Genomic DNA, 56,295 nt, shown 5'->3' on the forward strand with positions numbered 1-56,295 from the left:
ACCACGCGAGCGCAGCCAGGCCAGGTCGCTGATCGTGGACCGGGTGCCGGGCAGGACGACCAGGTCGGCGTCGGCGACGTCGGCCGGCGAGGAGGCGAAGACGACGTCGAGGTCAGGCTCCAGGCCGAGCGCGTCGACGTCGGTGAAGTTGGAGATGCGGGGGAGGCGTACGACCGCGACCTTGCGGGTGGCACCGGCTTGTGCGCGCCGCCCCTCGAGGTCGAGGGCGTCCTCGGAGTCGAGCCACAGGGACGGCTCCCAGGGCAGAACTCCGAAGACCCGGCGCTCGGTGAGCGACTCCAGCGAGTCGAGTCCGGGCTTGAGCAGACCCGCGTCGCCGCGGAACTTGTTGATCACAAAACCGCTGATCAGGGCCTGGTCCTCGGGCTCGAGGAGAGCCAGGGTGCCGTACATCGCCGCGAACACGCCACCGCGGTCGATGTCGCCCACGACCACGGTCGGCAGCCCGGCGTGTCGCGCCAGCCCCATGTTGACGTAGTCGCCGGCCCGCAGGTTGATCTCCGCCGGGCTGCCCGCGCCCTCGGCGACGATCACCTCGAACCGCGAGGCGAGATCGTCGTACGCAGCATGGGCCGCGGTCGCCAGATGCCGGCGCCCCGCCTCCCAGTCGTGCGAGGACACCTCACCGGCCGGATGCCCCATCAGGACCACGTGGCTGCGGCGGTCGGAGCCGGGCTTGAGCAGCACCGGGTTCATCGCCGGCTCCGGGGTGACCCTGGCCGCCAGCGCCTGGACCCACTGCGCCCGGCCGATCTCGGCCGTCGTCCCGTCGCCCCCGGTGGTCGAGCCTTCACCGGTGGTCGAGCCTTCACCGGTGGTCGAGCTTGTCGAGACCACCATCGAGTTGTTGGACATGTTCTGGGCCTTGTAGGGCGCCACCTTGACGCCGCGGCGGGCGAAGGCCCGGCACAGCCCGGTCGTCACGACCGACTTGCCCGCGTCCGAGGTGGTGCCGGCGACCAGCAGCCCGCTCATCGGCGCGGGGCTCGGAGCAGGTAGATGTCCATCACCCATCCGGCCGACTCACGCAACCGCGCCCGAGCCTCCTCGATCGCAGGCAGGACCTCACCGACGGTGCCGGCGACCAGCTCCTCCTCACGCGTGCCGAGGTTGCCGCCCCACCAGATCCGCCAGTCCTCGAGCCCGGGGAGCTCGACGACGCGGTTGAGCATCACCACGAGGTTGTCGTGACCGGCCTCGACGGCCTCGAGCACCGCGCGGCCGGTGGTGACGTAGAGCGGGCGTCCGACGTCATGGAGGACGAGCCGGTGGCGTGCGGCGAGCAGCTGCACCGAGGAGATCCCGGGGATGACGTCGACCTCGACGTCGAGCTGTTCGGCGATCTGGTCGACGACCCGGATCGTGGAGTCGTAGAAGGCCGGGTCGCCCCAGACGAGGAAGCCGACGTCACCGGGGTGCTCGGCGAGCACGGCGAGGTAGCGCTCGACCCGGGCGCGGTGCCAGTCCCGGACGGCCGCCTGGTAGTCCGCGTCGGTCCCGGTGAACTCCTCGCGCCGTTCGCGGGGCGCGTCGGCGACCTTGACCACCCGCGCGGGCGCGGACAGATGTCGGTCGAGGAGCTCCTCGCGGGCCCGCACCAGCGGGTCGGGCATGCCCTTCTTGACCGTGCCCGACTTGTCGGTGACCAGGAAGTAGTCGACCGACCGCATCGCGGCCACGGCCTCGAGAGTGACCTGGTCGGGGTCACCGGGGCCGACCCCGATGATCTTGATCCGACGCTTTCCAGAAGAACTCATTCCTCCTCCAGATCACCTTCGATGTCGAGATAGATCTCCTGCATCTGCGCGACGAGCTCGGGGTCGGGTTCTTCCCACAGCCCCCGCTCGGCCGCCTCGTGCAGCCGCTCCACGATCCCACGCAGCGCCCACGGGTTCGAGGTCCGCATGAACTCCTGGTTGGTCTCGTCCAGGACGTACTCGCGGGCGAGCTTCTCGTACATCCAGTCCTGCACCACACCGGCGGTCGCGTCGAAGCCGAAGAGGTAGTCGACGGTCGCGGCCAGCTCGAAGGCGCCCTTGTAGCCGTGGCGCTGCATCGCCGAGATCCAGCGCGGGTTGACCACCCGCGCCCGGAAGACGCGGTTGGTCTCCTCCTGCAGCGTGCGGGTCTTGACGGCGTCGGGGGAGGTGGAGTCGCCGACGTACGCCTTCGGGTCGCTGCCGGTCAGCGCGCGGACGGTCGCGACCATGCCGCCGTGGTACTGGAAGTAGTCGTCGGAGTCGGCGATGTCGTGCTCGGCGGAGTCGACGTTCTTGGCGGCGACCTTGATCCGGCGGTAGTTGGCGCGCATGTCGTCGGCCGCCGGGGCGCCGTCGAGGTCGCGGCCGTAGGCGAAGCCACCCCACGCCGTGTAGACATCCGCCAGATCGGCATCGGAGCGCCAGTTGCCGGCCTCGATCACCTGCAGGATCCCGGCACCGTACGAACCGGGCTTGGAGCCGAAGATCCGGGATGTCGCGCGGCGCTGGTCACCGTGTGCCTCCAGGTCCTCGAGGGTGTGCGCGCGGACGAAGTTCTTGTCGGCGGGCTCGTCGAGGTCGGCCACCATCCGGACCGCGTCGTCGAGCATCGAGACGACGTGCGGGAACGCGTCGCGGAAGAATCCGGAGATACGTACGGTCACGTCGATGCGCGGCCTGCCCAGCTCCTCCAGCGAGATGACGTCGAGGTGGGTGATCCGGCGGGAGGCCTCGTCCCACGCAGGTGCCACCCCGAGCAGCGCGAGCACCTCGGCGACGTCGTCGCCGGACGTACGCATCGCGCTCGTGCCCCACACGGAGAGCCCGACCGAGGTCGGGTAGTCGCCGGTCTCGTCCAGGTAGCGCTGCAGCAGCGAGTCGGCCATCGCCTGCCCGGTCTGCCACGCCAGCCGGCTCGGCACCGCACGCGGGTCGACGGTGTAGAAGTTGCGCCCCGTGGGAAGTACGTTGACGAGCCCCCGCAGCGGCGAGCCCGACGGCCCCGCGGGGACGAAGCCACCGTCCAGCGCGTGCAGCACGGCTCCCAGCTCGTCGGTCGTCCTCGCCAGCCGCGGCACGACCTCGGTCGCGGCGAAGGCGAGCACCTGCTGGACGGCCGGGTCGTCGTGGAGGGTCTCAGCGACGGCCGGGGCCCAGCCGGCCGCGTCCATCCGCTGCACCAGGTCGCGCGCCTGCGTCTCGATCTCGTCGACCGCCCGGGTGTCGGCACCCTCCTTGAGGCCGAGCGCCGCCCGCAGCCCGGGCACCGCACCGCCGACGCCGCCCCACACCTGTGCGGCGCGCAGGATGGAGAGCACCAGGTTGATCCGGGCCTCGCCCTCCGGGGCGCCGCCGAGCACGTGCAGGCCGTCGCGGATCTGGGCGTCCTTGATCTCGCAGAGCCAGCCGTCGATGTGGAGCATGAAGTCGTCGAAGTCGTCGTCCTCGGGACGCTCCTCCATGCCGAGGTCGCGGTGGAGCTCGGCGGCCTTCATCAGCTGCCAGATCTCACCGCGGATGGCGGGCAGCTTGGCCGGGTCCATGGAGGAGATCCGGTCGTACTCCTCCATCAGCGACTCCAGCCGCGCGATGTCGCCGTAGGACTCCGCACGGGCCATCGGCGGCACCAGGTGGTCGACGATCGTGGCGTGCGCGCGGCGCTTGGCCTGGGCACCCTCGCCGGGGTCGTTGACCAGGAACGGGTAGATCAGTGGCATGTTGCCGATGGCCGCATCCGGGCCGCACGACGCCGACAGCGCTGCGTTCTTGCCCGGCAGCCACTCCATCGAGCCGTGCTTGCCGAGGTGGACGACGGCATCGGCACCGAAGCCGTGCTCGAGCCAGCGGTAGGCACCGAGGTAGTGGTGGCTGGGAGGAAGATCCGGGTCGTGGTAGATCGCGACCGGGTTCTCGCCGAACCCGCGCGGCGGCTGGATCAGGATGACGATGTTGCCAGCCTGGAGCGTGGCGAGCACGAGCTCGCCGGAGTCGTTGACGAAGAGTTCGCCTGGCGTCGGGCCCCAGGTCTCGACCATCTGCTCGCGCAGGTCGGCGGGAAGGTCCGCGGTCCACTCGTCGTAGTCGGCCTTGGAGATCCGGACGTGGGCGTCGGTGAGCTGGGCGTTGGTCAGCCACTCCTCGTCCTGGCCGCCGGCCGCGATCAGGGCATGGATCAGCGCGTCGCCGGCGGCGGTGTCGTCGGAGCCGTCGAGGATGCGTACGACCTCGTTGTCCTGGCCCAGGTCGTAGCCCTCCTCGCGGAGCCGGCGCAGCATCCGGATCGCGGAGACCGGGGTGTCCAGGCCGACCGCGTTGCCGATGCGGGCGTGCTTGGTGGGGTAGGCGGAGAGGACGAGGGCGAGGCGCTTGTCCTGGTTGGGCGTGTGGCGGAGGCGGGCGTGGTTGACCGCGATCCGGGCCACGCGCGCGGCCCGCTCGGGATCGGCGACGTAGTGGGGGAGGCCCTGCTCGTCGAGCTCCTTGAACGAGAACGGCGCGGTGATGATCCGGCCGTCGAACTCGGGGATCGCGATCTGGTTGGCCGAGTCGAGCGGCGTCACGCCGTCGTCGGAGGCCTCCCACTCCGCGCGCGAGCTGGTCAGGCACAAGCCCTGGAGCACAGGGATGTCCAGCGCTGCCATCCGCTCTACGTCCCAGGCCTCGTCCTCGCCGCCGGCGGAGGCGGACGCGGGCACGGACCCGCCCGCCGCGAGCACGGTCACGATGAGCGCGTCGAGGGTGCCGAGCGCCTCGTAGAGGTCGTCGGGTGCCGAGCGCAGCGACCCCGCGAAGACGGGTACGCCGGTGGCTGCTCCGGTCGCGTCGATGGCGTCGGCCAGCGCGTGCGCGAACGCGGTGTTGCCGCTGGTCTCGTGGGCGCGGTAGTAGAGGATGCCGATCCGAGGCCGGGTGTCGTCGGCTTGTGACGGGCGCTCCGCGAACCCCCAGGCCGGCACCTGCGCCGGCGGCTCGAACCCGAACCCGGTCAGCAGGACCGTGTCGGAGAGGAACGCGTGCAGCTGGGCAAGGTTGGCCGGACCACCTTCGGCGAGGTAGCGGTGGGCCTCCGCGGCGACGCCCATCGGCACCGTGGAGTGCTCCATCAGCTCGGCGCTCGGCTGCTGCTCGCCGCCGAGGACGACCACCGGGGTGCCGCGCTCCTTGACGGCGCTCAGGCCGTCCCACAGGTCGGTGGGGGAGCCGAGCAGGCGGAAGACCACCAGGTCGGCCTCGGCGACGACGGCATCGAGGTCGGTCGCCCGCGACGGGTTCGCCCAGGCGTAGTCGGCGCCGCTGGCACGGGCCGAGAGCAGGTCGGTGTCCGAGGTGGACAGAAGGGCGATGCGTACGCGTGCAGGGTCGGCCATGCCGGGGTCCTCCTAGGGGTTCTCGCCCCGTCGATCGGTCGGATAGCCCGCGGCCAGTGTCTGGCTGTGTCCGTGCCCAGCAGCTGTACGGACATCACAGTGGCGGAACCGCCCCGGACTCTCACCGGGTTCCTGCGCCACGAGCGTGCTCGCAGCCTACCCCGCGTGGCGCGCGAGCCAGGCCTCGCGGGTGATCTCGTACTCGACCTCTCCCTCGGTGTGCCCGGCGAGCGGCTCCTCCCAGTCCTGCTGGAAGCCACGCACGAAGCTCATCCCGACCGAGACCATCGTGGCCCGGGAGGCCTCGTTGACGGCCATCGTCTGCGCGATCACTCGCTCGATCCCGAGGTCCTCGAACCCGTGACGGAGCAGCTCGAGCGAGCCCTCCTTCGCGTAGCCCTTGCGCCAGTGGCGCTGTGGGAGCCGGTAGCCGAGCTCGGCCGCATCGGTGCGCGGCGGGTTGTCGGGCAGCTCGAACATGTAGAGCCCGACGGCCTCACCCGCCGCCGAATACCCGACCCACTTGCCCAGCGCCTCCGTCTCCCGCGCCGAGCGGAGCCACTTGTGCATGCGCTCCTCGGTCTCCGCCGCCGTCAGCGCACGCGTGAACAGATGGCGCAGCACCACCGGATCGGAATTGAGGTCGACCAGGAAGGGCAGGTGCTCCTCGCTCAGTGGGACCAGGTCGAGGCGCTCGGTGCGCAGGCGGGCTTGCGGCATGGGCGAGACGTTAGCCAGGACGTACGCCGCTGGCACCTGGTTTCTCGGCCACGCCGAGGTGGCGCAGCGCGCGGCGGGCGGCGTGGTAGCCGCACATGCCGTGGACGCCCGGCGCCGGCGGCGTCGCCGAGGAGCACAGGAACATCCCCGGGATGCCGGTGTCGTAGGCGGCGAGGGTGGGGCGGATGACGAGCTGGCGCAGCGTGTTGGCGCCGGTGGAGATGTCACCGCCGACGTAGTTGAGGTTGTACGCGGCATAGTCGGCCGGCGTGGTGACGTGGGTGTCGACGATCTGCGAACGGAAACCAGGGGCGAAACGCTCGATCTGGGCCAGGACCACGTCGGTCGCGTTGCCCTCGTAGGCGTGCGGGACCTGGGCGTAGGCCCAGACCGGGTTGAGGTCTGCTGTCGAGCGGGACGGGTCGGCGACGTACTGCTGCCCAAGCAGAACGAACGGTCGCTCCGGCATTCGGCCGACCGCGATCTCCCGCTCGCTTGCTGCCACCTCCTCGATCGTGCCGCCCAGGTGGACGGTCCCGGCGCGGCCGATCTCCGGGTCGCGCCAGGGGATCGGGCCACGGACGGCGAGATCGACCTTGTACGCCGAGGGTCCGTGCTGCCATCGCCGCATCGCCCGGCGCTGCCGTCGGGGAAGGGCCTCGCCGACGATGTCGGCGAAGCCTCCCGGGCTGGTGTCGAACAGGGTGGCGTCGGCGTCGGGCAGGTCGGCGAGGCTGCGGACGGTGGTGCCGGTGACGATGCTGCCGCCCAGCTCCTCCAGCAGCCCTGCCATCGCAATGGTGATCGCCTGCGAGCCGCCTTCGGCGACCGGCCATCCGTGCCGGTGACCGCTGACGATGAGCATGGTGCCCACGGCGGCCGTGCCGGGGCGGTCCAGGGGGTGGAAGGCGTGGGCGGCGCACCCGGCGAAGAGAGCCTTGGCCCGATCCTCGCGGAACGCCCGGGCGAGCACGGTGGCCGGGGGAACGGCCCGCAGGCCGAAACCGGCCATCCGGAACGGGTGCCGCGGCGGGCGCAGGATCGGGCCGAGGATGTGGTCGGTGATCGCGTCGAAGCCGCGTACGACCGGGCCGAAGACCTGCTGCCAGCGCTGACCGTCGACCCCCAGCCCCGCCCCGGTCTCCTCGACGGAGCGATGCAGCAGCGCTGCCTCGTCCCCGTCGAGCGGATGGGCGAGCTCGACCTCGGGGTAGCGCCAGCGCAGCCCGTATCTGTCCAGCTCCAGCTCGCGCAGGAGCGGTGAGGCCACCCCGAGCGGGTGGATCGCCGAGCAGATGTCGTGCCGCAGCCCGGGGACGGTCAGCTCGGCGGTGCGGGTGCCACCGCCGACGGTCTCAGCGGCCTCGAGGACGGTGACCCTCACGCCGTGCTGCGCGAGCACGATCGCTGCCGCCAGGCCGTTGGGTCCGGCTCCGACGACGGTCGCGGAACGTGGCTTCATGGCCATGTTCTTACGCTGGTCGAGCCGCGAGCGCCAGCGAGCGTGTCGAGACCAACACGGTCCCCTCGTCGCTCGATAGGACTGTGTTGGCCTCGACACGCCGTCGTTCGTTCCTCACGACGACGGCTCGACCGGCGGGACGGTCATTCGTTCAGCACCCGGTTGGCGACGGCAAACGCGGTGTTGGCGGCGGGTACACCGACGTAGATCGAGGTCTGCAGGAGCACTTCGACGATCTCCTCGCGGGTCAGCCCGTTGGTGAGGGCGGCGCGCAGGTGGAACTCGAGCTCCTCGAAGTGGCGCCCCGCGACCAGGGCGGTGAGCACGCCGATCGAGCGGTCCCGGCGCGCGAGGCCGGGGCGGGTCCAGATCGTTCCCCAGGCATAGCGGGTGATCAGGTCCTGGTAGTCGCGGTTGATGTCGGTGATCGCGGCGGTGGCCCGGTCGACGTGGGCATCGCCGAGCACCTGACGACGTACGTTCATCCCGGCCGCATAGGCAGGGTCGGCCGCGGTCACGTGGGCGGTGATCAGGCTGGAGACGGCGTGCGGCGCCTCGGCAGGGGCGAGGTGACCGACGGCGTCGAGGGTGACGAGCCGTCCGTTGCGCACCCCGACGGCGATCTCCTCCAGCGAGACGGGCGGGGTCGGGGCGTCGTCGACACCCGCTATCGCCAGGACCGGTGCGGTGATCTCGGCGAGTCGCCCGCGCACGTCGTACGCCGCCAGCGCCTCGCACACCAGCGCGTAGCTCTCCGCATCGGCGTCGCGCAGCGAGTGGAGCAGGGCACCGCCCCGCGCGGGCTCGCGCTCGAGGAAGCCGGGGGAGAACCAGCGCTGGGTGGAGCCGGCGATCTGGGAGGCGGTGCCGGCGCCGCGTACGGTCGTGGCACGGTCGTTCCAGCCGTCGGGCTCGCCGATCTTGGCCCCGGTGTTGGTGAGCACCGTGGCGCTGACCCGCGTGGGCGCGTCGAGCAGCAGCTGGAGGCCGACCGCGCCGCCGACCGAGTCGCCGGCGTAGGCGAACGCGCCGTGGCGCTCACCGCGGTCGGTGAGGACCCGGTCGACGCACGCGAGCACCCCGGCAGCGAGGTCGGCCATCGAGAACGCGTCGGTGGTCGGCGCACCGTGGCCGTGGCCTGGGAGCTCCCAGCCGATGACATGGAAGCTGTCCGCGAGCAGCTCGGCCGCGGCGGACCAGAGCGCCGTGACCGAGGTGCCGAGGGACGGGCCGACGACCAGGACCGGCTTGCTCGGGTCTCCGGCCAGCTCGACGGGGGTGATCCTCGGCGTCATCACAGTTCCTTCCAGATCTCTTGGGCTCGGGCGACCGCGGAGTCGATGAGGGCGTCGGCGGCACCGAGATAGTCGTCGAGCCCGGCGGCGGCCTCGGTCCCGGCAAGGATCTCGCCACCCACGAACCCGGTCAGCGACCGCTGCTCGGCCAGCAGGTCCGCCCCCGCGGCCTCGGCGGTGGCGCGCATCCGGGCAGCGTCGACGCCGAGCCCGGCGAGCAGCTCGGTGGTCTGCGATCCGGCGACGACGCTGCGCCGCGCCAGCGTGGCCAGGGTCTCCCACTCGACGTGCCAGGCGCCGTCGGGGCGCTCGTCGACGTAGCTCGCCGCGGCGGTGTGGAGCGTCGCGGCCAGCGGGGGAGCGGCGAGCGCATGGCGGCGGATGAGGACCGAGAGCACCGGGTTGGACTTGTGCGGCATCGTCGAGGAGCCGCCACGCCCCTCGCCGGCCGGCTCGGCGAGCTCACCGATCTCGGGGCGGGTGAGCACGGTGACGTCGGTGCCGATCCGGCCCCACACGTCGGCCGCGGTGACCAGCGCGTCCGCGGCCGCGGTCAGCGGGGCGCGGTCGGTGTGCCAGGGGGAGCGCGGGGTCAGACCGAGGCTGGTCGCCGTGGTCTCGGCCGCCGTCCGCGCGGCGCCGACCGGGTCGCCGACACCGCGGAGCCGGGCCAGCCCCACGACCGCGGCCAGCGTGCCGGCCGCACCGCCGATCTGGGCGGGCAGCGACGTCCGTGCACGACGGACCGCCTCCGCGGCATCGGCGAGCCCGGAGAGCCAGGTCGCGGCCTTGAGGCCGAAGGTGATCGGCACCGCGTGCTGGGTCAGGGTGCGGCCCGACATCACGGTGGCGCGGTGCTCCCGGGCGAGACCCGCCAACGAGGCGGCCTGGGCGGCGAGCTCGTCCTCGACCCGGTCGAGCACATCGCGCAGGCAGAGCACGAGCGCGGTGTCGACGACGTCCTGGCTGGTCAGACCCTTGTGGAGCCATCGGGCGGCCTCGCCGTCGAGCCGGCCGCGCAGGAGCTTCACCAGGCCGATGACCGGGTTGCCCCCGGCCTCGGCACCCTCAGCCAGCCCCGGGACGTCGGCCTCGGAGACCAGGCCGGCCAGCGGCGTACGCGCTTCCTCGGGGGCTATCCCCGAGGAAGCGGTCGCGGCCAGCCAGGCCTCCTCGACCCGCACCATCGCGGCGAGATAGGCCGCCTCGGAGAAGAGGTCCCCGGCGCGCTCCTCGCCTGGCCACAGCAGCGACATTCGACTCCTCAGCCGTAGTTGAGAAAGGTGGTCTCGCGGTCGCCCTGCAGGTGGATGTCGAATCGCAACCCGGTTGCGTCCGCAGTGGCCACCAGCGTCGCACGCTCGTCCTCGGACAGCGACACCAGCAGGGGGTCGCCCGCGTTGGCGGGGTGCTCGGGCAGGTAGATCCGGGTCTGCAGCTTGTCGAGCAGGCCACGGGCGAAGACGGTGAGCGCGAAGAACGGCGCCCTGCCCTCCGCCGAGGCACCCGGAAGCACCGTCGAGAAGGTGTAGTGACCGTTCAGGTCGGTGTCGGCGCGGCCCCAGCCGGTGAAGGTCCAGCCGTCGCGGTGCAGCGAGCCCTCGGCCTGCGGGACGTTGCCCTCGCCGTCGGTCTGCCAGATCTCGAGGAGCGCGTCGGGGATCGGGTTGCCGGCGCCGTCGCAGACCCAGCCGTGCAGCCGGATCGAGCCCGGGCTGCCCGGCGGGACCAGGTCGGCGTCGCCCTCGTAGGGGAGCGCGTAGCCGAAGAAGGGGCCGATGGTCTGGCCGGGCGTGGGGATGGTGCTCACAGGTCGCCCTCCTCGGGCTCGGTCCAGGTGCGGCTCGGGCCGGTCAGGACGATGTCCCAGCTGTAGCCCATCGAGTACTCGGGGGTGGAGAGGTCGTGGTCGTACCTGGCCACCAGCGCGTCCCGGTCCTTCTGCGAGGTGATCGACTGGTAGATCGGGTCGAGCGCGAAGAGCGGGTCGCTGGGGAAGTACATCTGCGTGATCAGCCGCTGCGTGAACGCGCGGCCGAAGAGCGAGAAGTGGATGTGCGCCGGACGCCAGGCGTTGATGTGGTTGCCCCACGGGTAGGGGCCGGGCTTGATCGTCTGGAACCGGTAGCGCCCCTCGGAGTCGGTGATGCAGCGGCCGACGCCGGTGAAGTTGGGGTCGAGCGGCGCCGGGTGCTGCTCGTGCTTGTGGATGTAGCGGCCGGCGGAGTTGGCCTGCCAGATCTCGACGAGCTGATCCCGCACGGGGCGACCCTCGCCGTCGAGCACCCGGCCGCTGACCGTGATCCGCTCGCCGATCGGCTCGTTGCTGCCGGCGATCGTCAGGTCGGCCTCGAGCGGGTCCACGTCGGAGTGGCCGAAGCACGGGGCCCACAGCTCGATGGTCTCGGGATCGGCGTGGCGCGGGTCCTTGGTGGGGTGGCGCAGGATGCTGGACCGGTAGGGCGGGTAGTCCAGCAGCGGCTGACGGCTGGGCTCACCTTCTCGGGCGCGGCCCTCGGAGTCCGCCTCGATCTTGGCGATCTCGGCCGAGAGGTCCGCCTGGGTCTCGACGGGTGGTTTCTTGGTGGGCGCTGTCACGTTCCGAACGCTAGGTGCGGGAGGCGTACGATGAAAGCGCGGACTTCCGCTGAGCGAAAGCAGGTTTGGTCGAATGGCAGGTGGCAGCGGAGGGCGCAGCGTCGCCTCGCGCGTCCTCGGTCTCATCGGCGCCTTCGACGCCGCCCATCGCCAGCTCACGCTCAGCGAGCTCGCGGCCCGCGCGGAGGTCTCGCTCCCGACCGCCCACCGCCTCGTCGCCGAGCTGGTCGAGTGGGGCGCCCTGGTACGGGACGAGGACGGGACCTACGCGGTCGGCCGGCGACTGTGGGATGCCGGCCTGCTCGCCCCGGTCGCCACCGACCTGCGCTCGGTCGCGGCCCCGTTCCTCCACGACCTCTACGGGGCGACGCTGGAGACGGTCCACCTGGCCGTGCGCGAGGACGACCACGTCCTCTATCTCGAGACGCTGCGCGGCACCCGCAACGTACCCATCGTCTCCTCCGTCGGCTCCCGCCTGCCGATGTACTCCACCGGTGTCGGCAAGGTGCTTCTTGCCCATGCGCCCGAGGACGTACGCAACCGGGTGCTGTCCGCGCCGCTCAAGCCGTTCACCCGCCACACCATCACCACGCCCGGCCTGCTGCGTCGCCAGCTCGACCGGGTGCTCGCCGAGGGCTATGCCACCACCGCCGAGGAGATGACCCTCGGCGCCTGCTCGGTCGCGGTCCCGATCACCACCTCGTCCGGAGTCGTCGGCTCCCTCGGCATCGTCGTCTCCGACCTGCGCCGCAACCGTCTCCGCCTCGTCTCCGCCCTCAAGGTCGCCGCCCAGGGCGTCTCCCGCGGACTCGCATGAAGCCGCCGAGCGGGGTGGGGTACCTTGCGCTGGTGACGATCCAGACCCCGAACGAAGACGTACGCCGCGCCGCCGCTGAGCGCCTGGGAGCCCTCGCGACGCCGCCGGGTGCCCTGGGCCGCCTGGGAGAGCTGGCCGTCTGGGTGGCGGCGTGCCAGGGCGAGGTGCCGCCGCGACCGGTCGACAACGTACGCCTGGTGATCTTCGCCGGTGACCACGGCGTCGCCCAGCACGGGGTGTCCGCGTTCCCGCCGGCGATCACCGGCGCGATGGTGCGTACGTTCCTGGGCGGCCGCGCCGGGGTCAGCGCGCTCGCCAAGGCGCACGGCGTCCAGGTCCGGGTGCTCGACCTCGGTGTCGACGAGGAGTTCGAGGACCTCGACGCGGCGACCCGCGAGGCGCTGACCGGGCACAAGATCCGGCGGGGGAGCGGCGCGATCCACCTCGAGGACGCGCTGAGCGCCGAGGAGACCAATGCTGCGCTGGAGGCCGGCGCCGCGGTCGCCCGTGAGGAGATCGCGGCGGGCGCGCAGCTGCTGATCAGCGGCGACATGGGCATCGGCAACACCACGCCCGCCGCGGCGATGGTGGCCGCCGGGCTCGGGCTCCCCGCCAGCGAGGTCACCGGTCGCGGCACCGGCATCGGCGACGACGCGCTGCGGACCAAGACGGACGTCATCACCGCTGCCCTCACCCGTGCCGGCGACCGCGCCGCCGACCCGATCCAGACCCTCGCCGCGCTCGGCAGCGCCGACCTCGCCGCGACCACTGGCTACCTCCTCGAGGCGGCCCGGAGCGGCATGCCGGTCCTCCTCGACGGCCTGATGAGCGTCGCCTGCGCGTTGACCGCCGACCGGATCGAGCCGGGGGCGGCGGCTTGGTTCGCCGCCGGCCACCGCTCCACCGAGCCCGCCCAGTCGATGGCCCTGGAGAAGCTCGGTCTGGTGCCGCTGCTCGACCTCGACCTCCGGCTCGGCGAGGGCTCCGGTGCCGTCGCCGCGGTGCCGGTCGTGCGCAGCGCCGCCGCTCTCCTGCGCGACGTCGCCCTGCTCTCCGAGCTCGCTCCGGGAGAGCCTGCCTGATGCTCGTGCGGGACGCCTGGCGTCTCGCGGTCGGCACCCTGACCGCGATGCCCGTGCCCCCTCCCGAGCACGTCGACCGCCGCCGCGCAGCGGTGGCGATGGCGGTCGCACCCCTGGCCGCGCTCCCGCTCGCGCTGGGCGCCGGCGCTATCGCACTCCTGGGACAGCTCGCCGGGCTACCGCACCTGGTCACCGCCCTGCTCGCGATCGGCATCGTGGTCGCCGGCAACCGGGCGCTCCACCTCGACGGCCTCGCCGACACGGTCGACGGCATGGCCGCCTCCTACGATCGCGAGCGGTCGCTGGCGGTCATGAAGACCGGCACCTCCGGCCCGGCCGGCGTCACCGCGATCGTCCTCGTCCTGGGTCTCCAGGTCGCGGCGCTGGCCTCTCTGCTGGAAGGTGACGGTTGGCGCCCGGCGGTCCTGGCCGCGGTCGCCGTCTGCGCCTCGCGCGCGGCCCTGGCGCTGTGCTGCACCCGTGGCATCAGGCCGGCTCGCGAGGACGGCCTGGGACGTACGTTCACCCAGACCCTGCCACCCCTCGTCACCGTCCTCGTCTGGGCCGTTGTCGCCGCCGTGCTCGCCGGAGTCGGCGCCTGGGCCGGCCTGCCGTGGTGGCGAGGAGCCCTCGCGGTCGCCGTCGCCGCGGTCGTCGTCGGTGCGATCGTCCTGCGGGCGGTCAGGCGGTTCGGGGGAGTGACCGGTGACGTCTTCGGCGCGGCCGTCGAGGCGGCGCTGGCGACCGTCCTGGTCGCCCTGAGCGCCGGCTAGAGCTTCAGCACCCGTCCGGCGATGACCAGGTGCACCTCGTCGCAGGCCGCGGCCAGGCGCTGGTTGACCAGCCCGAGCAGGTCGCGGAAGAGGCGACCCGAGCGGTGGGCCGGGACGACCCCGAGGCCGACCTCGTTGGTCACCAGCACCACATCGCCGTTCCGGTCCTCGAGCACGGCGGCGGCCTGGTCGACCAGCGCCGAGACCGCTGCGGTCGCCTCCTCCGAGGTGGCCTCCCACAGACCCCGAGAGTCCATGACGGCGGTGAGCCAGGTGCCCAGGCAGTCGACCATCACCGCGTCACCCGCGGCCAGCCCCTCGGTCAGCGCCCCGGCGAGATCCCGCGACTCGACCGTGCGCCACCGCTCCGGCCGCCGGGCTCGATGCGAAGCCAGCCGCGCGGCCCAATCGGGATCGGGTTCCTCCTCGAGCGTCGGCCCCGGCGCGACGTACGCCACCGACGGCGCGGCAGCGAGCAGCGACTCGGCGTGCCGAGACTTCCCCGATCGCACCCCACCCGTCACCAGAATCCTCACCGGACCAGTCTCCCAGCCATCGCATAGCCTGCGCCCATGACCCCGGAGCGCATCGCGCTGATCTCGGACGTGCACGGCAACCTGACCGCCCTCGAAGCCGTGCTCGCGGACATCGAGGCGCGCGGAATCACCAGGATCTTCAACCTCGGCGACTACGTCGGCAAGGGACCGCGGGGACGCGAGGTCGCCGAGCTGTGCCGGGAGCGGTGCGAGGTCAACATCCTCGGCAACTGGGAGGACTTCCTGCTCACCCCCGAGCCCGACTTCGGCCGCGAGTCGGTCGGGCTGATGTGGTGGCGGCTGCAGGCCTGGGAGCAGGCCGAGTGGCTGCGTACGCTCCCGTTCAGCCACGACTTCTGGCTCAGCGGCCGAAGGGTCAGGCTCTTCCACGCCTCCGAGGAGACCGTTCATCGCCGGGTCAGGTTCGACCACGACGAGAAGGAGTTCCTGGGCCTGTTCCAGAACACCGAGGCGACCGGCTTCGACCTTCCGGAGCCCGACATCGTCGGCTACGCGGACACCCACGACCCCTACTACGAGACCGACCGCAACCGGCGCACCGTCTTCAACACCGGCAGCGTCGGCAACTGCATGAGCGACCCGACCCCGGTCTACGTCATCCTCGAGGGCGTCATGGACAGCGAGCAGGAGGCGCCGTTCGGCATCCAGTGGGTCCGGGTCCCCTACGACGTCGAGGCCGAGATCGCGTACGCGGCCGAGGTCGGCATGCCGGAGCTCGAGGCGTACACCTACGAGCTGCGGACGGGCTTCTACCGCGGCAACCTCAGGGACGGCGAGCAGCCGACCTACCACCGGAGGCGGTAGATCGGCTCTTCGTCGCTCCCGAGGCGATCAACTGATCTTGCGCCGGTAGGCAGCCATGGCGAAGGCGTACGAGACGACCAGGATGCCCACGCACCAGGCCAGCGCCACCCAGATGTCGTCACCGACCGGCTGCCCGGCGAAGAGCGCCTGGATGGTGTTGACGATCGAGGTCACCGGCTGGTTCTCGGCGAAGGCGCGCACCGGGCCGGGCATCGTCTCCGTCGGCGCGAACGCCGAGCTGATGAACGGCAGGAAGATCAGCGGGTAGGAGAACCCGGTGGCTCCCTCCATGGTCTGCGCGGCCAGTCCGGGGATGACCGCGAGCCAGGTCAGCGCCAGGGTGAGCAGCGCCAGGATCCCGGCCACCGCGAGCCAGGCGCCCAGACCCGCAGAGGTGCGGAACCCCATCACGAACGCGACGCCCACGATGATCACCAAGGTGAGCATGTTGGCCACCATCGAGGTGCCGACATGCGCCCACAGCACCGCCGAGCGGGCGATCGGCATGGACTGGAACCGCTCGAAGATCCCGCTCTTCATGTCGGTGAAGAGCCGCAGCGCGGTGTAGGCGATGCCCGAGGCGATCGCCATGACCATGATCCCGGGGAGCACGTAGTCGACGTAGTTGTCCGGGCTGCCCGGGCCGGTGCTGATCGCGCCACCCAGCACGTAGACGAAGAGCAGCATCATCGCGATCGGGGTGAGCGCGGTGGTGATGATCGTGTCCGGGCTGCGGGTGATGTGCCGCAGCGAGCGCGCCAGCAGGGTGCCGGCGTCGGCGATGGCGTGGTTGTTCATGACGGGTCTCCTTGCTTGGTGGAGCCGGTGAGTGAAAGAAAAATTTCTTCCAGCGACGGCTGCTTCTCGACGTACTCGACCTTCGCCGGCGGCAGCATCGCCTTGAGCTCGGCGAGGGTGCCGTTGGCGATGACCGTGCCGCCGTGGAGGATGGCGATCCGGTCGGCGAGCTGCTCGGCCTCCTCCAGGTACTGCGTGGTGAGCAGCACGGTCGTGCCCTGCTCGGTCAGCTCCTTGACGACCTTCCACACCTCCAGCCGCGCCTCCGGGTCCAGCCCGGTGGTCGGCTCGTCGAGGAAGATCACCGACGGCGAGCCGATCAGCGACATCGCGATGTCCAGCCGCCTGCGCATACCGCCGGAGTACGTCGCGACCTTCCGTGCGCCCGCCTCGACCAGGTCGAAGCGCTCGAGCAGCCCGTCGGCGACGTCGCCGGGGGAGGGGAGGTGGCGCAGCTTCGCGACCAGGACCAGGTTCTCCCGCCCGGTCAGGATCTCGTCGACCGCCGCGAACTGCCCGGTCAGCGAGATCGCCTCGCGCACCCGCTGCGCCTCGTCCACAACCGACGCACCCTCGACCAGCGCCGCGCCGGCATCAGGTTTCAGGAGCGTCGAGAGGATGCGTACGACCGTGGTCTTGCCGGCTCCGTTGGACCCGAGCAGCGCGAAGATCGAACCCCGCGTGACCTCGAAGTCCACGCCCTTCAACACCGGTGATCGAGCTTGTCGAGATCCCTTGTAGGACTTCTCCAATCCCCGTACGGAGATGGCAGCTGTCGCGCTCATGACTCCTCCCGGTGATCGAGCTTGTCGAGATCACCGTTCGTGATGGCCTCGATGGCTTCGGTGAGCCGAGCGCGCTCCTTCTTGATCCAGGCGCCCTCGGCGTAGTTCCTGGCGAACTCCTCGGCGAACTCGACCGGGTCGTCGCCGACGATCGCGCTGACCGGGGTGCCGTCGGCGGCGCCCTGCTCGAAGAGCTCGAGGAGGTCCTCGGCCATTGCGGTCACGATCGCGCCGTCGGCGATGCCGGCGGAGTACATCAGGTAGCGCTCGACCGCGTCGTGCGCCTTGCGGTGGTTCTCGGGGAGCTGCTGCTTGCGGGCCTTGAGCTGCCGCCAGCGCTTCTTCAGCTCGAGCTCGCCCACGACGGCCTCGAGCATCGATCGGATCGACATGCCTTACTTCCCTTCCGTACGGAGGCTCTCCAGCCGTGCGGCCAGGAACCCCCAGGTGGTCCAGAACTCTTCGAGGTACTTCTCGCCATCTGCGTTGAGCGAGTAGACCTTCCGCGGCGGCCCCTTCTCGGACGGCCGCTTCTCGACGTCCACCAGTCCGTTCTTCTCGATCCGGACCAGCAGCGCGTAGACCGTGCCCTCGGCGATCTCGGTGAACCCCTGGCTCCGCAGCCAGGTCGTGATCTCGTATCCGTACGCCGGGGTGCCGGTCAGGAACGCCAGCACGATCCCTTCCAGTGTCCCCTTGAGCATCTCGGTCATCTGCTTGCCCATCGGGCACCTCCTTCCACTACTCAGTGTCGCTGACTACTGGTACATAGTAGCGCTGAGTAGTGGCGGAAGGTCAAGTCCTTATCCCTCGCGGAAATGCCAGCGGCGCTGGTGCGACGGGATCAACCGTCGTACCAGCGCCGCTGGTCTGTGTTGGAGTGAGGTCAGCTCTCGGTGTCGACCTCGGCGGCTCGCTCGAGCGCCGCGGAGAGCAGGTCCGCCACATCCACCGATGCCTCGCTGTCCCCGCTGTGCGTCACCCCAACCCCGACGAGGCGTCCGTCCTCCGTCTCCGCGAACGCGATGCTGCCGACCTCAACCGGGTTCGACGGCTTGCTCGTGAACGTGAATCCCACTGCCCCCTCAGGAAGCCCGCTGATCGGCTCCGAGGTCGCCTCTCCGTAGTCGCCCTGGTCGGCATCTGCCGAGCACTCGGCCACGGCCTCCTCGATGGCAGCGATCATCGACTTGGCATCTGGGTAGCTCCCGCCCCCGGGAACGAACACAGTGGCGCCTACGACGTCCCTGTTCTCGAGCACGTACTGCTCGCCGGTGGTCCCGTCGGTGGCGCTCGACAACTTCGTCTCCACGTAGCTAAGGGCGTCACACCAGCCGGTCCCTGGCGCACCCATGCTTCCGTCAGCGGTCTCCTCGACCTGTGGAAGCGCGTCTATGTCCAGCAGCGTCGAGTCGGTTCCGCAGGCCGTCATCAGGAAGGGTGCTGAGCGCAGTGCGACAGCCAGGCGGAACGGACTCCTTCGCCTGATACCGCATGAGGGCATTCTTGGACTCATCTAGTCCACAGAGACCTTGGGTGCCCGGTCGGCCGCGAGTTCGAGCAGGCGCTCGATGGAGGCCGGCGGGCTGTCTCCCGTGGCGTACTCCACTCCGACGACTAGCAGGCGATCGTCGCTTGTGACCGCGTATGCGTATTCGCCGGTCGAGTTGTTCTCCTCGCCACGGAAGCCGGTGGCATCCAAAGGCAAGTCGTTGAGTTCTTCGACCTTACGGGTCGGATCGCCAGCGATTTCCTTGGCGCATCCCTCGACGTGTCCGGGCACGTCGGCGACAACCTCCGTCGCTGACGGCGGTGTTGCTGTTGGCGAGAACACGACGGCGAAGACGGAGCCGCCGCCTTCGATCCCGATGGTGGACCCGGTCACCTTCCCCGATGCTGCGAGGTTGAGGTCCTGATTGAACTCGCGAAGCGCGCGGCAAGGTGGCATCCCGACGATTCCGCTGCCGGCATCGTGCGCCTCGCCCACGGCTGCCTCGAAGTCGTCCGGCTCGATCAGGGTGGTCGGCGACTCCTCACCGCACGACGTCAGTGCAAGCGCGCCGATCACCATGGCGATGGGAGCGCAGATCAGCGACGGAAGTCTTCCGCGGTCAGATTCTGGAGTTCGACGACTACTCATAGAACTCACGGAAGGCCGCGCCGTAGGCGTTCTGGTACTCAATGCTCCCCATTCCGTACTCGTTGAGGTACCTGTTGGATGCCAAGTTCGCGAGGTCGCCAAGCTCCTCGTCGCTGAGCTTCGAGAGGTCGACAGGCTGTCCCTCGGGGAAGAAGCGTTCGCGGTGTTCCGGAGTGAGTTCGACGACACCACTCTTCACCAGCGCATCGAGGGCGTTCACCTTCGACTCGTTCAGGGACGCCGCCGCCCGATCGTTGGCGTGGTCGGTTGCGGCCTCTTCGAAGTTGGCGAAGTGCCCGTCGGCCTTGTCGGTGGCAAGGTCGATCGCCTGGCCGACGCCGAACTCGACCACCGTCCCGACGGCCCCCGTCCCGGGTAGCGGAACCATCCCCGCCACATCGCCGACAAGGCTGGTGAACGTCTGAATCTGCTTGTCGGTGTTCGCAGCGCCCTCGATCTCGACGCTCCCGATCGCGTGCTCGACGGCGCCGTTCAGGTAGGCGGAGTGCTGCATGACGTCGCTGAGCACGTTGCCGTCGCGGTAGTCGCCCGGGTTCTGCTGGATCTGGTACGCAGCGTTGTTGATCTGGCTCTGTTGATAGGTCCCGACGCCTTCTGCGAGATTGACAAGCCCATCCTGAGTGCTCGCCCCGACCTTGAGCAACGACTCAATGTCGTTCGCGAAGAACCGTGGGCTGTTGGCGATGTCTCCAAGCGCGACCGGGGTGGAGGTGTAGACGCCGGCCTCGCCGTCTTCGCCTCTCGCGTGCAGCGCGTCATCTACGGAGTGCATGTAGTTCTTGAGGATCTCTGAGACATACGGCGAGGCCGGCTTTGCGTCCTCGGCGTTGAACCCTTCGCTGTCCGCGACGTAGTCGACGAATCGGGACGCAATCATTGCGGCGCCCTCGGGGTTCTCCTTGACCAACTCGGGATCCGTGCTGATGCCGGCGGCAGCCTGCGAGATCCCGGCGTACCCATCTGCCTCCCAGGTTCGATCGTTGAAGTAGAACTTCTGACGCGACTCGTCCTCGGTAAAGAACTCGTATCCCTGCTCCGGGTGATCGCCGAGGTTACCCATGATCGCAGCCATTGGGTCGGCGCCGTAGCCGTTCTCTCCGGAGCCCAACGGGCCATGGCCGGTGTGGTGATACCAGGTCTTGGCGCCGAGCGGCCCATCAGCCTGCTCGAACTTGTCAAGCTCTTCGGCGGCCCCGAGGACCAGGTCGCCGTTGAGGTCGTGGTCCTTCATCAGGTAGGCCAGCACCGACGCTCCACCGGTGCCGCCCCAGTTCGGGTAGCGATCGCGAAGGGCGTCCTGCTCGTCGTTGGAGAGATAGACGCCGGAGGGTCCGGCGTACTTCACGATGTCGTGGCCGAACTTCTCGGCCGGGAAGCCGGGGTCGTTCGAGGCCGATGCCAGACCGCTTCGGAGGTTGGAGGCCAGTGTGTTGAGGGAGCCGGAATCCGGCGACTGCATCCGCAGGTATTCCTCGATCCTCGCCATACTGGCGACGGTGCCGTCCGCCCCGAGGTCCTTGTAGAGCCCGGCGGCGACGGTCGAGTCGTCGGTATAGGCGCTCAGCATGGCGTTGAGGCGGTCGGCCTCTTCCTTGCTGAGCTTGTAGTCGTCGTCGTTCAGCGTGCTGTCGAGACGGTCGCTGATCTCCTTCCCGAGCCGCTCCTGAGCATCCGGCGGAAGTGCGTCGATGTAGCCGTCGTACTTGCCCGGGTCGCTGAGCATCTTGTTGATGAGCTCTTCTTCGGGCAGGTTGCGCAGCTCGGGCGGAAGGCTGGCCTGCTCGATCGTGCCGTCGCCGCCGTCGTAGTCGCCCTTGGTCGCGTGGTTGAGGACCGCCGTGAGGTCGGCATCAGCAGATTCCGCGTCGGTCAGCGCATCCTGGATGTTCTGAGCGAGCTGCTGCATCGTGCCTTTGTCCTTGTCCGGGTCCTTCTCATCCGGGGCCGGATCGGTGATCTGTACGCCACCGGAGAAGGTGACCTTCCAGCCGCGGCCGATCGCGTCGTCGTAGGCGTGCTTGGCGTTGTCCTTGGCCTTCTTGATGGACGCGGCGGCCTCGTCGAGGGCGTTGATGACCTGGGACAGCGGCGCGGCGATGTCGTTGAGGTCGGCGACCAGGCGCCGGTGGCGGTTCTCCGCGCGCGTGGCGGCTTCTCCGATCCAGGTGCTGGGGACCTTGCCGGCATCCATCTCGTCCTGCTGGTCCTGGAAGCTCTTGCGGGCGGTGTTGAGCTGGTCCGCGGCGGTGTCGAGCTCTTCGGGCTTCCAGCTCTGCAGCTGCTCGTAGGTGACGGCCATCAGTCTCTTCCGATCATTGCTTCGCGGTAACGCGCCTGCTGCGCCGTGATCGTGTCTGCCTCCACGATGGCGTCGGCGTCGGCGACGGTGGTCGTCTTGTGGTCACGCGCGTCCTTGACCCACTTGTCCTTGTCGCTCTTCCACTCGGCCTTGAGGCCGTTCGCGGCGCCCGCGGACGTGCTTCCCGGGAGCGCGGATGTGATCTTGCCCATCGGCCCTTCGAGATCGAGACCGGCGACGGCCTCGGCCGCTGTCCCGATGGAGTTGGCTGCGGTCTTGACCTGCGGCGCCACGATTTCGACGTTCACGAAAGGATCCCCCAAGACATTCGGAGCGATTGATAACTCTCTCCTACCCCAAATCCCGGGTTTCAAACACAGGTAGCCGAGAAATCTTGTATCCGGTCGAACCTGCGTCCGGACACGCCACGGCTGCACTGGATCTGCCCGTTGACGCACCGCTGGTGGGATAACGTCTCGGGCCAGACGAGGCCGTCCAGACCCACGGCGGTGGACGTGACGAACTTGATGGGGAAGGCGTGATGTCACAACACAACGAGGCCGCAGGCGTAGGACCGACGTGGTCGCCGACGAGCCCGGCAGCCCCTGCTGGTGGCCCGCGAGGTGGCGCCTGGTGCGGTCCCACTGGGCTCGCCCTCGGTGCGGGGATGCTGGTGATCGTCGCCCTGGTCCGCGTGATCGTCGGTTTCCCGCAGGTCAGCCAGAGCTACTACAACGCGCTCTACCGATTCGAAAACGCTCCGATCGTCTGGATCGCCCTCGGGCTCGTCGTGATCGCCTCGATCATCCCGATCGCCGCCGGGGTCGTCCTCGGCCACGTCGGCGTGAGCCGGGCGAAAGCGACCGGAACCAGCGCCGCAGTCTCCGGGATTGCGCTCGGGATCGGCTACACGCTGGTCGTCTTCTGGGTCGTACGCCTCATCATCGCGATCGTGAACTCTGCCGAGTTCAACGGCGGATTCAGAATGTTCATCGAGACGGTTGGGCTCTTGGCCTGAGATGGCAGCTCAGTCTCGGGAACACCGGCCGCTGACTCTGGTGATCGGGTCGGTGTTGGCGCTGCTGTACGCGGTCGGTTCTCTGATCATCTGTCTGTGGATCATCAGCATGGTGTTCGAGGACGAAGGAACCCGGCTGAGCAGCGGGTGAGCAGTCGGGGCTCGTGGTCGCCTGCATGGGCATTGCGGTCGCCGCGTTCGGGATCTTCTGCATCCTCCGTGGCCTGCAGGGCCAGATCTGGGCGATCACGTTGGTAGTGATCGGTCTCGCCGTCGGAGTCCTCCTGGGGATGGGCATCACCGTGACCGCCTTCAAGGCCGACGAGGGCGGTCCGCTCAGCAGCGGCTGGTTCTGGCTGGTGGTGACGCTGGTCATGATCGTTCCGGTCGTGCTGTTGAGCATTGCGATCTCGCAGCTGCCGGCATCGCACGGAGCGACCGACTCGCGCTGACGCCGTTCATCGTCAACGTACGTCTGTCCAGAACCTCTCCAGCTCGGCATCGAGCTCGGCCGCGACCTGCATGGGTAGGGAGTGGGTGGTCTTCGGCCAGACCTTGACGGTCCCGTGCGGGAGCTTCTTGGCCCGTTCGGCCGCGTCCTCGCCGCCGGCCAGCGACTTGTCGCTCGCGATGGCCACGTAGACCGGCATCTGGAGGGCGCGGATCTGGTCATCGGTCAGCCGTGAGGGCGTCGGCAGGTTGCCGGAGTCGAAGTGAGTCGTGCCGGCCGCGATCATTCGAGCCATCGGGTCGTCCGGGTCGACCTCGTCGTCCTCGACACCCCCGATCCGGTTCAGCGCGTGGTCGCGCCAGGAGTCGGGCAGGAACGGGAGCGCGGCCACTGCCGACCAGCCGATCGCCCAGGCAGGCAGCATGCCGAACGTCATGATGGGCTCGAGCAGGGTCAGGCTGGCCAGCCGATCCGGGTAACGCACGGCGACGGCCGCGGCGAGCCCGCCGCCCTGGGAGTGGCCGACCAGGTGGATCCGGTCGAGCTCGAGACCGTCCAGCGCCTCCGAGACCCAGCGGGCGTTGTCGTCCATCCCGCGCAGGGGCAGGGTCTGCTCCGAGAGCCCGCTGTCGCCGATCGCGTCGAAGGCGTAGACCGAGCGGTGCTCGGCGAAGTCACGCAGGTTCTCTCCCCACATCGGTACGCCGCTGGCCCGTCCCGGCACCAGCACGATCGGGATCTCGTCGACCGGGTTCGGGTTGACCCAGGCGTACGCCCGGACCGTGCCGAAGGTGGTCTCGACATCCTGCGTCCGGGTCGGCTTCGGCAGCGCGGCGAAGGCTGCGTCGTACGCCTCGACGTAGGCCTGGCGTCCTGCTGGCGTGCGGAAGTGGCCGACGCCGGGTCCGCTCGTGCCGAGCACCATCACCAGGCATCCGGTCGAGACGATCGCGATGACGGTGAGAAGCACGACCGGCCAGCGCCGGCGCTTCCTGCGTGGTTCGATGTGCTCATCCTGAATGTCCCCGTTCATGCCAGCCCTCACGTCCCCGATAACGATGCGATCGCATTGAAACCCTTTGCGATGCGACTGTATTGCTAACCTGGGCGTCATGCCAAGAGCCGTCGACCACGAACAGCGCCGGTTCGAGATCGTCGCCGGGCTCTGGCAGCTCGTCGCCGAGCAGGGGATCGAGGGGATCAGCCTGCGGACGGTCGCCGCCCGGGCCGGCGTGTCGATGGGCCGCGTACAGCACTATTTCGGCACCAAGGACGCACTGGTCGTCGCCGGCGTCGACCTGCTCGTGAAGCGTGCCGTCGTCGAGTACGAGGCGACCGCCGGCCGTCCGCCCCAGGACCGTCTTCTCCACCTCCTGCTCCAGCAGATCCCGGCCACCGAGGCGGGCCGCATCGGGGTCACCGTCTGGTACGCCTACCTCGCCAAGGCGATGACCCACACCGCCGTACGGCACATCCTCGCCGAGGCGACCAGGGTCGGTGTCGAGGAGTGCACCCGCCACATCCAGGAGGCGGACGGTCTCGACGAGGCCGAGGCGCGTGCCCGCGCCGTCGAGCTGCTCGCGCTCTCCGACGGCCTCACCCTGCGCGTCCTCATCGGCGACATCACCGCCGACGAGGCCGAAGCCACGATCGGCGAACGTGTGCGCGGCCGGACGATATGACGCGCTCACGATGACGTACGCCCTTAGGGTCTACGGCGTGGACGAGGATCTCGGGTCGCCGTGGAAGGCGACGGCGCGGAGAGTCGGGTGGACGCTGCTGGGCGTCGTCAACCTGCTGTTAGGGCTCCTGCTCTGTGTCGGGTTCGGGGTGCTGGACGGAGGGGAGTTCGGACCGAACCTGGTCGGGGTCACAGCCGGGGTGATGTTCGTCCTGCTGGCGATCTGCGTACAGCTGATGAAAGGCGTACGCATCGGCAACGGCAGCGCCCACCGCAGGATCCGGCGGCTGGACGGCGGTGGGATCGAGATCAGGCTGCGGCGGGGGCCGGGGATCTGTGGCGAGCTGATGCTCGTGTGCTGGGTGGGGATGCTGTGCCAGTTCGCGGGGCTCTCGTTCCGGAGCGGCATGGTGGTGATCGGGGTGCTGTGCACGGCAGCGGCGGCGTTTTTCGCGATGGTCGTGGTGGACCATGCGATGACGATGACGATGCGCCGGGCGCTCGTGCTGACCCCCGAGAGCCTCGTCGTGGAGCTCGGCGGCGAAGCCGTCAGCGTCGCCTGGAAGGAGATCCACGTCGACGTGTTCGAGCAGATCTCCACTCATGAAGGGATCGAGATGACCAACCGGTTCCTCGAGGTCACCCCGAGGCGGAATGCGCTGTCGTGGTCGACCACGCGGCGCCACAAGATCCGGCTGCTGCCGCGGCGGTGGCGGCGCAGGGTGGTCCGCGTGGGGTTCTGGCTCCTCGACCACCCGGAACAGGTGCTCACGACCCTGACCTCGCTGCGCCGGCGCCGGGACGACGACGCCCGGCGGATCGCACTCTCGAACGACGTCACGCTGGCGTATCTGACCGGCGACCTCGAGGAGTCGCCGCTGCCCAGCGGACGATGAGTCAGCCCGGCCGGACCCGCATCCCCGCGAGCATGTTGCTCAGTCCCCGGTGACCGTCGGTGCGGGGGAGGGTCACGAGGGTCGCGGCGACGAAGGCGAACAGGAGGAGACCTGAGCCGGGGAAGTCGGCCATGAGCAGCAGCGTCAGGCCGCCCGCACCGGTCAGCAGCTTGACGACCCGGCGCCACCACACCCCCGGCGGAGCAATCGTGCGGAGGCCGACGACCCACTCGCCGACGGTCCGCCCGAAGCCGAGGACGGCGACCGTCTCCAGCACGATCGGCGGACCCCAGAGCAGCCAGAACTGAGGGGTCGCGGGGATGGCCTCGAAGGGCACGTCCAGCCCGTAGAGCTGCCACGCCCGCCAGGCCAGCGCGAGCGGGGCGCCGCTGCCGAGGATGACCAGCAGGTCGGCGGTCATCCCGACCAGCCGGCGACCGACCGTGACCGTGGTGGGTGCCTTTCGTGCCCGTGGGCGGACGAGGCGTATGGAGATGACGGAGCCGATCACCGCGCCGACGGTGTTGATCATCAGGTCGTCGACGTCGAAGACGCGGTAGGCGCAGGGGTAGAGGCCCCAGATCCCGGTGAGCTGGGTGAGCTCGATGAGGAACGAGGTCGCCAGCCCGAGCAGGCAGGCGACGAGCACGCCGCGCCCGGCGATCGCCCGGACGAAGAGCCCAAGCGGTACGAAGAGAACGATGTTGAGCGCCACCTGGAGGAACGCGGCGCTGGTGAGCAGTGCCCGGGTGCCGACCTCCTCGCGGACCCGGAGGATGTCGGAGACGAACCCGAACGGGTGGAACTGGGTTCCCGCGCACGTGTAGCTGCCGACGTCGGGCACCGGGAGCAGGGTGTAGGCCCACAGCGCCACCGCATAGATCGTCGCCGCCAGGAGCAGGAGGATGCGTAGGAGTGGGAACGTGCCTCTGCGGCGGTAGGCGATCGCCGCTGCCGGGACGAAGCCGGCGACGGCCAACAGCCCCCCGAGGAAGATCGCCACCGCGGCATTGCCGACGACGTTGCTCACATCGGTACGTTAAGCCGCCCGACCCGGGACGGGCGTGGTTCGACACCCGTCCCGGATCGACTCGCTATGCCGGAACGAGCCCCGGCTTGCCGGACTCGGTGAAGAAGCGTCCACCGACGGTCAGCGGCGCGCCGGGCGTGCTGACGTGCGAGACGTTCTTGTAGGTGATCTCCGCGCCGGCGGTGTCGAGGGAGACCGTGGTGTAGCCGCGGAGGCCGTTGTAGAACTTCATGTGCGGGTTGCGCTCCAGGTACGCGGCCCAGTTGGCCGGGTGCTCGGCGCCGTTGCCGCCGGAGGTGATCGAGCTGGTGACCACCTCGGTGCCGAGAATCGGCGATGACGGGTCGTCGAAGTCGTCGTGGATGTTCAGTCCGTAGTGGACGTGCACGTCGCCGGTCAGCACCATCAGGTTCGACTGCCCCGACGCTTTCCAGCCGTCGAGCACCCGGCGCCGGGAGGCGGGGTAGCCGTCCCAGGAGTCCATCGAGCGCGTGCCGTTGCCGGACGGGTTGTCGCGGCGCGCGAAGGTGACCTGCTGAGGCACGACGTTCCAGCGAGCCGACGAGCGGCGCCAGCCGTCGATCAGCCACTTCTCCTGCTCGAGACCCGGCAGTGTCATCGACTCCGCCTCGGACTCCGGCGTCGGCACCTTCCAGCCGTCGCCGTTGGCCTGGTTGGTGCGGTACTGGCGGGTGTCGAGGATGTCGAACTGCGCCAGCCGGCCCCACTGCAGCCGCCGGTAGAGCCGCAGGTCGGAACCGGACGGCTGCTGCGGGAGCCGCAGCGGCTGGTTCTCCCAGTAGGCGCGGTACGCGGCGGCGCGGCGCACCAGGAACTCCTCCGGCGGCACCGAGTTCTCCGGGATGTCGGCGGCGTAGTTGTTCTCGGTCTCGTGGTCGTCCCAGGTGACGATGAAGGGGTGCGCGAGGTGGGCGGCGATCTGGTCCGGGTCGGACTTGTAGAGCCCGTAGCGCGCCCGGTAGTCGTCCAGCGTGACGGTCTCGTGGTTGAGGTGCGCGGGCAGCGGCTCCGTGTAGGCGCGCGTCCCGGCGGAGGCGTTCACGGCGTACTCGTAGAGGTAGTCGCCCAGGTGGAAGACCGCGTCCACGTCCTCACCGGCAAGATGCTTGTACGCGGTGTAGTAGCCCTGGTCGTAGCGCTGGCAGGAGGCGAGGGCGAAGGTCAGCGACGACACCGCGGCACCGACGGCCGGGGCGGTCCGGGTCCGGCCGACCGGGCTGATCCACCGGCCGACCCGGAAGCGGTAGAAGTACTCCGTCGCGGCGTCCAGGCCGCGGACCTCGGCGTGCACCGAGTGGTTGAACTCCGTATGCGCGGTGGCGGTGCCGCGGCGTACGACCTGGGTGAAGGCGGCGTCGCGCGCCACCTCCCAGCCGACCTCGAAGCGCGAGGGCGGCATCCCGCCGGTGGGCTCGAGCGGGAGCGGCGCGAGCCGGGTCCACAGCAGCACCGAGTCTGGCAGCGGGTCGCCGGAGGCGACGGCGAGGGTGAACGGGTCCGAGGTGATGGTTGAGGGAGAGCCGGCCGGGGCGGCGAAGGCGCCCGTACGTGGCAGGCCGGTGGTGAACGCCAACGCGGTCGCGGCGGCCGAGACGGTCAGGAACCGGCGGCGGTCGAGGCCACGAAGGGCACCGCGGAGATCAGGAGTGTTGCTGGGGGCAGGCATGGACGTGCTCCTGTCGATATGGGGGTTATCGACAACAGCGAAGCGGTGCCCGGTGAAGGCCTCGTGAAGTGTGGGGGAGGGGTGGGCTACGGCTTGGTGCCCTCGACGGGCTCAGCGGCCCGGTGCACCGGACATCCCGGCGCGAACGTGCCGAGCTCCTCGGTGTTGAACCCGTGCGGATAGCTCTTGATGCGCGGCATGTCCCGGACGTACGCAGGCTTGCGTCGTGCCGGCAGCAGAGCCACCACACGCGCCCGTGCCTTCAGCGCCCCACGGGACAGCGAACGCGCCACCCGCCCGGGCTCGGGATAGCCGAACGCCTCGAGCAGGTGCGGCTCCATCAGCGACAGCGAGAAGATCCGGATGAGCGGCGCCAGCGGGCGCGGGTAGAACGTGGTCAGCAGCTCGAGGGTCGAGTCGGCGACGGCACGGCTGCCTTCGTCGTACCCGAAGTGCTCGGCCTCGTAGGTGTCGAGGAGCTGCTCGAACTCCTCGTAGGTCGCCGGGATGTCCTTGATCCCCATCCGCTTTCCGAGGGCCTGGTAGTAGCGCAGGGCGGCGAGCTGTTCGTCAGGGGTCGACTGCCGCCAGCCGAAGTCCTGGTTCCAGCGTCGGGGGATCACCACGAACGTCGAGAGGACGTAGCGCATGTCGTCGTTGGAGATGTCGTACATCCGGTGCATCTGATTGATCCGCCGCACCGCTGCCCGGCCCCGCGGGCTGTCCAGGTCCTCGATCGCCGCGTCCTCCAGCAGCAGCGCGGTGTCGTCGTAGCGCTTCTGGGTGTGCTCGGTGAACTGGTGGGTGTCGGCCAGCAGCCGGCCGATCGACGGCACCGCATAGGTCCGGAACAGGGCGAAGCTCAGCGCCTGGGTCGTGTCCCAGGGAAACTCGTAGAGCCCCAGACGCCTCGAGATCTCCTGGAACTCGGTCTCCGGGTCCAACCCGGCCGTGCGCGACTTCTTGGGCATCGTGCCTCCTCGCTCGATACATAACTGTATCGTGATCTGGGTCACTTGTCGTGGCTCTCCCCGTAGTGTCTTCAGCATGGAGAAGTCGGGAACGCAGACGCCCCTGTCCCTCGCTGCCGCCCAGGCGGTCAGAACGTACGCCGCCACCACCCGCTCCGCTCTCGGCACCGCCGAGTCCCCGGTGATCTCGTACGCAGGTCTGTGGCTGCTCCTCGCCTCGCTGGCGCCCGCGTCGGAGACCGAGACGGACGAGGTCCTCGGCCTGAACCGGGCCGACGCCCGGGCCGCCGCGCTGACGCTGCTGGAGGCGCCGCACCCCACGATCGGGGCCGCGGTCGCCGGCTGGCTGCGCCCCGGCGTCGAGCAGACGAAGAGCCTGCCGGTCCTGCTCGACCCGCTCCCGGAGCAGGCCGGGCTCGACGCGTGGGCCGCGGAGCACACCCGCGGCCTGATCAAGGAGTTCCCGCTCGAGATCGACGCCCGGACGCTGCTCGTGCTCGCCTCGGCGCTGGTGGTGACGCCACGCTGGAGCGAGCCGCTCGACGACGACGGGGACGGGTTGCTGCTGCTCGAGGGCGGGTTCCAGGCGGTGGTGGAGACCGAGGCCGCCGGCCCGGTCGCGGTCGCCTGTCCATCGAGCGAGGACGGCATCTCGGTCTACTCCGTGATCGCCGCGGCAGATGTCGACGCCGACGACGTGTGGCGGGCCACCGACGAGGTCGTCCGGAGGATCGACGCGGGGGAGATCCGCAACCACACCTTCGATCCCGGCGGCGAGGCACCCGGCCACTCCTGGACGGTCGAAGAGGTGACGATCCTCGGCGGAACTCCGTCCGACCGCTGGCGCAGCCACCTCCCCGAGTGGAGCGCGGAGGACCGGCACGACCTGTCGGCCGCGCCCGGGGTCGCCGAGATCGCCCGCGGCGTGATGGCGGCGGTCCAGGAGGAGTCGGAGGCCGCCTGTGTACAGAAGGCGGTCGCGTCCTACGACCGAGAGGGTTTCGAGGCGGCCGCGGTGACCGGGATGATGGTCCGGGCAGCCGCCGCGCCGCGGGAGACGAAGGTGCGGCAGATCGATCTGAGGTTCGACCGGCCGCACGCGGTCGTGGCGATCGCGCGCGGGGGAGCCTGGGAGGGCATCCCGCTCTTCGGCTCCTGGGTGAACCCGGCATAATTTCCGTCATGGACGCGCACCCCCCGATCGCCGGCCGCTACCGGCTCCTCGACCTGCTCGGAGCCGGCGGTATGGGGGAGGTGTGGCGGGCGCGAGACACCGTCCTCGACCGCGATGTGGCGGTGAAGCTGCTGCGCGACGTGGACGACCCGACGATGGCCGAGCGGTTCCGTCGGGAGTCCCTCTCCACCGCTCGGGTGGTCCATGACGACGTGGTCAAGATCTTCGACGCGGGCAGCGACGACAACGATGTCTTCCTGGTGATGGAGCTGCTGCCCGGCCCGACCCTGGCCGAGCCGATCAAGCAGCATGGCGGGATGCCGGTCGACATGGCCGTCGAATACACCCGCCAGGTGGCCGCCGCCCTCGGTGCCGCTCACCGGGTCGGCGTGGTGCACCGCGACATCAAGCCGGCCAACCTCATGTTCGACGGCGACGGCCGGCTGACGGTGCTCGACTTCGGGATCGCCTACGCCATGACCGGGGTCGATGCCGGGTTGACCCAGACCGGCCACGTGATCGGCAGCCCCTCCTACCTCTCGCCCGAGCAGGCCGCCGGTGACCCGGTCGGACCGCCCGCCGACGTCTACTCGCTCGGCTGCGTGCTCTTCGAGATGCTCGCCGGCAAGGTGCCTTACTCCGCACCGCACCCGGTCAAGATCCTGCACATGCACCTCAGTGAACCGGTGCCGCGCATCACCGACCTCCGCTCCGTGCCCGCGCCGCTGGCGCGGCTGGTCACGCGGATGCTCGACAAGAACCCGGCCGCCCGGCCCTCGATGGACCAGGTCGGGCACGAGCTCGGTTACGTGCTCACCGGCGCCGACCCCGACGCCACCGACCTGCTGGCCTCCGGGCAGGCTCCGCGGCCGACCCAGACGATGCCGCAACGTCCGCAGCGGCCGCTCGACGAGCCGATGGCTCTGCCCGGCTCCCGCACCGGCGTCATGCCCCGCCCCGACGCCCCGCCGCCCGTGCGCGGGCCGCGTCCGGGATCGTTGCGGAAGTTCCCGACCAGCCGTCTCCTCGGTGCCGCGGCGATCGTGATCGCGTGCCTCTTCGCCGCCTCCTGGCTCGCGGCGTACGAGCCGGCTTCCGCCGAGGCCGACCAGCCGTCCCGGAGCTCCGACGACACCGGCGGCTCCGACAACACCGACAGCAACTCCGAGGGCTCCGACAACACCGCCGACGAGAACACCGAGGCGTCGGACAACAAGACCCTCAACCGCCTCGACCGGCTGGACCGCTGGCGCGAGAACCTGGAGGGCTGGAACGTCATCGACGAGGGTCAGTCCCAGGAGTGGGAGGACCAGATCCAGGACATTCGCGACCTCGTCGAGAAGGGCGAGAGCGCCAAGCGGGAGATGGAGCAGCTCCGCGACGAGTTCGACAGCCTGGGCAAGGGCGAGAGCAAGGACGGCGAGAAGATTCTCGACGGGCTGCTCAAGGGCGACTGACCTCAGCAAACGGGTGCGCGACCTGGGGGTGAGGGTGCAGACTTCGCGTCCATGACCCGACTCCAGCTGGCCCGGACGGCGGTCTTCGTCGCCTTCGCGATCCAGGGACTGACCTTCGCATCGCTGATCACCCGGCTCGAGTCGATCGCGACCAAGCTCGACCTCAGCGCCGGCGACGTCTTCGTCGTGCTCGGCGTCACCACCGCGATCGGGGCGCTGGGCAGCGTCATCGCGGGCCACCTCGCGACCAGGATCGGCAGCGCGGCGACCCTGTCGCTGATGCTGGCCGGTGCCTCCTTGGCCGCCGTCGCGCCGGCCTTCGCGCCGACGATGGCGACCCTGCTCGTGCTCAACGGCGTCTACGGCCTCTTCCTCGGCGGCGTCGACGCCTCCATGAACATGCAGGGCACGGCCACCCAGGACGCGTACGCCCGCCCGTTGATGAACGGCTTCCACGCGATGTGGAGCGGGGCGGCCGTCCTCGGCGCCGTCTACGCGACCGTGACGATCGCCCTCGGCGTACCTCTGGGCCTGGACATGATCCCCATCGCGATCATCGGCCTGGCGGCCAACGCCGCGACGTTCCGGCTCCTGCTGTCGCCGGAGGCGGTCGACGCGGCCGAGCACCGGACCAGCAGTACGCAGCGACCCAAGCCCCAGCTGCCGTGGCTGCCCCTCCTCCTGGTCGCGGTGCCGACCTTCGCGATGTGGTTCATCGACTCCGCGGCCTCGGCCTGGGGCGGGATCTACGTCGTCGACGGTCTGGGTGCCGCCGCCGCGGTCGGACCCGCGATCTACGCCGCCTACCAGCTCGTCCTTCTGGCCGTACGTCTCCCCGGCGACCGCCTCGTCGCCCACTTCGGTCCGGAGCGGGTGATCCGGACCGGCGGGATCGTCGGCGTCGGCGCCCTGGTGCTGATCGTCGCCGCCCCGCACTGGAGCGTGGCGGCCGTCGGTTTCGCGATCCTCGGCGGCAGCCTGGCGATGGTCCCGCCGCAGTCGTTCGTCGCCGCCGCCCACATCTCCCCGGACAACGCCGAGGAGGCGATCGCCCGGGTCAACCTCGCCAACTACGCCGGCTACCTCGCCGCCGCCTCCCTGATCGCCGCCGTCGCCGAGATCTTCGGCGAGCGCTCGATGTTCGTCATCCCGCTGGCGATCTCCGTCCTGGTCCCGCTGATGGCCCGCCGCTTCGCCACCCGCCCCGCGTCGGAGGCCGTGAGGCTCGGCTGATCCGGGGCGAAAATTTCCGTTCCGTTTCTTGACTCATTCAAGATTTCGCGTAGTCTCTGAGGCGTGGGGAACGCGGACTACGAACAGCTGCTGAGAGGTGCCTCCCTGCGCGTCACTCGCCCGCGAGTGGCCGTTCTGGGGGCCGTCACCGAGAACGCGCACGCCGACACCGAGACCATCCTCGGAGCGGTGCGCGAGCGGCTTCCGGACGTCTCCCATCAAGCCGTCTACGACTCCCTCGCCGCCCTCTCGGCGGCCGGGATCGTACGCCGCATCCAGCCGTCCGGCTCGGTGGCTCGTTACGAGACCCGGGTCGGGGACAACCACCACCACGTGGTCTGCCGCTCGTGCGGGGCGATCGCCGACGTCGACTGCGCCGTCGGCCATGCGCCCTGCCTGACGGCATCTGATGACAACGGCTTCACGGTCGACGAGGCCGAGGTCATCTACTGGGGCACCTGCGCGGACTGCAGCCTGTCCCAGGGGTAGAGCCCGAGCCGGCCGAGCTCGTCGTCGGCCGGCGCAACACATGTGAATCACAGCGTCTGGCAGCAGCCAGTCCGATCAGAAACGGATAGGAATCTCATGTCTGAAGAGGCCGTGAGCAAGTGCCCGGTGATGAACGCAGGCCGCGTTCACCCCACCGCCGGCAGTGCCAACCAGGAGTGGTGGCCGAACAAGCTCAACCTGAAGATTCTCGCCAAGGACGCCCCTGTGAGCGACCCGATGGGTGAGGACTTCGACTACGCGAAGGCTTTCGAGTCCCTGGACCTGCCTGCCGTCAAGGCGGACATCGCCGCGGTCATGACCGACTCCAAGGACTGGTGGCCGGCCGACTTCGGTAGCTACGCCGGACTCTTCATCCGGATGGCGTGGCACGCCGCCGGCACCTACCGCAGCCACGACGGCCGCGGTGGCGCCGGTCGTGGCCAGCAGCGCTTCGCGCCGCTCAACTCCTGGCCGGACAACGTCTCCCTCGACAAGGCCCGCCGTCTGCTGTGGCCGGTCAAGAAGAAGTACGGCAAGAACCTCTCCTGGGCCGACCTGATGGTCCTGGCGGGCAACGTGGCGATGGAGGAGGGCGGCTTCAAGACCTTCGGCTTCTCCGGCGGTCGCGCGGACGTCTGGGAGTCGGACGACGACATCTACTGGGGTCCGGAGAAGGTCTGGCTCGACGACGAGCGCTACACCGGTGACCGTGACCTCCAGGCCCCGCTCGCCGCGGTCCAGATGGGTCTGATCTACGTCAACCCCGAGGGCCCGAACGGCAACAGCGACCCGATGTCCTCCGCGGTCGACATCAAGGAGACCTTCCGCCGGATGGGGATGAACTCCGAGGAGACCGTCGCCCTGATCGCCGGTGGTCACACCTTCGGCAAGACCCACGGCGCGCACCCGGACGACATGCTCGGCGCGGACCCCGAGGGCGCCCCGCTCGAGCAGCAGGGCCTGGGGTGGAAGAACGGCCACGGCACCGGTGCCGGCGCGGACGCGCTGACCTCGGGCCTCGAGGTCACCTGGACCTACCACCCGACCCGCTGGGACAACGAGTTCTTCCACATCCTCTACGCCTACGAGTGGGAGCTGTTCGAGTCGCCGGCCGGCGCCAAGCAGTGGCGTCCGAAGAACGGCGCGGGCTCCGACATGGTCCCCGAGGCGCACGGCGAGGGTAAGCGCGAGCCGCGCATGCTCACCTCCGACCTGGCGCTGCGCGTGGACCCGGAGTTCGACGAGATCTCCCGCCGGTTCAAGGACGACCAGGAGGCATTCTCCGACGCCTACGCCCGCGCCTGGTTCAAGCTGACCCACCGCGACATGGGTCCGAAGAGCCGCTACGTCGGCCCCGAGGTCCCCGCCGAGGACCTGCCCTGGCAGGACCCGCTCCCCGCCGAGGGTGGCGCCACCGACGAGGCCGCGATCTCCGCGGCCAAGGCGGCCATCGCCGCGTCCGGTCTGAGCGTGCAGCAGCTGGTCTCCACGGCGTGGAAGGCGGCGGCCACGCACCGTACGTCCGACCACCGCGGTGGCGCCAACGGCGGTCGTATCCGCCTCGAGCCGCAGATCTCCTGGAAGGTCAACCAGCCCGAGGAGCTCAAGCCGGTCCTCGCCAAGTACGAGGAGATCGCGGCCGCGACCGGTGTCTCCTTCGCCGACGTGCTCGTCCTCGCCGGTGGCGTGGGCATCGAGCTCGCCGCCAAGGCAGCGGGCCAGGACGTGACGGTCCCGTTCTCCGCCGGCCGCGTCGACGCGACCCAGGAGCAGACCGACGTCGAGAACTTCGCCTGGCTCGAGCCGGTCGCCGACGGCTTCCGCAACTACGACTCCGGGTTCCTCAACCTCCCGACCGAGTTCCTGTTCCTCGACCGCGCGAGCCTCCTCGGCCTCTCGGCCCCCGAGGCGACCGTTCTGGTCGGCGGTCTGCGTGTGCTCGGCAACAACTGGGACGGCTCCGACCTCGGTGTCTTCACCAAGACCCCGGGCGTGCTGACGAACGACTTCTTCGTCAACCTGCTCGACTACGACCAGCAGTGGACCCCGTCCGCCGACGAGGCGACCTACACCAGCTCCAACGGCTGGACCGGTTCCCGTGTCGACCTGGTCTTCGGCGCCAACTCCGAGCTCCGCGCCCTTGCGGAGGTCTACGGTGCCGACGACGCCAAGGAGAAGTTCGTCAACGACTTCATCAAGGCATGGGTCAAGGTCATGGACAACGACCGCTTCGACCTGAAGAAGTGACCTGCTGAGGTCGTACGCCGCGGCGTACGACCGACACGGAGGCCGGCCCCTTTCGGGGTCGGCCTCCGTGGTCATACCCACCCGGGTAGGATCAACGGCCGCTGCAATCAGTCGCCTAGGTCAGGTGGAGCAATGGAACACCGGAGCGCCGAGCCTCCGAAGGGTCCGACCGGTCCGCCGCCGTCGTGGCGCCCGCCCCCTCCGCCCGCTCCTCGGATCGCGGCCGAGCCTCCGCGGATCACGCCCAGCCGACCCGGTGCCCGTCGCGCCGCGCCGACTCCGTCGGCCGCCCAAGCGTTGCTCGCCCGGGCCGAGCCGGCCAAGGTCTGGGTGACCGAGAAGTGGGCCGTGGCCAGGGCCGCGACCAAGACGTCGGCGACGAGGGGCTCGGGCAGCCGGCCCTCCGCGCAGCCGAGCTGGCGGCGCTGGGGGAAGCTCATCGCGAAGGTGGCGCTGGTCGGCTTCCTGGCGATCGCCCTGATCGGCTCGATGACGGCGATCGTGGCGTACAACCGGATCACGGTGCCCGACCCCAACGCCGAGTTCGAGGTCGAGACCTCGTTCGTCTACTACAGCAACGGCAAGACCGAGCTCGGCCGCTACCAGGAGGGCGACCAGAACCGGATCAAGCTGGACGCCGACGAGATCCCGGAGCTGGTCAAGCACGCCGTCGTCGCCGCCGAGGACCGCACCTTCTACGAGAACAGCGGCGTCGACGTGAAGGGCATCGTGCGGGCGGCGTTCTCCAACACCACCGAGGGCACCGCCGGGGGAGCGTCGACGATCACCCAGCAGTACGTCAAGAACTACTACCTCAACTCCGAGCGGTCCTACTCGCGCAAGCTGAAGGAAGCGGTCATCGCCCTGAAGCTGACCCGGCAGAAGAGCAAGGACCAGATCCTCGCCGACTACCTCAACACGATCTACTTCAACCGCGGCGCCTACGGCATCGAGGCGGCGGCGAAGGCCTACTTCGCGAAGTCGACCAAGGACCTGTCGCTGCAGGAGGCCGCGGCGCTCGCGGCGATCCTCAACAACCCGGCGGGCTTCGACCCGGCCAGCAGCACCTTCCGCGGCAAGGAGAAGCTGCTCGGCCGCTACCAGTACGTCCTCTCCGGCATGGTCGGCCTCGGCTTCCTGAAGCAGGCCGAGGCCGACACGGTGAAGGACGCGCTGCCGAAGTTCCCGGCGAAGACGGTGTCGAGTCGGCTCGGTGGCCAGCGCGGCCACGCGCTCACCATGATCAAGGCCGAGCTGCTCGGCCTGAAGGGCGCCGACGGCAAGCCGCTGTTCACCGAGGAGAAGATCGACAGCGGTGGCCTGCGGATCACCGCGACCCTCTCGCCGAAGGTCATGAAGGCGTCGGCCACCGCGGCCAAGACCGTGAAGCCGAAGAACCGCAAGGCGTACGTCAAGAACGACCCGGAGCAGAAGAACGCGCTGCACGTGGCGACCGCCTCTGTCGACGTCGCCTCCGGTGCGCTGCTCGGCTTCTACGGTGGCCAGGACTACCTCGACAGCCAGCACAACTGGGCTGCGACCGGCGGGCACGCCGGGTCGACGATGAAGGTCTTCGCCACGGCTGCGGCGATCGCGAAGGGCTACTCGCTCGAGTCGACCTGGGCGGGCGACTCGCCGTTCACCACCTACACCGGGTCGCAGGTCGTCAACGAGGGCGAGCAGGCCGGCGTCGCCGACGGGATGGACTACGGCCAGTACATCACGATGCTCAAGGCGCTGGAGCAGTCGGTGAACACGGCCTTCATCGACATGACCGAGTCCATGGGCGGTGCCGAGGAGGGCCGCAAGGCCATCTACCAGACCGCGCTCGACGCGGGCCTCACGCCGGAGAAGGCGGACCCGAAGCATCCCGGCATCCCGAGCACGTCCGGCTACCTCACCGACCAGGACGACCGGATCGCGCTGGGCGGCGCCAACGTCAGCCCGATCAACATGGCCAACGCCTACGCCACCATCGCCAACGGCGGCTACCGCCACGACGTACACGTGGTGAAGAAGGTCCGCGACCGCGCCGGCAACGTCCTCTACAGCTGGAACGGCCGGAAGAACGCCCGGCACGCGATCTCCGAGGACATCGCCGCCGACGTGACGTACGCGATGCAGGGCGTGGTGCAGAGCGGCTCGGGCCAGAAGGCGCAGAGCATCGGCCGGCCGGTCGCCGGCAAGACCGGCACCGGCACCTGCACCAACGAGCAGTACGTCTGCTCGTCCTGGTTCGTCGGGTTCACCCCGCAGATCGCGACCGCCGTGCGCTACTCGCGCGGCAACGGCGAGGGGAAGCTCGACGGAGGCTGGATGCCGTCCTACTTCGGCGCCGACTATCCCACCGAGACCTGGGCGGCCATCATGGCGAAGGTCATGGAGGGCAAGGAGGTCGAGAGCTTCCCGGAGCCGGTCTACGTCGACGGGCCCGACCCCGAGACCGGCCACGAGGAGCAGCTGATCGCGCCGCCGCCGCCACCTCCCGAGGAGGAGGACGACGGCGAGGAGTGCGACCCGATCGCGGAGTTCTTCGGCGCCTGTGACGGTGACGGAGAGGACAACGGGAACCCCTGGGAGGGTCGTCCGTGATCTGAGATGCGTGCCCACTGATCGAGACGATGAGTTGGTGGGCGCGTCGGGTCTCGGGCAGCATCTCCGCCGAAGGTCACGACTGCCAGCGCGAAGCCCCGGCTTGCTGGCGGGCAACCCTCCCACGCGGTGGGGTGCTCCGGGTGACGACCAGGCCCTCGCCGAGGCGGCGTGGGCAAGCGCGTGCTTCGCCGGGCAGCCGTGGTGCGGCCCGGGGGAGCCATGACCCTGAAGGGTGCCTCCATGTCCCTGCTCCCGCTCGTCGGCTCGAAGACCCAGGTCCCGCTGCTGGACGGAACGAGCGTGACGTACGCCAACCTCGATGTCGCCGCGTCGGCGCCGGCCCTGCAGGCCGTGACCGACCGGGTGGCCGAGGTGCTGCCCTGGTACGCCTCGGTGCACCGCGGTGCCGGCTACCTGTCCCAGGTCTCGACCGCCCTCTACGAGGAGTCGCGCGCGACCATCGGCGCCTACGTCGGAGCCCGTGAGGACGACGTCACCGTCATCACCCGCAACACCACCGACGCGGTGAACCTGCTGGCCGGCTGCGTACCCGGGCGGGTGCTCGTCCTCGACATCGAGCACCACGCCAACCTGCTCCCGTGGCACCGGGTCGAGGCGGGCGTCACCGCCGTCGCCGGCCGGGACACGCTCGCCGGCACCATCGACGCTCTCGCCGGCGAGCTGGCCCGAGGTGACTACGCCCTGGTGGCCGTCACCGGAGCCTCCAACGTCACCGGCGAGGCGCTGCCGGTCGGTGAGATCGTCACCCTGGCCCATGCCCACGGCGCCCGAGTCCTCGTCGACGGCGCTCAGCTGCTCGCCCACCGCCACTTCTCGCTGGCCGCGACCGGCGCCGACTACGTCGCCTTCTCCGGTCACAAGCTCTACGCGCCCTACGGTGCCGGTGCCCTCGTCGGACGCCGCGACTGGCTCGACGTCGGCACCCCCTACCTCGCCGGGGGAGGGGCGGTCGACGACGTCACCCACGGCTCGGAGGTCGAGCTTGTCGAGACCACCTGGCAGCCCGCGCCCGCGCGGCACGAGGGCGGCTCGCCCAACGTCATCGGCGCCGCCGCCCTGGCCGCGGCCTGTACGACTCTCGGCGGCCTCGAGCCCGCCGAGCTGGACCGCCACGAGGCGTCGCTGAGGGGGCGCCTCGTGGCCGGCCTGTCCGCGCTGGAGGGGGTCGACGTCGTCCGCCTGTGGGCCGACTCCGAGGAGCCCGTCGGCGTGGTCACGTTCACCGTCGACGGCATCGAGCCCGGCCGGGTCGCGGCCTACCTCTCCGCCGAGCACGGCCTGGGCGTACGCGACGGCCGCTTCTGCGCCCAGCCGCTCCTCGAGCGCCTCGGGCTCGCCGGCGGCGCGGTGCGCGCGAGCATCGGCATCGGGACCGCGGTCGCCGACGTGGACCGGCTGGTGGCCGGCGTACGTGCTCTTCTCGCGGGCGACGTCCGCGGCGACTACGTCCTGGTCGACGGTGCCTGGACGCTCGCCGAGGACCCGCGGCCGCTGGTCGGGCCGGTCGGTCTCACCCGCCTGGCCGACACCGCCGGGTCGTGCGGCGCGGCGGTGTAGTGCGGGGATGAATCCAGGCGCTCACGGTGTTGACGAACTGTGAGTGAACGAGTGCATGGCGAGCGGAAGGTACGCGGCGGCAAGCTCGTCGTCGTCGACGCGACGGTCTCCGCCGACACGATCATCGACGTCGTCCTCTCGGGCGACTTCTTCCTGGAACCCGACGAGGCGCTGGGGTGGCTGAACACGGCGCTGGAGGGGCAGTCGGCCGACGCGTCCCTCGACCAGTTGACGGCCTCTCTGGATGCCGCCGCCCGTGACGCCGAGCTGGTCGGCTTCGGCACCCGTGACATCGCCCTGACGGTGCTGCGCGCGCTGGGGCGGGCCACGACCTGGGACGACCTCGACCTCGAGATCGTCGAGACCGGGCCGCTGTCGCCGACGATGCAGATGGCCCTCGACGAGGTCATCGTCCGCCAGGTCGCCGAGGGCCGCCGCGCGCCCAATCTGAGGTTCTGGGACTGGGCGAGCAGCGCGGTCGTGATCGGCAGCTACCAGTCGCTCTCCAACGAGGTCGACGCGGCCGCCGCCGAGCGGCACGGCATCGAGGTCGTACGCCGCGTCTCCGGTGGCGGCGCGATGTTCATCGAGCCGGGCAACACGATCACCTACAGCCTCACCGTGCCCGACACCCTCGTGGCCGGCATGTCCTTCCAGGAGTCCTACGCCTTCCTCGACGAGTGGGTGCTGCGCGGCCTGCGCAGCGTCGGCATCGAGGCCGCCTACGCCGGACTCAACGACATCGCCTCGCCGATCGGCAAGATCGCCGGCGCCGCGCAGAAGCGGATCCCCGGCGGCGTCCTGCACCACGTCACGATGGCCTACGACATCGACGCCGACAAGATGCTCGAGGTGCTCCGGATCGGCCGGGAGAAGATGTCCGACAAGGGCACCAGGAGCGCGGCCAAGCGCGTCGACCCGATCCGGTCCCAGACCGGCCTGAGCCGGGAGAAGGTCATCGAGGCGCTGCTGGCCGAGTTCGGGCAGAGCTTCGGGGCGCCGTACGTCGAGCTCGATCAGGGCACGATCGACGAGGCGGCAGCGCTGGTCGAGAGCAAGCACGACACGAGGGAGTGGATCGCTCGAGTGCCGTAGCCGGGGTGCTGCTGCACGTACGCGACTTCGTCGCCGGGCCCAAAAGATTTGGACTCCGCTGCTCGGAGCGTTCCTTGGATGAGATGGGGGGGTCCTCATTCACGACCGACATCACGAGCAGCGGAGCGTCGCCAGTTTGGCACGCTCGAACTGGCCGTCGCAATAGGTGAAGGCCCCTCCGGCCCTATTTTCTGTCGGTCGATCCGCAGGGCAGAACTCATGGAGTATCGAAAGTGTCTTTCTAGAGGCCTTCGACCCTGCCGTCGGCCACGGGCGCGGGAGTATGGCGGGGCTGCGAATGACGCTGGCGGCGGCGGTCGGCTACCCTGGACACATGCAGATGTCTGTCCTGCTTCTTAGGCAGCCGCGCTGACCCTGAGGGACACACCCCGGTCACGCGGCTACCCCTCCATGTGAGGGGTTTCTTCATTCCAGAAGCAGTCTCGACACGATCTCGACGAGGATGAAAGACCAATGACGCAGGAGCAGACCGAGCAGGCGACGTACGACGTCACCGAGCTGCAGGACAAGTGGCGCCCCATCTGGGAGAAGCTGGAGCCGTTCAAGGCGGGCCAGCGCGAGGGCGCCGAGAAGCGCTACGCGCTCACGATGTTCCCCTACCCCTCGGGCGACCTGCACATGGGCCACGCCGAGGTCACCGCGCTGCACGACGTGCTGGCACGCTACTGGTGGCTGAAGGGCTTCGACGTCCTGAACCCGATCGGCTGGGACTCCTTCGGCCTGCCCGCCGAGAACGCCGCGATCAAGCGCAACGAGAACCCCGCCGGCTGGACCTACGCCAACATCGAGACCCAGGCGGAGTCGTTCAAGCGCTACGGCATCTCCTTCGACTGGTCGCGCCGGCTGCACACCTCCGACCCGGAGTACTACAAGTGGACGCAGTGGATCTTCCTGAAGCTGTACGAGGCCGGCCTGGCCTACCGCAAGAAGTCCCCGGTCAACTGGTGCCCCAACGACCAGACGGTGCTGGCCAACGAGCAGGTCGTCAACGGCGAGTGCGAGCGCTGCGGGGCGACGGTCACCAAGCGTGACCTGACGCAGTGGTACTTCCGCACGACTGCCTACGCCGAGGAGCTGTACAACGGCCTGGACCAGCTGCAGGACACCTGGATCGGCAAGGTCGTCAACATGCAGCGCAACTGGATCGGCCGGTCCGAGGGCGCGCACGTCGACTTCGACATCACACTGTCCGACGGCGGGACCAAGAAGGTCACCGTCTTCACGACCCGTCCCGACACGCTGTACGGCGCGACGTTCATGGTCGTCGCCGCCGACGCGGACCTGGCCGCCGAGATCGTGGCGCCGGACCGGGCCGCTGCGCTGGAGAGCTACCTGGAGGACGTACGCAAGGCCTCCGACATCGACCGGCTGGCGACCGATCGTCCCAAGACCGGTGTCGACTTGGGAGTCACCGCCACCAACCCGGTCACCGGCGAGCAGATCCCGGTCTGGGCCGCCGACTACGTCCTGGCCGATTACGGCACCGGCGCGGTGATGGCCGTGCCGGCCCACGACCAGCGCGACCTCGACTTCGCCAAGGCGTTCTCGCTGCCGGTGCGTCGCGTCGTGGACGTGCCGGGCGCGGACAACCCCGAGGAGACGTACGTCGCGACCGCCGGTGACGGTGCGTACGTGAACTCTCCCGAGCTGGAGGGCGTCGCCGACAAGGCGAGCGGCATCCACAAGATCATCGAGAAGCTGGAGTCCGAGGGCCACGGCAAGGGCACGATCAACTACCGGCTGCGCGACTGGCTGCTGTCGCGGCAGCGCTACTGGGGCGCGCCGATCCCGATCATCCACTGCCCGGTCGACGGCGAGGTGCCGGTGCCCGAGGCCGACCTGCCGGTGCAGCTGCCGGAGCTGAAGGGCGCCGACCTGAAGCCGAAGGGCGTCTCGCCGCTGGCCGCGGCCACGGAGTGGGTCAACGTCTCCTGCCCGAAGTGCGGCGGACCCGCGACGCGTGACTCGGACACGATGGACACCTTCGTGGACTCGTCGTGGTACTTCCTGCGTTACCTGTCGCCGACCGACGAGACCCAGGCGTTCTCCTCCGAGGCCGCCCGCGAGTGGGGACCGGTCGACTTCTACCTGGGTGGCGACGAGCACGCGGTGCTGCACCTGCTGTACGCCCGCTTCTTCACCAAGGCGCTGCGCGACATCGGCCTGATCGACTGGGACGAGCCGTTCTCGGCCTACCTGTCGCAGGGCAAGGTCATCAACGGTGGCAAGAAGATGTCGAAGTCCCTGGGCAACGGCGTGAACCTGAGCGACGTGCTGGAGGAGTTCGGCGTCGACGCGACCCGGCTGACCCTGGTCTTCGCGTCCCCGCCGGAGGACAACATCGACTGGGCCGACGTCTCTCCGGCCGGCTCGGTGAAGTTCCTGCAGCGGGCCTGGCGCCTGGCGGGCGATGTCACCTCGGAGCCGGGTGTGTCCTTCGACGAGGGGGACGTGGCGCTGCGCCGGGTCACCCACAAGACGGTCGCCGAGGCTGAGCAGCTGATCGAGTCCTACCGGTTCAACGTGGTCGTCGCTCGGATGATGGAGCTGGTCAACGCCACCCGGAAGGCGATCGACTCCGGTGTCGGTCCTGCCGATCCTGCCGTACGTGAGGCGGCGGAGACGGTCGCGATCCTGCTCTCGCTGGTCGCGCCCTACACCGCCGAGGAGATGTGGGAGCGTCTGGGGCACGAGCCGACGGTCGCGCGCGTCGCGTGGCCGACGCCTCTGCCCCACCTGCTCGTGGAGGAATCCGTGACCGCCGTCGTGCAGATCAAGGGCAAGGTGCGTGCGCGCCTGGAGGTCTCGCCCTCGATCTCCGAGGCCGACCTGGAGGCCGCCGCGCTGGCCGACCCGTCGATCGCCGCCGCGATCGAGGGCCAGACCGTACGCAAGGTCATCGTCCGCGCGCCCAAGCTGGTCAACATCGTCGTCTGAGACGGGGATGGTGGCGTCGTCTGACCGGACGCAGCCGTACTCCCAGGAGTGACGATGGCGCTGGCTGCGGCGCATGTGGCCCGGCCGGTCCGGAGAGACGACTTGTGGGGGATGCGTGCCGCGTTCGCGACCAACGCGAGCATCGGCGTACGTCCGATCAGTTCCGTCGACGACCGTGAGTTCGACGTCGGGGATCCGGTGATCGCCCAACTGCGAGCGGCGTAACGCCAGGTTTCCGGTCAACGGCCGTAGGTGCGATTCTCGCGGGCGGATGCGTACGTCAGGCGAAAGTCGGTCGCGACCGGTTCATGCGGCGAAACGCTTGGTTCTGGCCGCGTGGTGAAGCCCGATAGGCTGCGGGCATGGCCCGGGTAGCGATCGTGACCGACTCGACCGCGATGCTTCCATCCGATCTCGGGGATGCCACGGAGCTGATCACATCGGTGCCGTTGCAGGTGATCGTGGATGGGACGTCGTACGACGACGGGGTGGAGGAGACGTCGCCGGAGGCGCTGCTGGCGGCGTTGGCGGCGCACAGGACGGTGACGACCTCTCGACCCTCGCCGGCGCTGCTGGGGGAGGTCTACGCGAAGCTCGCGGCCGAGGGATTCGACGAGATCGTCTCCATCCACCTGTCCGCCGAGCTGAGCGCGACGTGCGAGTCCTCGATGCTCGCTGCCCGGGAGGCTCCGGTGCCGGTCATCACCGTGGACACGCGGCAGGTCGGGCCTGGGGTCGGGTTCGCGGTGATGGCGGCCGCGGCCGTCGCGGGTCGTGGTGGGAGTGCTGCCGAGGCGCGCGAGGCCGCGCTGTCGCGGGTCGAGGCGACGCGTTCCTACTTCTACGTGGACACGCTCGAGTACCTGCGCCGTGGCGGGCGGATCGGTGCTGCCGCGGCGCTGCTCGGGACGGCGCTGGCCGTCAAGCCGCTGCTCACGATCGAGGAGGGGCGCGTCGTGCCGCACGAGCGGGTGCGTACGGCTGAGCGGGCGATCGCCCGGCTGCAGGCGCTCGGGATCGAGGCGGCCGAGGACGCCGATGCCGTCGAGGTCGTGGTCGCCCACCTGGGCAGCCCGGACCGGGCAGCGGCGATGACCGAGGGGCTGCGCGCCGAGCTGGACGGCAAGATCGACGGAGACGTACGCGTCGGGGTGCTGGGTGCGGTGCTCGGGGCCCACGTGGGGCCGGGGTGTGTGGCGGTCGTCGTGGGGCCTCAGCTCTGAATCTCGGCGCTGTTGTGGGCCGATTGCTGTCCACAGGGACGGTTGAGGACCGGGTTCTCCACAGGCGCTGAAATCGCGCTCGGAACCGTCGGCGCGGGCGCATAGTTTCGGCCGCATGCGCACCCGACCGACGACCGATCATGCCGACGCCGTCGCCCGACGGCTGGAGCAGCTGCGTGCCGAGCTCGACCCGCCGGGGGAGGCGGACGAGGGCGAGGACGACTGGCGGCCGCCGTGGTGGGACGGACCGGCTGCCACCGACACCGCGGAGCTCGATCCGTTGGTGCCGGTCCCGGGACGTCACGCGTCTCGGCGCCAGATCATGATGTCGCCCGACGCGATGCTCCCGGAGCCGTTGCGCGGGCGGGTGAGCCTCGGTCCGTGGCATCTGGTCGTGGTCTCGATGGTGCTGGTTGCCGGGTTCGCGGTGGCTTGCTGGTGGATGATCCGCGCCGATCCCGAGATGGTGCCGGCTTCCCGGGCGTCGCCGTCGGCCTCCCCGCTGGTGCCGCTACCGACCGGCTCGGCTGTGCCCGGGAGTGTCGCCGCGGTGCCGTCGGATGGGGCGTCGGCAGGGACGGTGACGGTCGACGTGGAGGGCAAGGTGCCCAAGCCCGGCATCGTCGTGCTGCCGGTCGGCTCCCGGGTGGTGGATGCCGTCGAGGCTGCCGGTGGGGCGTCCCACAAACACCTCGCGGGTCTGAATCTCGCGGCCCTGCTCAGTGACGGGCAGCAGATCGTGGTCGGGGTGCCCGTCGGGGGAGCGGGCGCTGCTGTGCCCGGCTCCGGTGGTCCGGCGGCTGGGGCGCCGCCCGGGGCGGGGGTGAGTCTCAACGCCGCCTCCATGGAGGAGCTGGAGACCCTGCCAGGGGTGGGGCCGGTGACTGCGCAGGCGATCATCGACTGGCGGACCACCAACGGCGCGTTCACCTCGGTCGACGAGCTGCTCGAGGTCGACGGGATCGGACCGAAGACCTTCGACTCCTTGGAACCGCTGGTCACGTTGTGAACGATCTGCGACTGCCACTTCTCGGGGCCGGCGCCTGGGCGGGGGCACTGGCCGGGCCGGTCGCCGTGGCCGGCGGACGATCCGGCACGGTTCTGCTGGCGCTGCTCGCCGCCGTCGTCGGCATCGGCGGGGGATGGGCGATCCGCACGCGCCGCCCGACCGTGCTGGCGCTGGTTCTGATGATCGCCGGGACCGCGATCATCGCCGGCCTGCACGCCGCCCGGGTCAGCGACAACCCGGTCGCGGATCTGGCGGAGCGAAGGGCGCAGGTGCGCGTGGTCGCCACGGTCACCAGCGACCCGAAGGAGGTGGCCGGCCAGCATGCGACCTACCAGCTCCGGCGCGCCAGCGTGCGGGAGATCAAGGGCCGCGGCGTGGTCTACCGGCTGCGTACGCCGGTGGTGCTGCTCGGTGAGGAAGAGTGGGCCGATGTCCCGTTGGGGACGACGGTCTCGACTACCGGACGCCTCGGGAAGAGCGACTCGCACGAGGAGTCCGCGTTGCTCATCGCCGGTCAACCACGGGTCGTCGCCGGGCCGGGGATCTGGTGGCGGGCCTCTGACGCGTTGCGTGGCTCGATCCGAGACGCGGTGGCACATCGGCCGCCCGACCAGGCCGCGCTGGTCCCGGCCCTGGTCGACGGTGACGACACCGGTCTCTCCGACGATCTCGCCGATGACTTCCGCACCTCCGGACTCACCCACCTGCTCGCGGTCTCGGGCACCAACCTGACCCTCGTGGTCGGGTTCCTCCTGATCGTCGCCCGCTGGGCGGGGGTGCGGGGGAGAGGTCTGTACGCCGTCGGCGTGCTCGGCATCCTCGGCTTCGTCGTGCTCGCGCGCACCGAGCCGAGCGTGGTGCGTGCCGCTGCGATGGGAGCGGTCGGGCTTTTGGCGATGACGCACAACGGACGCCGACGAGCGCTGCGCGGACTCGGTGCCGCGGTGATCGGGCTCCTGCTGATCGACCCGGGGCTGGCGACGTCGGTCGGGTTCACCCTCTCGGTGCTGGCCACCGCCGGCATCCTGCTCTTCGGTCCGCCATGGCGTGATGCGCTGCGACGGTGGATGCCGCAGTGGTGTGCGGAGGCGATCTCGGTCCCGGCCGCGGCCCAGCTGGCGTGCACGCCGGTGGTGGCCGCCATCTCCGGCCAGGTCAGCCTGGTCGCGGTGCTCGCCAACCTGCTCGTCGAGCCCGCGGTCGCACCCGCGACGGTGCTCGGCCTGCTGGGAGGTGTGCTCGGACTGGTGTGGGATCCGCTCGGGATGGTCGCGGGCACGGTCGCGACCTGGTGCGTCGCCTGGATCATCGCCGTCGCCCGCTTCGGCGCCGGGCTGCCGAGTGCCGAGGTCGGCTGGGCGACCGGGCCGCTCGCCCTGGCTGTGCTGGTGGTCGTCTGCGCCGCGATCGCTTTCCTGGCGCCACGAATCCTGCGGCATCCGGTCACCGGAGTGGCCGGATGTCTCGTGCTGCTGGCCGTCGCGCTGGTGCGGCTGCCGAGCCCGGGCTGGCCACCGGCGGGGTGGGTCTTGGTGATGTGCGACGTCGGGCAGGGAGACGCGCTGGCGGTGCGTACGGGGCCGGGGAGCGCGGTCGTCGTCGATGCCGGCCCCGACCCGGACCTCGTCGACGACTGCCTCGACCGACTCGAGGTCGTCGACGTCCCGCTCGCGGTGATCACCCACTTCCACGCCGACCACGTCAACGGCGTCGAGGGTGTCTTCGCGGGACGCCGGGTCGGCGAGCTGTGGACCTCGCGCCTGCAGGACCCGCCCGCGGGCGTGCGGGTCCTCGGCGAGACCGCCGGCGCGGCCGGCGTGGTGCCGGTCCCGGCTCCCTACGGAGCCACGGTGACCATCGGTGAGGCGCGGATCCAGGTGCTCTGGCCGATGGCCGACTCTGACACCCGTGGTCCGGGGGACGGCTCCACCGCCAACGACGCGAGCGTCGTCCTCCTCGTCGAGTCCCACGGTCTGCGCCTGTTGCTGACCGGCGACATCGAGCCGGAGGGGCAGGACCAGCTCTCCGACGATCTGGCCGAGCTCGACATCGACGTGCTCAAGGTGCCCCACCACGGCTCGCGCTACCAGGACCTCGACTGGCTGCGTACGCTGCGGGCGCACGTGGCGCTCACCTCGGTCGGTGCCGGCAACGACTACGGTCACCCCGCCACGGCCACGGTCCACGGGCTCGAGGGGAGCGGCACCGAGGTCTACCGCACCGACCGCGACGGCTCGGTCGCGGTCGTCGAGTCGGGAGGGGAGGCCGCCGTGGTGACACGATGAGTGTCGGTGCCGTGTGGGAGGGTTTGACCATGGCACGCACCGCCTCCGCCCCGAGCCCCACCGGAAACCTGTCGGCCGCCGATGTCCTGGGCCGGGTGACGCTGGTGACCGGCAAGGAGGAGTTCCTCGGGGAGCGTACGGTCGCGGCGGCGAAGGCCGCGGTGAAGGGCTATGACGCCGAGGCGGAGGTCTCCGAGGCGACCGCCGCCGATCTGACTCTGGCCACGCTCGGTGAGCTGAGCGCCCCGTCGCTCTTCTCGAGCATCCGCTGCGTCGTGGTGCGCAATCTGGAGAACCTGCCCGACGAGTCTGTTGCAGGTCTGGTGGACTACGCCGGTATGCCGTCGGAGGAGGTCGCGCTCGTCCTGGTCCATGGAGGAGGGCAGAAGGGCAGCGGCACGCTCGCCAAGCTTCGCAAGCTCCCGAAGGTGACCGAGCACAAGTCCGTCGAGCTGAAGGCGCGTGAGTTCGGCAGCTTCGTGAAGGCCGAGATGCGACTCCACGGAGCGACCCTCGACGAGGAGGGTGCCGAGTTCCTGATCCAGGCGGTCGGCCAGGACCTCCGGGCCCTGGCAGCGGCGGCGAGCCAGCTCGCCGGCGACAACGAGGCGAAGCGACTCGGGCTGGAGCACGTGAAGCAATACTTCGGAGGCCGCGCCGAGGTGAAGAACTATGTGATCGCCGACGCGATCATCTCCGGCGACCGGGTCAAGGCTCTCGAGGAGATCCGCTGGGCCCTCGACACCGGCTCCTCCCCGGTGTACGTCCTCTCGGCCGTGGCCGGTCAGCTCCGCACCGTCGCCAACCACGTCGCCGGCATCCGCGACAGCGGCACCCCGCCCTGGAAGCAGAAGTCCGTCGCCGGCCTCGCCCGCGGCTGGTCACGCGAGGCCATCGGCGAGGCGCTCCGCTCGGTCGCCCGAGCCGACGCCGACCTCAAGGGCGCCGCCAGCGACCCTGCGTACACGCTCGAGCGCCTCGTCCTCACCATCGCTGCCCTCCGGCAGCGCTGACCACAACCACGCCGAGACTGCACTTCTGGGGGCCGAAACTGCACTTGTGGCGGACGAGACTCGAGTTTCGTCCGCCACAACTGCCGACTCGGCCGCCACAACTGCCGACTCGGCCGCCACAACTGCCGACTCGGCCGCCACAACTGCCGACTCGGCCGCTACGACTGCCGACTCGGCCGACGCGGGAGACGTCTCGGCAAATGCGAAAGCCCCCGCCACGCAGGACGGGGGCTTCGGGGTGGCTTACCTCAGAGGGAGGCAGCCTTCTTGGCGATCGCCGACTTGCGGTTGGCGGCCTGGTTCTTGTGGATGACGCCCTTGGAGACGGCCTTGTCGAGCTTCTTGGTGGCGACCTTGGCAGTCTCGACCGCAGCGTCCTTCTCGCCGGCCGCGGCGGCGGCGTGGAACTTGCGGATGACGGTCTTGAGCTCGCTCTTGACGGCCTTGTTGCGCTCGTGCGCCTTCTCGTTCTGCTTGTTGCGCTTGATCTGCGACTTGATGTTCGCCATGGGTTAAATGATCTCCAGTGCTTCGACGTGTGGTGGTGCGAGCTCTCAATCCGGCCCCTCGGGGAAAGTGAGAGGGGAGAGGCCTACGCGAACACGCTTGCGGTCAAGATTACAGACACGCGTCGTGTGGCCTCAAATCGCCGTACCCTCCGTTGCTACTCGGGGGTAGGATGTGGTGATCTCGGTCACGAGATTTCCGAGCGGGGCCCCTGTTGCGACGCGACTCGAGCGTCTAAGGTCCCCCGCGCGGCGCCTCTCGTGCACACCGCCCATTGCCACCCCCACGCAAATACTGCAGGCCAGGAGAATCATGCCGACCCAGTCCGCGATCGATCTTGCATTTCTCGACGAGATGCCGGCGAACTTCGCCCTTCATTTCCTCAACCGCGTCAAGGCGACCCCTGACGCGGAGGCGTTCCGCTATCCCGTGGTCGGCTCGACGACCGAGGCAGGCGGGGAGGAGTGGAAGTCGCTGACCTGGAAGGAGGCCAGCGACCAGGCCAGCCGCCTCGCCGCGGGCCTCGTGTCGCTCGGTCTCGAGCTCGAGCAGCGGGTCGGCATCGCCTCGACCACCCGTTACGAGTGGATCATCGCCGACCTCGCGGTGATGCTCGCCGGCGGCGCCACCACGACGGTCTACCCGACGACCAACGTCGACGACACCGCCTACATCCTCGGCGACGCCGAGTGCCGCTTCGTCTTCGCCGAGGACGACAGCCAGCTCGCCAAGATCGCCGAGCGTGCCGCCGACCTGCCCGAGATCGTCAAGGTCATCACCTTCGACGGCGAGACCGACGGCGACCGGGTCATCGGCCTGGACGACCTGGCGGCCATCGGTGACAAGTACCTCGCCGACCACCCGGACGTGATCGAGGAGACCGCAGCCAAGATCACCCCGGACCACCTGGCCACCCTGGTCTACACCTCCGGCACCACCGGCCGCCCGAAGGGCGTCCGCCTGCTCCACCGCGCTTGGGTCTACGAGGGCGAGGCCATCCGGGTCCAGGGCGGCGTCCTCGGTCCCGACGACCTGCAGTTCCTGTGGCTGCCGATGTCGCACGTCTTCGGCAAGGTGCTGCTCTCGATCCAGATCGCCTGCGGCTTCCCGACCGCGATCGACGGCCGGATGGACAAGATCGTCGACAACCTGGCGATCGTGAAGCCGACCTTCATGGGCGCCGCCCCGCGCATCTTCGAGAAGGTCCACGCCAAGATCACGATGATGGTCGAGAACGACGGCGGCGTGAAGAAGAAGCTCTTCGACGCGGCCTTCGCCAACGGCATCGCGCGCGACCGACTGCTGCGCGAGGGCAAGTCCGTGCCGGCCGGCATGGCGCTCAAGCACGCCGTGCTCGACAAGCTCGTGCTCAGCAAGGTCCGTGACCGCTTCGGTGGCCGCGTACGTTTCTTCATCTCCGGCTCCGCGCCGCTCAACCGCGACATCGCCGAGTGGTTCCGGGCCGCGGGGATCCTCATCATGGAGGGCTACGGCTCGACCGAGAACGCCGCGGGTGCGTCCGTCGGCACCCTGCAGGAGAACAAGCTCGGCACGGTCGGCAAGGCGTTCCCTGGCAGCGAGGTGAAGATCGGCGAGAACGACGAGCTGCTCATCCGCGGCCCGCACGTGATGCCGGGCTACCACAACCTGCCCGAGGAGACCGCCAAGGCGCTCGACGCCGAGGGCTGGTACCACACCGGTGACAAGGCCTCGATCGATGAGGAGGGCTACATCACCATCACCGGCCGGATCAAGGAGCTGTTCAAGACCTCGGGCGGGAAGTACGTCGCACCGCCGGCGATCGAGTCGAAGTTCGCCGCGCTGTGCCCCTACACCAGCCAGTTCCTCGTCTTCGGTGCCAACCGCAACTTCGTCAGCGCGCTGATCGCCCTCGACCCCGAGTCGATCACCGCCTGGGGTGCCGCCAACGGGCTGGAGGGGAAGACCTACGAGGAGATCGTCACCTCGCCGCAGGTGCGTGAGCTGATCGGCGGCTACGTCGATGAGCTCAACGCCGGCCTCAACCGCTGGGAGACCATCAAGAAGTGGGAGATCCTCGAGCACGACCTGACCGTCGAGCGCGGTGAGCTGACCCCGTCGCTCAAGGTGAAGCGCAACGTCGTCGAGGAGCGGGAGAAGGAGCGCATCGACGCGTTCTACGCCGGCTCCTGACCCCACCCCCGGCGCTCGCTCAGCCAGTCCAGACACACCTCGCCCTGCCACCGCTGCATCCTGCGGAGGTGGGGCGAGGTCGTCTTCACCGGCTGGTCGGCGGCCGCCAGGAAGTAGCCGGCGAAGAGCGCGAGGACCGAGTCGATGGCCTCCGGTTCCGCCTTGGACAGCAAGGGATGCGCGGCCAGGAACGACTCGGCGTCGAGGCCGTCGCCGCGCGGTCCGACCAGCAGCAGGAGCGAGTCGATCCAGTCGGCGCCGAGCACCGGCCAGGTCCAGTCGACCAGCAGCACACCACCGTCGGGGCGGATCAGGATGGTGTCGTCGCGTACGTCCAGGTGGACCAGCGTCTCGCCGGCGGTGTGCGCGGCGAAGCCTGCCGCGAGCGAGGCCGCGCGGTCGGCGTGCGGGTAGCCGGCGACCCGGTCCCACAAGCCCGGGTAGGCGGCGTGCTCCTCAGCGAACGTCGGCCAGCCGATGCCCGGAGCCGGGGTGAGCGCGGCGGCGGTCTCCACCAGCGCCCCCGACACGACCTCCAGGTCCGAGGACGTCCACGGCCGCGACGGCAGCCGCGACTCGACGTACTCGAAGGCCAGGACCACCCACTCACCGTCGTCGAACCATCTCAGCTTCGGGCTCGGCACCCAGCCGGCGAGCTTCTTCAGCTTCGCCGCCTCCTCGCGGTGGAGCGCCGCGGAGTCACGCTGTGCTTTCGCGGAGGCGGCCTTCACGAAGTGCTGGGAGCCGTCTTGGCAGGTCAGTACCGAGGCGAACCCCGGGGTGAAGCCCGCCCCGTGCGACTCCGCCGAGACCACCGGACCACCACCGAGCCGCTTCTCGATCGATGACCGCAGGAACGGAGGAAGGTGGGTCCACTCCAGCCGGCGGGCGGTCTGTCCGTGCGGGATGTTCGTCGGGATCGCGCTCACCCCGACATCCTGGTGTACGCCGACCAGGATGCGCCAGCGGCGCGCTACTCGGGCATCGGCGGCTGGTCGAACGTCCCCGCGGGCTTCCCGGTGGCGACGTCCCAGGCGGCGATGCCTTCCTCGGCCGAGGCGGTGTAGAGGGTCTTCCCGTCGGGACTGAAGATCACGCTCGAGGTCATCGCCGGTGCCTGTGCGACCTCGCGGGCCCCGCCCGAGCCGCCCAGAGCGACTGGTGCCCACAGCATCAGTCGGACGTCGCCGGGGTCGGCGGTGGCGGCCAGCGAGCGGGAGTCGGGCGAGAACGCGATGGCCGTGGCCGACTGACCCGGAAGCGACTCGACGGCCTCGAACGTCCTGGCGTCCCAGATCGTGGGGTAGCCCTCGGTGGTGACCCCGGCGATCCAGCGCCCGTCGGGGCTCCAGACCGGGGCGGCACCGCGCGCGGCCGCGAGGGTGTCCACCTCGTCGCCCGAGTCGGCCTCGAGGATCGAGACGCCCTCGCCGGAGGCGACCGCCACCAGCGTGCCGTCCGGGTTGAACGAGATCGACCCGATCCCGTTCTCGAGGTCGGCGCTCGCCACCTCCTCGCCGTCCTCGACCGACCAGACGACCAGGTCGCCCTCGAGCCCGGCACCGGCCACGAGCTCGCCGTCGGGGCTGAACGCGATCTCGCCGACCGGGCTCGCGTCGGTGACCTTCGGGTTCGGCAGGCCCACGAGCCGCTGGACCTCCTCGTCGCTGTCCACCTCGACCAGTGCGATGTCCGAGCAGCCGATCTTCCGCGCCACCAGCGTGAGATCGGGGCTGATGGCGCCGTAGCCGGTCTCGGAGATCGGTTCGTACGCACCGCCGCCGGCGTTCCAACGACAGGTGCCGTCGGTGCAGCTGGCCACGACGTACGTCCCGTCGGCGCCGGCCGTCAGCGAGTCGGCCACCAGCCGCGAGGGCACCACCCCGACGGCCAGGCTGATCGAGTCACCGGCCGTCCCCAGTGCCGAGATGTCGCAGCCGTCCCGGTCGGGGTCGCTTGCGCACCCGGCCAGGAGCGCGGCGGCGAGCCCGCCGACGAGCGGGATACTGAGGGCGTACGTTCGGGGTTTCATCGGTCCTTCCCGAGGATGTCAGGCGAGCGTCTGTCAGGCGAACGAGGACACGTCGAAGTAGGCGACGGTGCCGTCGGTGCAGGTGAGGCGGTCGAGTCGACGGCCGCCGGTCTCGACGAGGTCCTGGCGGTCGCGGACCTTGTCGAGGGCTCGGAGCATGTCGTATTCGTCGTTGATACGCAGCACCGACCACGGATGTTGCTCGCTGCCGTCGCCGGTGGAGCGGATGCTGCGCAGCGCCGCCCGGGCGATCTGCCGCTCCCGCGCAGCGGCCCGCTCCTCGCCGGAGCCCGCCAGCGCGGTCGCCATCCGCAGATGTGCCGAGGGGCTGAAGATCGCCCCCGGCATGACCCGCTGCAGCGCGGTCGTCGCCTCGGCGTAGGCGCCGTCGGCGAGCAGCCGGTCGACGTCGTCGAGGTCGAGGTCGGGGGTGAAGCCGGCGGCGCCGCGCACGGCACGCCGAAGCGGCCCGAGGGTCTCGGGGCCGGGGGCGTCGAGGTAGGCGGTGACCAGGTCGGCGTACGTCGTCATCGCGACTCCTCCAGCAGCCGGTTGAACTCCTCCTCGGTGAGGTTGTTCAGGTAGTCGCGGCCGGAGTTGCGGGCGTCGACCTCGACCGGCTGGTTGTAGTACTCGTCGAACGTGGCGCCGTTGTCGGTGCTCTTGTAGTCGTCGAAGTTGTCCTCCCACTCCTCGGCCTGCTGCTCGGTGATCCCGTCGGCCTTGTGCTCGTCGAAGGGGTCGTCCTCCCACCAGAACTGCCAGTCGTTCATGTCGTCGATGGCCTCGTGCTGGCGACCGTGGCGGACCTCGTGGGCGACGGTGTTGATCAGCTGGCCGGGATCGTCGAGCACGTTGGGGTTGAGCGCCATCGTGGGCTCTTCGTCGCTCCAGTAGCCGTAGGTGATGCTGCCGTCGTCCCAGGTGTCGTTGCCCAGATCCGACCAGTCGATGGTGGGCATGTCGACGCCGCTCTCCTCGGCGATCTTCCTGGTCATCTCCTCGAGGACGGCCTTGCGCTCCTCGATCGTGAGCGTCTCCCACTTCTCCGCGATCGCCGGGTCGATGTTGCCGTACTCGTCGCCCTCCTCGTCGATCCCGGTCGGCAGGCCGCGGGCGAGGATCGCGTCGACACCGACCGCCTTGGCCAGCGCCTTCTCGATCTCGTCGGCGAGCTCCTCGGCGATGTTCTGGCGGCTGTTGCCCCACTCCTCGGCCTCGAACCGGCTCTTGAAGGTCGGTGGGGTGGCGGTGCTGGTCACCGAGCCGTCGTCGCCGACGGTGAACTCGTTCGTCTTGGCCCGGTCCAGGATCCCCTGCACGAGACGCTCGATCACCTCGACCTCGCCCTCGGCGGTGTAGAGGGCCTTCTGCATCTCCTGCTTGCCGGTGATGTGGCTGGTGAGATCCTTGACGAGGCTGTCGCGGTGGCCACGAGCGGCGTCGGCGGCGGTGCCGGTCCAGGACTTGGGTACGCCGTTGGCCTCGAGCTCGTCGCGGCTGGTCTCCAGCTTGCGGAGGTCTGCCTTGAGCCCGTCGCCGGCGTCGCCCAGGGGCGCCGCCTTCCAGGTCTTGACCTGGCCGAACGTGATCGCCATCAGACGAGCGCGGTCGCGTCGAAGTGGGCGAGGGTCCCGTCGGTGCAGGTATGGCGGTCGATCCGCCGTCCGTCGGCCTCCACGAGATCCTGGCGCCCGGGCACCTTGCCGAGGGCGCGGAGCAGGTCGTACTCGTCGTTGATCCGCAGCACCGTCCAGGGGTGCTCCGCGCTACCGTCGCCGCTCGCCCGGATGCTCCGCAGGGCGGCGCTGGCCACCTGCCGCTCGCGGGCGGCGGAGCGTTCCTCGCCGGAGCGCTCCAGCGCGGTCGCCAGGCGCAGATGGGCCGAGGGGCTGAAGATCGCCCCGGGCATCAGAGCGCGCAGCGCGGTCGCCGCCTCGGCGTAGGCGCCGTCGGCGAGCAGCCTGTCGATCGG

General features: G+C 69.9%; 51 protein-coding genes and 2 riboswitches (2 of these 53 cut by a window edge). Of the genes, 23 read left to right on the top strand and 28 right to left on the bottom strand.

Translation table 11 applies throughout. The features are described from left to right. The 9 genes from ACFVDI_RS03530 to pcaH all read right to left on the bottom strand — a co-directional run. Nucleotides 1–996, bottom strand: the 5' portion of a protein-coding gene (locus ACFVDI_RS03530; RefSeq protein ID WP_378900596.1) for a cobyric acid synthase. Its footprint begins 504 nt before the window's first position; 996 of the gene's 1,500 nt are visible here — the first part of the coding sequence; it begins with the start codon at nt 994–996; the stop codon falls past the left edge of the window. Next, nucleotides 993–1,778 (bottom strand): precorrin-6A synthase (deacetylating), encoded by a 786-nt coding sequence (cobF, locus tag ACFVDI_RS03535; protein ID WP_378900599.1) that lies wholly within the window; start codon nt 1,776–1,778, stop codon nt 993–995. Before cobF ends, ACFVDI_RS03530 begins: the two co-directional genes overlap by 4 nt. Continuing rightward, a complete protein-coding gene (gene cobN, locus ACFVDI_RS03540; RefSeq protein ID WP_378900602.1) occupies nt 1,775–5,368 on the bottom strand; it encodes a cobaltochelatase subunit CobN in 3,594 nt (1,197 codons plus the stop codon). The genes cobF and cobN overlap by 4 nt, the downstream gene beginning before the upstream one ends. 33 nt (nt 5,369–5,401) lie before the next feature. Beyond that, a riboswitch (cobalamin riboswitch) is annotated at nt 5,402–5,547 on the bottom strand. Continuing rightward, complete coding sequence (locus ACFVDI_RS03545) at nt 5,525–6,088, bottom strand: GNAT family N-acetyltransferase (protein WP_378900606.1); 564 nt, start codon at nt 6,086–6,088, stop codon at nt 5,525–5,527. It overlaps the preceding riboswitch by 23 nt. Before the next feature lie 10 nt (nt 6,089–6,098). Then, the gene (locus ACFVDI_RS03550; protein ID WP_378900609.1) at nt 6,099–7,556 is read right to left on the bottom strand and encodes a phytoene desaturase family protein; all 1,458 of its coding nucleotides are present in this window, start codon (nt 7,554–7,556) and stop codon (nt 6,099–6,101) included. A gap of 137 nt (nt 7,557–7,693) precedes the next feature. After that, nucleotides 7,694–8,845 (bottom strand): alpha/beta fold hydrolase, encoded by a 1,152-nt coding sequence (locus ACFVDI_RS03555; protein ID WP_378900612.1) that lies wholly within the window; start codon nt 8,843–8,845, stop codon nt 7,694–7,696. Next, nucleotides 8,845–10,101: a lyase family protein gene (locus tag ACFVDI_RS03560; RefSeq protein ID WP_378900615.1), complete on the bottom strand. Its 1,257-nt coding sequence runs from the start codon at nt 10,099–10,101 to the stop codon at nt 8,845–8,847. Before ACFVDI_RS03560 ends, ACFVDI_RS03555 begins: the two co-directional genes overlap by 1 nt. Before the next feature lie 8 nt (nt 10,102–10,109). Then, nucleotides 10,110–10,655 carry a protocatechuate 3,4-dioxygenase subunit alpha gene (gene pcaG / locus ACFVDI_RS03565; protein WP_378900618.1) on the bottom strand — a complete coding sequence of 182 codons (546 nt, stop codon included), beginning with the start codon at nt 10,653–10,655 and terminating at the stop codon, nt 10,110–10,112. Next, nucleotides 10,652–11,443, bottom strand: coding sequence for a protocatechuate 3,4-dioxygenase subunit beta (pcaH, locus tag ACFVDI_RS03570; RefSeq protein ID WP_378900621.1), 792 nt, complete (start codon nt 11,441–11,443; stop codon nt 10,652–10,654). Before pcaH ends, pcaG begins: the two co-directional genes overlap by 4 nt. 73 nt (nt 11,444–11,516) lie before the next feature. Between pcaH and ACFVDI_RS03575 the strand changes: the two genes are divergently transcribed. Genes ACFVDI_RS03575 through cobS form a run of 3 tightly spaced genes read left to right on the top strand, consistent with a single transcriptional unit; the run spans nt 11,517 to nt 14,115 of the window. Continuing rightward, nucleotides 11,517–12,260 (top strand): IclR family transcriptional regulator, encoded by a 744-nt coding sequence (locus tag ACFVDI_RS03575; RefSeq protein WP_378900624.1) that lies wholly within the window; start codon nt 11,517–11,519, stop codon nt 12,258–12,260. 32 nt (nt 12,261–12,292) lie between these two features. Continuing rightward, nucleotides 12,293–13,342 carry a nicotinate-nucleotide--dimethylbenzimidazole phosphoribosyltransferase gene (gene cobT, locus ACFVDI_RS03580; RefSeq protein WP_378900627.1) on the top strand — a complete coding sequence of 350 codons (1,050 nt, stop codon included), beginning with the start codon at nt 12,293–12,295 and terminating at the stop codon, nt 13,340–13,342. After that, nucleotides 13,342–14,115: an adenosylcobinamide-GDP ribazoletransferase gene (cobS, locus tag ACFVDI_RS03585; protein WP_378900630.1), complete on the top strand. Its 774-nt coding sequence runs from the start codon at nt 13,342–13,344 to the stop codon at nt 14,113–14,115. Before cobT ends, cobS begins: the two co-directional genes overlap by 1 nt. Here the strand turns inward: cobS and cobU are convergent. Further along, complete coding sequence (cobU, locus tag ACFVDI_RS03590; RefSeq protein WP_378900633.1) at nt 14,112–14,651, bottom strand: bifunctional adenosylcobinamide kinase/adenosylcobinamide-phosphate guanylyltransferase; 540 nt, start codon at nt 14,649–14,651, stop codon at nt 14,112–14,114. The genes cobS and cobU overlap by 4 nt on opposite strands. 36 nt (nt 14,652–14,687) lie before the next feature. Here cobU and ACFVDI_RS03595 point away from each other — a divergent pair, with 36 nt between their 5' ends. After that, nucleotides 14,688–15,476, top strand: coding sequence for a metallophosphoesterase family protein (locus ACFVDI_RS03595; protein ID WP_378900636.1), 789 nt, complete (start codon nt 14,688–14,690; stop codon nt 15,474–15,476). A 27-nt stretch (nt 15,477–15,503) separates the two neighbouring features. Here the strand turns inward: ACFVDI_RS03595 and ACFVDI_RS03600 are convergent, their stop codons facing one another. The 8 genes from ACFVDI_RS03600 to ACFVDI_RS03635 all read right to left on the bottom strand — a co-directional run bounded on the left by ACFVDI_RS03600 (nt 15,504) and on the right by ACFVDI_RS03635 (nt 21,827). Next, the gene (locus ACFVDI_RS03600) at nt 15,504–16,274 is read right to left on the bottom strand and encodes an ABC transporter permease (RefSeq protein WP_378900640.1); all 771 of its coding nucleotides are present in this window, start codon (nt 16,272–16,274) and stop codon (nt 15,504–15,506) included. Continuing rightward, nucleotides 16,271–17,059, bottom strand: a complete 789-nt coding sequence (locus ACFVDI_RS03605) for an ABC transporter ATP-binding protein (RefSeq protein ID WP_378900643.1) — start codon at nt 17,057–17,059, stop codon at nt 16,271–16,273. The genes ACFVDI_RS03600 and ACFVDI_RS03605 overlap by 4 nt, the downstream gene beginning before the upstream one ends. Beyond that, nucleotides 17,056–17,451, bottom strand: coding sequence for a DUF1048 domain-containing protein (locus ACFVDI_RS03610; protein ID WP_378900646.1), 396 nt, complete (start codon nt 17,449–17,451; stop codon nt 17,056–17,058). The genes ACFVDI_RS03605 and ACFVDI_RS03610 overlap by 4 nt, the downstream gene beginning before the upstream one ends. Nucleotides 17,452–17,454: 3 nt before the next feature. Next, a complete protein-coding gene (locus ACFVDI_RS03615) occupies nt 17,455–17,784 on the bottom strand; it encodes a PadR family transcriptional regulator (RefSeq protein WP_378900649.1) in 330 nt (109 codons plus the stop codon). 161 nt (nt 17,785–17,945) lie between these two features. Continuing rightward, nucleotides 17,946–18,491, bottom strand: a complete 546-nt coding sequence (locus tag ACFVDI_RS03620) for a hypothetical protein (protein ID WP_378900652.1) — start codon at nt 18,489–18,491, stop codon at nt 17,946–17,948. 84 nt (nt 18,492–18,575) lie between these two features. Further along, on the bottom strand, nt 18,576–19,127 hold the full coding sequence (locus ACFVDI_RS03625) for a hypothetical protein (RefSeq protein ID WP_378900655.1): 552 nt from the start codon (nt 19,125–19,127) through the stop codon (nt 18,576–18,578). Between the two features lie 64 nt (nt 19,128–19,191). Then, nucleotides 19,192–21,519 carry a hypothetical protein gene (locus ACFVDI_RS03630; RefSeq protein ID WP_378900658.1) on the bottom strand — a complete coding sequence of 776 codons (2,328 nt, stop codon included), beginning with the start codon at nt 21,517–21,519 and terminating at the stop codon, nt 19,192–19,194. After that, entirely contained in the window at nt 21,519–21,827 is a 309-nt protein-coding gene (locus ACFVDI_RS03635; protein WP_378900661.1) for a hypothetical protein, read from the bottom strand. The genes ACFVDI_RS03630 and ACFVDI_RS03635 overlap by 1 nt, the downstream gene beginning before the upstream one ends. A 233-nt stretch (nt 21,828–22,060) precedes the next feature. Between ACFVDI_RS03635 and ACFVDI_RS03640 the strand changes: the two genes are divergently transcribed. Together ACFVDI_RS03640 and ACFVDI_RS03645 are read left to right on the top strand one after the other, a co-directional pair. Then, a complete protein-coding gene (locus ACFVDI_RS03640) occupies nt 22,061–22,537 on the top strand; it encodes a hypothetical protein (RefSeq protein ID WP_378900664.1) in 477 nt (158 codons plus the stop codon). A gap of 176 nt (nt 22,538–22,713) precedes the next feature. Next, a complete protein-coding gene (locus ACFVDI_RS03645; protein WP_378900667.1) occupies nt 22,714–22,989 on the top strand; it encodes a hypothetical protein in 276 nt (91 codons plus the stop codon). Nucleotides 22,990–23,001: 12 nt separating this feature from the next. Here ACFVDI_RS03645 and ACFVDI_RS03650 read toward each other — a convergent pair whose 3' ends face one another. Next, nucleotides 23,002–24,021, bottom strand: coding sequence for an alpha/beta fold hydrolase (locus ACFVDI_RS03650; protein ID WP_378900670.1), 1,020 nt, complete (start codon nt 24,019–24,021; stop codon nt 23,002–23,004). A 79-nt stretch (nt 24,022–24,100) separates the two neighbouring features. On the opposite strand from ACFVDI_RS03650, the gene ACFVDI_RS03655 reads away from it, so the two are divergent. Both ACFVDI_RS03655 and ACFVDI_RS03660 read left to right on the top strand, forming a co-directional pair. Then, the gene (locus tag ACFVDI_RS03655) at nt 24,101–24,670 is read left to right on the top strand and encodes a TetR/AcrR family transcriptional regulator (protein WP_378900673.1); all 570 of its coding nucleotides are present in this window, start codon (nt 24,101–24,103) and stop codon (nt 24,668–24,670) included. Nucleotides 24,671–24,707: 37 nt separating this feature from the next. Then, on the top strand, nt 24,708–25,565 hold the full coding sequence (locus ACFVDI_RS03660) for a hypothetical protein (RefSeq protein ID WP_378900676.1): 858 nt from the start codon (nt 24,708–24,710) through the stop codon (nt 25,563–25,565). 1 nt (nt 25,566) lies between these two features. Here the strand turns inward: ACFVDI_RS03660 and ACFVDI_RS03665 are convergent, their stop codons facing one another. The 3 genes from ACFVDI_RS03665 to ACFVDI_RS03675 all read right to left on the bottom strand — a co-directional run bounded on the left by ACFVDI_RS03665 (nt 25,567) and on the right by ACFVDI_RS03675 (nt 29,253). Further along, nucleotides 25,567–26,595 carry a VanZ family protein gene (locus tag ACFVDI_RS03665; RefSeq protein WP_378900679.1) on the bottom strand — a complete coding sequence of 343 codons (1,029 nt, stop codon included), beginning with the start codon at nt 26,593–26,595 and terminating at the stop codon, nt 25,567–25,569. A 64-nt stretch (nt 26,596–26,659) separates the two neighbouring features. After that, nucleotides 26,660–28,282 (bottom strand): alkaline phosphatase D family protein, encoded by a 1,623-nt coding sequence (locus ACFVDI_RS03670; protein WP_378900682.1) that lies wholly within the window; start codon nt 28,280–28,282, stop codon nt 26,660–26,662. A gap of 86 nt (nt 28,283–28,368) precedes the next feature. Then, a complete protein-coding gene (locus ACFVDI_RS03675; protein ID WP_378900685.1) occupies nt 28,369–29,253 on the bottom strand; it encodes an oxygenase MpaB family protein in 885 nt (294 codons plus the stop codon). Nucleotides 29,254–29,329: 76 nt separating this feature from the next. On the opposite strand from ACFVDI_RS03675, the gene ACFVDI_RS03680 reads away from it, so the two are divergent. The 14 genes from ACFVDI_RS03680 to holA all read left to right on the top strand — a co-directional run bounded on the left by ACFVDI_RS03680 (nt 29,330) and on the right by holA (nt 49,609). Next, entirely contained in the window at nt 29,330–30,427 is a 1,098-nt protein-coding gene (locus ACFVDI_RS03680; RefSeq protein WP_378900688.1) for a hypothetical protein, read from the top strand. Between the two features lie 8 nt (nt 30,428–30,435). Next, complete coding sequence (locus ACFVDI_RS03685; protein WP_378900691.1) at nt 30,436–31,884, top strand: protein kinase; 1,449 nt, start codon at nt 30,436–30,438, stop codon at nt 31,882–31,884. Nucleotides 31,885–31,935: 51 nt separating this feature from the next. Continuing rightward, nucleotides 31,936–33,117 carry an MFS transporter gene (locus ACFVDI_RS03690; protein ID WP_378900694.1) on the top strand — a complete coding sequence of 394 codons (1,182 nt, stop codon included), beginning with the start codon at nt 31,936–31,938 and terminating at the stop codon, nt 33,115–33,117. 63 nt (nt 33,118–33,180) lie between these two features. After that, complete coding sequence (locus ACFVDI_RS03695) at nt 33,181–33,606, top strand: Fur family transcriptional regulator (RefSeq protein WP_160028146.1); 426 nt, start codon at nt 33,181–33,183, stop codon at nt 33,604–33,606. Between the two features lie 96 nt (nt 33,607–33,702). Next, nucleotides 33,703–35,853 carry a catalase/peroxidase HPI gene (katG, locus tag ACFVDI_RS03700; RefSeq protein ID WP_378900697.1) on the top strand — a complete coding sequence of 717 codons (2,151 nt, stop codon included), beginning with the start codon at nt 33,703–33,705 and terminating at the stop codon, nt 35,851–35,853. 132 nt (nt 35,854–35,985) lie between these two features. Further along, a complete protein-coding gene (locus ACFVDI_RS03705; RefSeq protein WP_378900700.1) occupies nt 35,986–38,445 on the top strand; it encodes a transglycosylase domain-containing protein in 2,460 nt (819 codons plus the stop codon). A 74-nt stretch (nt 38,446–38,519) separates the two neighbouring features. Then, a riboswitch (SAM riboswitch) is annotated at nt 38,520–38,633 on the top strand. A gap of 55 nt (nt 38,634–38,688) precedes the next feature. Then, nucleotides 38,689–40,026, top strand: a complete 1,338-nt coding sequence (locus ACFVDI_RS03710; RefSeq protein WP_378900703.1) for an aminotransferase class V-fold PLP-dependent enzyme — start codon at nt 38,689–38,691, stop codon at nt 40,024–40,026. Nucleotides 40,027–40,065: 39 nt separating this feature from the next. Beyond that, on the top strand, nt 40,066–41,121 hold the full coding sequence (locus ACFVDI_RS03715; protein WP_378900706.1) for a biotin/lipoate A/B protein ligase family protein: 1,056 nt from the start codon (nt 40,066–40,068) through the stop codon (nt 41,119–41,121). A 474-nt stretch (nt 41,122–41,595) separates the two neighbouring features. Next, entirely contained in the window at nt 41,596–44,079 is a 2,484-nt protein-coding gene (gene leuS, locus ACFVDI_RS03720; RefSeq protein WP_378900709.1) for a leucine--tRNA ligase, read from the top strand. 54 nt (nt 44,080–44,133) lie between these two features. Next, complete coding sequence (locus tag ACFVDI_RS03725) at nt 44,134–44,304, top strand: hypothetical protein (RefSeq protein ID WP_378900714.1); 171 nt, start codon at nt 44,134–44,136, stop codon at nt 44,302–44,304. A 137-nt stretch (nt 44,305–44,441) separates the two neighbouring features. Further along, a complete protein-coding gene (locus ACFVDI_RS03730) occupies nt 44,442–45,302 on the top strand; it encodes a DegV family protein (RefSeq protein WP_378900717.1) in 861 nt (286 codons plus the stop codon). A 115-nt stretch (nt 45,303–45,417) separates the two neighbouring features. Beyond that, on the top strand, nt 45,418–46,311 hold the full coding sequence (locus ACFVDI_RS03735; RefSeq protein WP_378900720.1) for a helix-hairpin-helix domain-containing protein: 894 nt from the start codon (nt 45,418–45,420) through the stop codon (nt 46,309–46,311). Further along, entirely contained in the window at nt 46,308–48,596 is a 2,289-nt protein-coding gene (locus ACFVDI_RS03740; RefSeq protein ID WP_378900723.1) for a ComEC/Rec2 family competence protein, read from the top strand. Before ACFVDI_RS03735 ends, ACFVDI_RS03740 begins: the two co-directional genes overlap by 4 nt. A 29-nt stretch (nt 48,597–48,625) precedes the next feature. Beyond that, entirely contained in the window at nt 48,626–49,609 is a 984-nt protein-coding gene (holA, locus tag ACFVDI_RS03745; protein WP_378900726.1) for a DNA polymerase III subunit delta, read from the top strand. Nucleotides 49,610–49,857: 248 nt separating this feature from the next. Here the strand turns inward: holA and rpsT are convergent, their stop codons facing one another. Beyond that, entirely contained in the window at nt 49,858–50,118 is a 261-nt protein-coding gene (gene rpsT, locus ACFVDI_RS03750) for a 30S ribosomal protein S20 (protein ID WP_378900729.1), read from the bottom strand. Nucleotides 50,119–50,428: 310 nt separating this feature from the next. Here rpsT and ACFVDI_RS03755 point away from each other — a divergent pair, with 310 nt between their 5' ends. After that, on the top strand, nt 50,429–52,288 hold the full coding sequence (locus ACFVDI_RS03755) for an AMP-dependent synthetase/ligase (protein WP_378900732.1): 1,860 nt from the start codon (nt 50,429–50,431) through the stop codon (nt 52,286–52,288). Here ACFVDI_RS03755 and ACFVDI_RS03760 read toward each other — a convergent pair. The 5 genes in view from ACFVDI_RS03760 to ACFVDI_RS03780 are tightly spaced (at most 44 nt apart) and all read right to left on the bottom strand, a layout consistent with a single transcriptional unit that may run on beyond the window. Next, the gene (locus tag ACFVDI_RS03760) at nt 52,273–53,217 is read right to left on the bottom strand and encodes a hypothetical protein (RefSeq protein ID WP_378900735.1); all 945 of its coding nucleotides are present in this window, start codon (nt 53,215–53,217) and stop codon (nt 52,273–52,275) included. The two genes, ACFVDI_RS03755 and ACFVDI_RS03760, sit on opposite strands and share 16 nt — an antisense overlap. Nucleotides 53,218–53,261: 44 nt before the next feature. Next, entirely contained in the window at nt 53,262–54,320 is a 1,059-nt protein-coding gene (locus ACFVDI_RS03765; RefSeq protein WP_378900738.1) for a WD40 repeat domain-containing protein, read from the bottom strand. A 33-nt stretch (nt 54,321–54,353) separates the two neighbouring features. Then, nucleotides 54,354–54,851: a DUF4919 domain-containing protein gene (locus tag ACFVDI_RS03770; protein ID WP_378900741.1), complete on the bottom strand. Its 498-nt coding sequence runs from the start codon at nt 54,849–54,851 to the stop codon at nt 54,354–54,356. Further along, complete coding sequence (locus ACFVDI_RS03775; protein ID WP_378900744.1) at nt 54,848–55,918, bottom strand: hypothetical protein; 1,071 nt, start codon at nt 55,916–55,918, stop codon at nt 54,848–54,850. Before ACFVDI_RS03775 ends, ACFVDI_RS03770 begins: the two co-directional genes overlap by 4 nt. After that, on the bottom strand, nt 55,918–56,295 hold the 3' portion of the coding sequence (locus ACFVDI_RS03780) for a DUF4919 domain-containing protein (RefSeq protein WP_378900747.1). The gene runs 120 nt beyond the window's last position; the window shows 378 of its 498 coding nt (coding positions 121–498); its start codon lies beyond the right edge, outside the window; it ends in the stop codon at nt 55,918–55,920. The genes ACFVDI_RS03775 and ACFVDI_RS03780 overlap by 1 nt, the downstream gene beginning before the upstream one ends.

This window comes from Nocardioides sp. NPDC057767 (assembly GCF_042798275.1).
Lineage (GTDB): Bacteria > Actinomycetota > Actinomycetes > Propionibacteriales > Nocardioidaceae > Nocardioides.

What these genes read in the sequence shown, in the direction of transcription:
- cobS (WP_378900630.1), top strand. Translation starts at nt 13,342, where the DNA reads ATGCTCGTGCGGGACGCCTGGCGTCTCGCGGTCGGCACCCTGACCGCG.
- ACFVDI_RS03680 (WP_378900688.1), top strand. Translation starts at nt 29,330, where the DNA reads ATGGAGAAGTCGGGAACGCAGACGCCCCTGTCCCTCGCTGCCGCCCAG.
- ACFVDI_RS03545 (WP_378900606.1), bottom strand. Translation starts at nt 6,088, where the DNA reads ATGCCGCAAGCCCGCCTGCGCACCGAGCGCCTCGACCTGGTCCCACTG.
- katG (WP_378900697.1), top strand. Translation starts at nt 33,703, where the DNA reads ATGTCTGAAGAGGCCGTGAGCAAGTGCCCGGTGATGAACGCAGGCCGC.
- ACFVDI_RS03770 (WP_378900741.1), bottom strand. Translation starts at nt 54,851, where the DNA reads ATGACGACGTACGCCGACCTGGTCACCGCCTACCTCGACGCCCCCGGC.
- ACFVDI_RS03735 (WP_378900720.1), top strand. Translation starts at nt 45,418, where the DNA reads ATGCGCACCCGACCGACGACCGATCATGCCGACGCCGTCGCCCGACGG.
- ACFVDI_RS03600 (WP_378900640.1), bottom strand. Translation starts at nt 16,274, where the DNA reads ATGAACAACCACGCCATCGCCGACGCCGGCACCCTGCTGGCGCGCTCG.
- ACFVDI_RS03650 (WP_378900670.1), bottom strand. Translation starts at nt 24,021, where the DNA reads ATGAACGGGGACATTCAGGATGAGCACATCGAACCACGCAGGAAGCGC.
- ACFVDI_RS03690 (WP_378900694.1), top strand. Translation starts at nt 31,936, where the DNA reads ATGACCCGACTCCAGCTGGCCCGGACGGCGGTCTTCGTCGCCTTCGCG.
- holA (WP_378900726.1), top strand. Translation starts at nt 48,626, where the DNA reads ATGGCACGCACCGCCTCCGCCCCGAGCCCCACCGGAAACCTGTCGGCC.
- ACFVDI_RS03550 (WP_378900609.1), bottom strand. Translation starts at nt 7,556, where the DNA reads ATGGCCATGAAGCCACGTTCCGCGACCGTCGTCGGAGCCGGACCCAAC.
- ACFVDI_RS03575 (WP_378900624.1), top strand. Translation starts at nt 11,517, where the DNA reads ATGGCAGGTGGCAGCGGAGGGCGCAGCGTCGCCTCGCGCGTCCTCGGT.
- ACFVDI_RS03640 (WP_378900664.1), top strand. Translation starts at nt 22,061, where the DNA reads ATGTCACAACACAACGAGGCCGCAGGCGTAGGACCGACGTGGTCGCCG.
- ACFVDI_RS03755 (WP_378900732.1), top strand. Translation starts at nt 50,429, where the DNA reads ATGCCGACCCAGTCCGCGATCGATCTTGCATTTCTCGACGAGATGCCG.
- ACFVDI_RS03765 (WP_378900738.1), bottom strand. Translation starts at nt 54,320, where the DNA reads ATGAAACCCCGAACGTACGCCCTCAGTATCCCGCTCGTCGGCGGGCTC.
- ACFVDI_RS03725 (WP_378900714.1), top strand. Translation starts at nt 44,134, where the DNA reads ATGGCGCTGGCTGCGGCGCATGTGGCCCGGCCGGTCCGGAGAGACGAC.
- ACFVDI_RS03730 (WP_378900717.1), top strand. Translation starts at nt 44,442, where the DNA reads ATGGCCCGGGTAGCGATCGTGACCGACTCGACCGCGATGCTTCCATCC.
- ACFVDI_RS03610 (WP_378900646.1), bottom strand. Translation starts at nt 17,451, where the DNA reads ATGTCGATCCGATCGATGCTCGAGGCCGTCGTGGGCGAGCTCGAGCTG.
- ACFVDI_RS03560 (WP_378900615.1), bottom strand. Translation starts at nt 10,101, where the DNA reads ATGTCGCTGCTGTGGCCAGGCGAGGAGCGCGCCGGGGACCTCTTCTCC.
- ACFVDI_RS03710 (WP_378900703.1), top strand. Translation starts at nt 38,689, where the DNA reads ATGTCCCTGCTCCCGCTCGTCGGCTCGAAGACCCAGGTCCCGCTGCTG.
- ACFVDI_RS03775 (WP_378900744.1), bottom strand. Translation starts at nt 55,918, where the DNA reads ATGGCGATCACGTTCGGCCAGGTCAAGACCTGGAAGGCGGCGCCCCTG.
- leuS (WP_378900709.1), top strand. Translation starts at nt 41,596, where the DNA reads ATGACGCAGGAGCAGACCGAGCAGGCGACGTACGACGTCACCGAGCTG.
- ACFVDI_RS03655 (WP_378900673.1), top strand. Translation starts at nt 24,101, where the DNA reads ATGCCAAGAGCCGTCGACCACGAACAGCGCCGGTTCGAGATCGTCGCC.
- ACFVDI_RS03615 (WP_378900649.1), bottom strand. Translation starts at nt 17,784, where the DNA reads ATGGGCAAGCAGATGACCGAGATGCTCAAGGGGACACTGGAAGGGATC.
- ACFVDI_RS03705 (WP_378900700.1), top strand. Translation starts at nt 35,986, where the DNA reads ATGGAACACCGGAGCGCCGAGCCTCCGAAGGGTCCGACCGGTCCGCCG.
- ACFVDI_RS03645 (WP_378900667.1), top strand. Translation starts at nt 22,714, where the DNA reads ATGGGCATTGCGGTCGCCGCGTTCGGGATCTTCTGCATCCTCCGTGGC.
- ACFVDI_RS03670 (WP_378900682.1), bottom strand. Translation starts at nt 28,282, where the DNA reads ATGCCTGCCCCCAGCAACACTCCTGATCTCCGCGGTGCCCTTCGTGGC.
- ACFVDI_RS03555 (WP_378900612.1), bottom strand. Translation starts at nt 8,845, where the DNA reads ATGACGCCGAGGATCACCCCCGTCGAGCTGGCCGGAGACCCGAGCAAG.
- ACFVDI_RS03595 (WP_378900636.1), top strand. Translation starts at nt 14,688, where the DNA reads ATGACCCCGGAGCGCATCGCGCTGATCTCGGACGTGCACGGCAACCTG.
- cobF (WP_378900599.1), bottom strand. Translation starts at nt 1,778, where the DNA reads ATGAGTTCTTCTGGAAAGCGTCGGATCAAGATCATCGGGGTCGGCCCC.
- ACFVDI_RS03620 (WP_378900652.1), bottom strand. Translation starts at nt 18,491, where the DNA reads ATGACGGCCTGCGGAACCGACTCGACGCTGCTGGACATAGACGCGCTT.
- rpsT (WP_378900729.1), bottom strand. Translation starts at nt 50,118, where the DNA reads ATGGCGAACATCAAGTCGCAGATCAAGCGCAACAAGCAGAACGAGAAG.
- ACFVDI_RS03605 (WP_378900643.1), bottom strand. Translation starts at nt 17,059, where the DNA reads ATGAGCGCGACAGCTGCCATCTCCGTACGGGGATTGGAGAAGTCCTAC.
- ACFVDI_RS03630 (WP_378900658.1), bottom strand. Translation starts at nt 21,519, where the DNA reads ATGGCCGTCACCTACGAGCAGCTGCAGAGCTGGAAGCCCGAAGAGCTC.
- ACFVDI_RS03685 (WP_378900691.1), top strand. Translation starts at nt 30,436, where the DNA reads ATGGACGCGCACCCCCCGATCGCCGGCCGCTACCGGCTCCTCGACCTG.
- cobN (WP_378900602.1), bottom strand. Translation starts at nt 5,368, where the DNA reads ATGGCCGACCCTGCACGCGTACGCATCGCCCTTCTGTCCACCTCGGAC.
- ACFVDI_RS03675 (WP_378900685.1), bottom strand. Translation starts at nt 29,253, where the DNA reads ATGCCCAAGAAGTCGCGCACGGCCGGGTTGGACCCGGAGACCGAGTTC.